This is a genomic window from Pseudomonas sp. GNP012 (assembly GCF_054343835.1).
In genome coordinates this window covers 1,355,858-1,413,528 of the sequence record NZ_JBTGUU010000001.1, presented here as the reverse complement: position 1 = coordinate 1,413,528, position 57,671 = coordinate 1,355,858, and the positions used below count along the sequence as shown (strand labels likewise).

General features: G+C 61.8%; 49 protein-coding genes and 7 tRNA genes (2 of these 56 running past the window's edge). 14 read left to right on the top strand and 42 right to left on the bottom strand.

The window, feature by feature from the left end; translation table 11 throughout:
* From ACXX83_RS06155 to ACXX83_RS06135, 5 genes are all read right to left on the bottom strand, one after another.
* Positions 1-886: the 5' portion of an XdhC family protein gene (locus tag ACXX83_RS06155; RefSeq protein WP_458547831.1), read on the bottom strand. 86 nt of this gene lie to the left of the window's left edge; 886 of the gene's 972 nt are visible here — the first part of the coding sequence; it begins with the start codon at positions 884-886; its stop codon lies off the left edge, out of view.
* A 1-nt stretch (position 887) separates the two neighbouring features.
* Positions 888-2,126 (bottom strand): c-type cytochrome, encoded by a 1,239-nt coding sequence (locus tag ACXX83_RS06150; protein WP_458547830.1) that lies wholly within the window; start codon positions 2,124-2,126, stop codon positions 888-890.
* A gap of 2 nt (positions 2,127-2,128) precedes the next feature.
* On the bottom strand, positions 2,129-2,668 hold the full coding sequence (locus ACXX83_RS06145) for a (2Fe-2S)-binding protein (RefSeq protein ID WP_007982256.1): 540 nt from the start codon (positions 2,666-2,668) through the stop codon (positions 2,129-2,131).
* Positions 2,661-5,492 (bottom strand): xanthine dehydrogenase family protein molybdopterin-binding subunit, encoded by a 2,832-nt coding sequence (locus ACXX83_RS06140; RefSeq protein ID WP_458547829.1) that lies wholly within the window; start codon positions 5,490-5,492, stop codon positions 2,661-2,663. Before ACXX83_RS06140 ends, ACXX83_RS06145 begins: the two co-directional genes overlap by 8 nt.
* Positions 5,493-5,668: 176 nt before the next feature.
* Positions 5,669-6,610 (bottom strand): LysR family transcriptional regulator, encoded by a 942-nt coding sequence (locus ACXX83_RS06135; RefSeq protein ID WP_015095870.1) that lies wholly within the window; start codon positions 6,608-6,610, stop codon positions 5,669-5,671.
* 125 nt (positions 6,611-6,735) lie between these two features.
* Between ACXX83_RS06135 and ACXX83_RS06130 the strand changes: the two genes are divergently transcribed.
* The 4 genes from ACXX83_RS06130 to aldA are packed head-to-tail and all read left to right on the top strand — an operon-like array spanning position 6,736 to position 11,517.
* Positions 6,736-8,031 carry an MFS transporter gene (locus ACXX83_RS06130; RefSeq protein ID WP_102699286.1) on the top strand — a complete coding sequence of 432 codons (1,296 nt, stop codon included), beginning with the start codon at positions 6,736-6,738 and terminating at the stop codon, positions 8,029-8,031.
* Positions 8,032-8,064: 33 nt separating this feature from the next.
* Positions 8,065-9,249 carry an L-rhamnonate dehydratase gene (gene rhmD / locus ACXX83_RS06125; protein ID WP_008047298.1) on the top strand — a complete coding sequence of 395 codons (1,185 nt, stop codon included), beginning with the start codon at positions 8,065-8,067 and terminating at the stop codon, positions 9,247-9,249.
* 14 nt (positions 9,250-9,263) lie between these two features.
* Positions 9,264-10,064 carry an aldolase/citrate lyase family protein gene (locus ACXX83_RS06120; protein ID WP_458547827.1) on the top strand — a complete coding sequence of 267 codons (801 nt, stop codon included), beginning with the start codon at positions 9,264-9,266 and terminating at the stop codon, positions 10,062-10,064.
* Between the two features lie 19 nt (positions 10,065-10,083).
* Positions 10,084-11,517: an aldehyde dehydrogenase gene (aldA, locus tag ACXX83_RS06115; protein ID WP_458547826.1), complete on the top strand. Its 1,434-nt coding sequence runs from the start codon at positions 10,084-10,086 to the stop codon at positions 11,515-11,517.
* Between the two features lie 76 nt (positions 11,518-11,593).
* Here the strand turns inward: aldA and ACXX83_RS06110 are convergent, their stop codons facing one another.
* The 27 genes from ACXX83_RS06110 to leuC all read right to left on the bottom strand — a co-directional run bounded on the left by ACXX83_RS06110 (position 11,594) and on the right by leuC (position 39,639).
* Complete coding sequence (locus tag ACXX83_RS06110; protein WP_458547825.1) at positions 11,594-12,376, bottom strand: IucA/IucC family C-terminal-domain containing protein; 783 nt, start codon at positions 12,374-12,376, stop codon at positions 11,594-11,596.
* Complete coding sequence (locus tag ACXX83_RS06105) at positions 12,373-13,164, bottom strand: ABC transporter ATP-binding protein (protein WP_458547824.1); 792 nt, start codon at positions 13,162-13,164, stop codon at positions 12,373-12,375. The genes ACXX83_RS06110 and ACXX83_RS06105 overlap by 4 nt, the downstream gene beginning before the upstream one ends.
* A 12-nt stretch (positions 13,165-13,176) precedes the next feature.
* Positions 13,177-14,208, bottom strand: coding sequence for a FecCD family ABC transporter permease (locus ACXX83_RS06100; RefSeq protein ID WP_458547823.1), 1,032 nt, complete (start codon positions 14,206-14,208; stop codon positions 13,177-13,179).
* Positions 14,201-15,190, bottom strand: a complete 990-nt coding sequence (locus tag ACXX83_RS06095; RefSeq protein WP_015095877.1) for a FecCD family ABC transporter permease — start codon at positions 15,188-15,190, stop codon at positions 14,201-14,203. The genes ACXX83_RS06100 and ACXX83_RS06095 overlap by 8 nt, the downstream gene beginning before the upstream one ends.
* The gene (locus ACXX83_RS06090) at positions 15,190-16,131 is read right to left on the bottom strand and encodes an ABC transporter substrate-binding protein (RefSeq protein WP_458547822.1); all 942 of its coding nucleotides are present in this window, start codon (positions 16,129-16,131) and stop codon (positions 15,190-15,192) included. The genes ACXX83_RS06095 and ACXX83_RS06090 overlap by 1 nt, the downstream gene beginning before the upstream one ends.
* A gap of 78 nt (positions 16,132-16,209) precedes the next feature.
* Positions 16,210-18,633, bottom strand: coding sequence for a TonB-dependent siderophore receptor (locus ACXX83_RS06085; RefSeq protein ID WP_458547821.1), 2,424 nt, complete (start codon positions 18,631-18,633; stop codon positions 16,210-16,212).
* A gap of 67 nt (positions 18,634-18,700) precedes the next feature.
* On the bottom strand, positions 18,701-19,651 hold the full coding sequence (locus ACXX83_RS06080; RefSeq protein WP_458547820.1) for a FecR domain-containing protein: 951 nt from the start codon (positions 19,649-19,651) through the stop codon (positions 18,701-18,703).
* A complete protein-coding gene (locus ACXX83_RS06075) occupies positions 19,648-20,157 on the bottom strand; it encodes a sigma-70 family RNA polymerase sigma factor (protein ID WP_095965303.1) in 510 nt (169 codons plus the stop codon). The genes ACXX83_RS06080 and ACXX83_RS06075 overlap by 4 nt, the downstream gene beginning before the upstream one ends.
* Before the next feature lie 368 nt (positions 20,158-20,525).
* Positions 20,526-20,602: transfer RNA gene (locus ACXX83_RS06070), tRNA-Asp, on the bottom strand.
* A 92-nt stretch (positions 20,603-20,694) separates the two neighbouring features.
* Positions 20,695-20,771: transfer RNA gene (locus ACXX83_RS06065), tRNA-Asp, on the bottom strand.
* A 53-nt stretch (positions 20,772-20,824) separates the two neighbouring features.
* Positions 20,825-20,900 (bottom strand) — tRNA-Val (locus ACXX83_RS06060).
* Between the two features lie 206 nt (positions 20,901-21,106).
* Positions 21,107-21,883: an SDR family oxidoreductase gene (locus tag ACXX83_RS06055; RefSeq protein WP_458547819.1), complete on the bottom strand. Its 777-nt coding sequence runs from the start codon at positions 21,881-21,883 to the stop codon at positions 21,107-21,109.
* Positions 21,880-23,091, bottom strand: coding sequence for an O-succinylhomoserine sulfhydrylase (locus ACXX83_RS06050; protein ID WP_458547818.1), 1,212 nt, complete (start codon positions 23,089-23,091; stop codon positions 21,880-21,882). The genes ACXX83_RS06055 and ACXX83_RS06050 overlap by 4 nt, the downstream gene beginning before the upstream one ends.
* A gap of 73 nt (positions 23,092-23,164) precedes the next feature.
* Complete coding sequence (gene purF / locus ACXX83_RS06045; protein WP_093217997.1) at positions 23,165-24,670, bottom strand: amidophosphoribosyltransferase; 1,506 nt, start codon at positions 24,668-24,670, stop codon at positions 23,165-23,167.
* A gap of 41 nt (positions 24,671-24,711) precedes the next feature.
* Complete coding sequence (locus tag ACXX83_RS06040; protein ID WP_015095884.1) at positions 24,712-25,272, bottom strand: CvpA family protein; 561 nt, start codon at positions 25,270-25,272, stop codon at positions 24,712-24,714.
* A 98-nt stretch (positions 25,273-25,370) separates the two neighbouring features.
* Positions 25,371-26,036 (bottom strand): SPOR domain-containing protein, encoded by a 666-nt coding sequence (locus ACXX83_RS06035; protein WP_458547817.1) that lies wholly within the window; start codon positions 26,034-26,036, stop codon positions 25,371-25,373.
* Positions 26,020-27,327 (bottom strand): bifunctional tetrahydrofolate synthase/dihydrofolate synthase, encoded by a 1,308-nt coding sequence (folC, locus tag ACXX83_RS06030; RefSeq protein WP_458547815.1) that lies wholly within the window; start codon positions 27,325-27,327, stop codon positions 26,020-26,022. Before folC ends, ACXX83_RS06035 begins: the two co-directional genes overlap by 17 nt.
* The gene (gene accD / locus ACXX83_RS06025; RefSeq protein ID WP_015095887.1) at positions 27,324-28,244 is read right to left on the bottom strand and encodes an acetyl-CoA carboxylase, carboxyltransferase subunit beta; all 921 of its coding nucleotides are present in this window, start codon (positions 28,242-28,244) and stop codon (positions 27,324-27,326) included. The genes folC and accD overlap by 4 nt, the downstream gene beginning before the upstream one ends.
* 191 nt (positions 28,245-28,435) lie before the next feature.
* Positions 28,436-29,062: a phosphoribosylanthranilate isomerase gene (locus ACXX83_RS06020; RefSeq protein WP_015095888.1), complete on the bottom strand. Its 627-nt coding sequence runs from the start codon at positions 29,060-29,062 to the stop codon at positions 28,436-28,438.
* Between the two features lie 63 nt (positions 29,063-29,125).
* Positions 29,126-29,950, bottom strand: coding sequence for a tRNA pseudouridine(38-40) synthase TruA (gene truA / locus ACXX83_RS06015; RefSeq protein WP_041474918.1), 825 nt, complete (start codon positions 29,948-29,950; stop codon positions 29,126-29,128).
* Between the two features lie 272 nt (positions 29,951-30,222).
* Positions 30,223-32,853, bottom strand: coding sequence for a motility hub landmark protein FimV (locus tag ACXX83_RS06010; RefSeq protein ID WP_458547814.1), 2,631 nt, complete (start codon positions 32,851-32,853; stop codon positions 30,223-30,225).
* Between the two features lie 205 nt (positions 32,854-33,058).
* Positions 33,059-34,069, bottom strand: a complete 1,011-nt coding sequence (locus ACXX83_RS06005; RefSeq protein WP_458547813.1) for an aspartate-semialdehyde dehydrogenase — start codon at positions 34,067-34,069, stop codon at positions 33,059-33,061.
* Positions 34,070-34,324: 255 nt separating this feature from the next.
* Positions 34,325-35,437, bottom strand: a complete 1,113-nt coding sequence (gene asd / locus ACXX83_RS06000) for an aspartate-semialdehyde dehydrogenase (RefSeq protein ID WP_007975660.1) — start codon at positions 35,435-35,437, stop codon at positions 34,325-34,327.
* Between the two features lie 66 nt (positions 35,438-35,503).
* Positions 35,504-36,586, bottom strand: a complete 1,083-nt coding sequence (leuB, locus tag ACXX83_RS05995) for a 3-isopropylmalate dehydrogenase (protein ID WP_007975659.1) — start codon at positions 36,584-36,586, stop codon at positions 35,504-35,506.
* 65 nt (positions 36,587-36,651) lie between these two features.
* Entirely contained in the window at positions 36,652-37,419 is a 768-nt protein-coding gene (locus ACXX83_RS05990; protein ID WP_458547812.1) for a class I SAM-dependent methyltransferase, read from the bottom strand.
* A gap of 146 nt (positions 37,420-37,565) precedes the next feature.
* Positions 37,566-38,210 carry a 3-isopropylmalate dehydratase small subunit gene (leuD, locus tag ACXX83_RS05985; RefSeq protein ID WP_217837743.1) on the bottom strand — a complete coding sequence of 215 codons (645 nt, stop codon included), beginning with the start codon at positions 38,208-38,210 and terminating at the stop codon, positions 37,566-37,568.
* A 10-nt stretch (positions 38,211-38,220) separates the two neighbouring features.
* Positions 38,221-39,639, bottom strand: a complete 1,419-nt coding sequence (gene leuC, locus ACXX83_RS05980; RefSeq protein ID WP_458547811.1) for a 3-isopropylmalate dehydratase large subunit — start codon at positions 39,637-39,639, stop codon at positions 38,221-38,223.
* 148 nt (positions 39,640-39,787) lie between these two features.
* On the opposite strand from leuC, the gene ACXX83_RS05975 reads away from it, so the two are divergent.
* The 8 genes from ACXX83_RS05975 to ACXX83_RS05940 all read left to right on the top strand — a co-directional run bounded on the left by ACXX83_RS05975 (position 39,788) and on the right by ACXX83_RS05940 (position 50,034).
* Positions 39,788-40,678, top strand: a complete 891-nt coding sequence (locus ACXX83_RS05975; RefSeq protein WP_126050484.1) for a LysR family transcriptional regulator — start codon at positions 39,788-39,790, stop codon at positions 40,676-40,678.
* Between the two features lie 67 nt (positions 40,679-40,745).
* Positions 40,746-44,024 carry a PAS domain S-box protein gene (locus ACXX83_RS05970; RefSeq protein WP_458547810.1) on the top strand — a complete coding sequence of 1,093 codons (3,279 nt, stop codon included), beginning with the start codon at positions 40,746-40,748 and terminating at the stop codon, positions 44,022-44,024.
* 269 nt (positions 44,025-44,293) lie between these two features.
* Positions 44,294-44,917, top strand: coding sequence for a CDP-alcohol phosphatidyltransferase family protein (locus tag ACXX83_RS05965; RefSeq protein ID WP_458547809.1), 624 nt, complete (start codon positions 44,294-44,296; stop codon positions 44,915-44,917).
* Positions 44,918-44,927: 10 nt separating this feature from the next.
* A complete protein-coding gene (locus tag ACXX83_RS05960) occupies positions 44,928-46,682 on the top strand; it encodes a bifunctional alpha/beta hydrolase/class I SAM-dependent methyltransferase (protein ID WP_458547807.1) in 1,755 nt (584 codons plus the stop codon).
* Entirely contained in the window at positions 46,682-48,025 is a 1,344-nt protein-coding gene (locus tag ACXX83_RS05955; RefSeq protein WP_458547804.1) for a phosphatase PAP2/dual specificity phosphatase family protein, read from the top strand. The genes ACXX83_RS05960 and ACXX83_RS05955 overlap by 1 nt, the downstream gene beginning before the upstream one ends.
* Complete coding sequence (locus tag ACXX83_RS05950; protein WP_458547803.1) at positions 48,015-48,470, top strand: hypothetical protein; 456 nt, start codon at positions 48,015-48,017, stop codon at positions 48,468-48,470. Before ACXX83_RS05955 ends, ACXX83_RS05950 begins: the two co-directional genes overlap by 11 nt.
* Positions 48,471-48,479: 9 nt before the next feature.
* Positions 48,480-49,100, top strand: a complete 621-nt coding sequence (locus ACXX83_RS05945) for a lysophospholipid acyltransferase family protein (RefSeq protein ID WP_218503554.1) — start codon at positions 48,480-48,482, stop codon at positions 49,098-49,100.
* A gap of 1 nt (position 49,101) precedes the next feature.
* On the top strand, positions 49,102-50,034 hold the full coding sequence (locus tag ACXX83_RS05940) for a phosphatidate cytidylyltransferase (RefSeq protein ID WP_095965287.1): 933 nt from the start codon (positions 49,102-49,104) through the stop codon (positions 50,032-50,034).
* 85 nt (positions 50,035-50,119) lie between these two features.
* Here the strand turns inward: ACXX83_RS05940 and ACXX83_RS05935 are convergent, their stop codons facing one another.
* The 10 genes from ACXX83_RS05935 to gltX all read right to left on the bottom strand — a co-directional run bounded on the left by ACXX83_RS05935 (position 50,120) and on the right by gltX (position 56,113).
* Positions 50,120-50,566, bottom strand: a complete 447-nt coding sequence (locus ACXX83_RS05935; protein WP_458547802.1) for an Hsp20 family protein — start codon at positions 50,564-50,566, stop codon at positions 50,120-50,122.
* A gap of 130 nt (positions 50,567-50,696) precedes the next feature.
* Positions 50,697-51,656 (bottom strand): tRNA dihydrouridine synthase, encoded by a 960-nt coding sequence (locus ACXX83_RS05930; protein ID WP_007997541.1) that lies wholly within the window; start codon positions 51,654-51,656, stop codon positions 50,697-50,699.
* A 170-nt stretch (positions 51,657-51,826) separates the two neighbouring features.
* Positions 51,827-52,276: an acyl-CoA thioesterase gene (locus ACXX83_RS05925; RefSeq protein WP_217837739.1), complete on the bottom strand. Its 450-nt coding sequence runs from the start codon at positions 52,274-52,276 to the stop codon at positions 51,827-51,829.
* 48 nt (positions 52,277-52,324) lie between these two features.
* The gene (locus tag ACXX83_RS05920; protein WP_217837738.1) at positions 52,325-53,158 is read right to left on the bottom strand and encodes an alpha/beta fold hydrolase; all 834 of its coding nucleotides are present in this window, start codon (positions 53,156-53,158) and stop codon (positions 52,325-52,327) included.
* Between the two features lie 30 nt (positions 53,159-53,188).
* Positions 53,189-53,728 (bottom strand): TetR/AcrR family transcriptional regulator, encoded by a 540-nt coding sequence (locus tag ACXX83_RS05915; RefSeq protein ID WP_102701165.1) that lies wholly within the window; start codon positions 53,726-53,728, stop codon positions 53,189-53,191.
* A gap of 185 nt (positions 53,729-53,913) precedes the next feature.
* A tRNA-Glu gene (locus tag ACXX83_RS05910) sits at positions 53,914-53,989 on the bottom strand.
* An 80-nt stretch (positions 53,990-54,069) separates the two neighbouring features.
* Positions 54,070-54,145: transfer RNA gene (locus ACXX83_RS05905), tRNA-Ala, on the bottom strand.
* 53 nt (positions 54,146-54,198) lie between these two features.
* Positions 54,199-54,274, bottom strand: a tRNA-Glu gene (locus ACXX83_RS05900).
* Positions 54,275-54,353: 79 nt separating this feature from the next.
* Positions 54,354-54,429: transfer RNA gene (locus ACXX83_RS05895), tRNA-Ala, on the bottom strand.
* Between the two features lie 202 nt (positions 54,430-54,631).
* Positions 54,632-56,113 (bottom strand): glutamate--tRNA ligase, encoded by a 1,482-nt coding sequence (gene gltX, locus ACXX83_RS05890; RefSeq protein ID WP_015095906.1) that lies wholly within the window; start codon positions 56,111-56,113, stop codon positions 54,632-54,634.
* A 230-nt stretch (positions 56,114-56,343) separates the two neighbouring features.
* On the opposite strand from gltX, the gene ACXX83_RS05885 reads away from it, so the two are divergent.
* Together ACXX83_RS05885 and ACXX83_RS05880 are read left to right on the top strand one after the other, a co-directional pair.
* The gene (locus tag ACXX83_RS05885) at positions 56,344-57,432 is read left to right on the top strand and encodes an HlyD family secretion protein (RefSeq protein WP_458547801.1); all 1,089 of its coding nucleotides are present in this window, start codon (positions 56,344-56,346) and stop codon (positions 57,430-57,432) included.
* A protein-coding gene (locus ACXX83_RS05880; protein WP_458547800.1) for an MDR family MFS transporter crosses the window boundary here: on the top strand, positions 57,422-57,671 show its beginning. It continues 1,301 nt past the right edge of the window; the window shows 250 of its 1,551 coding nt (coding positions 1-250); its start codon is at positions 57,422-57,424; its stop codon lies beyond the right edge, outside the window. The genes ACXX83_RS05885 and ACXX83_RS05880 overlap by 11 nt, the downstream gene beginning before the upstream one ends.

The following is a 57,671-nucleotide window of genomic DNA, read 5'->3' as shown; positions in this document are numbered from 1 at the left end:
CCAGGTTCAGCCCGATTGGCGCATGAATCCGCCCCAACTCGACCTCCCCCAGACCGCCGATGCGCCGCAAGCGTTCGAAGCGCTTCCGTGAGGTCTGCATGGAGCCCATCACACCGATATAGAACGCCTCGGTGCGCACCGCCTCCATCATCGCCAGGTCATCGATACGCGGGTCGTGGGTCAACGCCACCACCGCCGTGTCGCTGTGGCAGCCTCCGTCGGCGATGAACACCGACGGCAGTTGGCGGCGAATCTCCACGTTCTCCAGCACGACGCCTTCCAGCACTTCGTCCCGCGGATCGCACAGAATCACCTCGAAACCCAGGCCCACGGCAAACTCCGCACAGGCCTGTGCCACACTGGAATAGCCGGCCAGCAACAAGCGCTGGGCCGCGCCGACACGCACACGCACGCGGTCGATTTCACGTTCGATACGCACTCCCTGCTCACGATCATCGAACAGGCTGCGCGCACCGCTTTGCAGATCGACTTCGCGGATCAATCGACGTCGACCCAACAACGCTGACTCCAGCTCGCGCAAATGCGCCTGCACCTCGCAATCGGCCTCAAGCTTCTCGACCAGCACATCCAGCACCCCGCCACAGGGCAGGCTGACGCGCGAGCGTGGGTCGTCGCCTTCGCCGTAACGAACGACGCTGACCGGCTGCAGAAACGCGCCCTCGGCGACTCGCTCGAGAAAATCCTCCTCGACACAGCCACCGGATAGCGAGCCAATCCAGTGCCCGTCAGTGTTCACTGCCAGCAGCGAACCCGGTGCGCGCGGTGCCGAGCCGTAAGTGGCCAGCACCGTACACAGCCAGATGCGCTGACCGGCCGTCGACCACTCCAGCGCCCGGCGCACCACTTGCAGATCGAGATGCTGCATATCAGTGCGCCTTGTGCTCGAGCGGCGGCGCATCGGCCCGCAACTTCTGCACGTCGTTCAGCGCCAGGTCATTGGGCTGACCGCCCCAGCCCTGACGCAGGTAGTTCAGCAGATCCGTGAGTTGCCCGTCGCTCAACTTCTCGGCGAAGCCCGGCATCGGCTGCATGTGCTCGAACCCGGAGAACTTCTGCTCACCGATACCGTCGTCGATTACCCGCAGCAGGTTACGCGGGTCTTCCAGGCGCAGCGTGGTGTTGCCACGCATGGCTACGGCAATGTGCGGCTTGCCCTCGCCGCCCGGCGCATGGCAACCGGCGCAGACGTTCAAATATTCCTGACGGCCACGCTGGGCACTCGGGCTCAGTTTGTCCAACGGCACTTCGGTGAGCACTTTCGCCGCCGGTGGCTGATCGCCGAGCAGGAAGGTCGCCATGGCCGCCAGATCCGGATCGCTCAGGCCCTGAGTGCTGTTGTGGAACACCGGGAACATCTCGTTGAACATCGTGCCCTGGGCGCTCATGCCGTGCTTGAGGAACGAGCTCAGGTCCTGATGATTCCAGCCACGGGCCGCTAGGTCAGTGGCCAGCAGGCTTGGCGCCAGATAACCATTGAGAATGCCGCCGGTCATGCGCTTGTCCTGCTGCATCGCGCCAGGCAAGCCGCGCGGGGTGTGGCACTCGCCACAGTGACCGAGCACGTCGACCATGTACTGGCCGCGTTTCCAGGCTTCGCTTTTGCCTTCGGCAGACTCCAGCTTCACATCCTTGCCGTACATCATGTTCCAGCCCATCAGGCCCAGGCGCACGTTGAACGGGAAGCTCAGGCGGGTGACCGGGGCGGCGCGCTCGATCGGCTCGACGGTTTTCAGGTAGGCATGAATCGCATCGGAATCGGCGCGCGGCATCAGGTGATATGAGGTGTACGGCATCGCCGGATACAGGTTCGCGCCATCGCGGCGCTTGCCTTCGGTCAGCGCGGCGAAGAACTCGTCATCGCTGTACAGGCCGATGCCGTGCTCTTTGCTCGGGGTGATGTTGGTGCCGTAGATCGTGCCGAACGGCGACACGATCGGCAGGCCGCCCGCATAGGGTGCACCACCCGGCGCGGTGTGGCAGGCCATGCAATCGGCGGCGCGGGCAAGGTACGCGCCTTGCTTGACCTGCGCCTCATCGGCGTGGGCCAGCAACACAGGCGCAGCCAGGCCGACCGCCAGCGTCAGGCGGGACAATAGTGACTTCATGCTTAACCCTCCTTGACCAGGCCGAGATCGGTCAGCACGTTGCGGGTGGCGCTGTAGTAGCGCACGTACCCGGTGCAACGGCAGATGTGATGACCGAGGCTGTCCTCGATGACTTTTTCCAGCTGGCTTTTGACGATCGGCTGACGCTGCAACTTTTCCACCAGCACGGTCGCGGCATTGACGAAGCCCGGCGCGCAGTAGCTGCACTGGAAGGCGAATTCGTCGACGAAGCGCTGCTGGATCGGGTTCAGCTCGGTGACCTTGCCCTGCTCATCGCGGGTCGCATGGCCTTCGATGGTCCGAACCTTCTTGCCTTCGAAATAGTGCGCGCCGGTGATGCAGGTGCGCACTTCTTCGCTGGTGCCGTCAGGGTTGTCGACGATCACCACGCAGGCGTGGCAGATGCCCTGGCCGCAGCCCAGGCGCGAACCGGTGAGGTTCTTGTATTCGTGCAGGTAGTCGATCATCGGCAGGTCATCAGGGATGTCCACCGGGCCGACGGATTGACCGTTGAGGGTCAGTTGAAGCGGACGGTTAGCCATTGAGGGCCTCCTTGATGCGTGCAGAAGTGATAGGCAGGTCGCGGACACGTTTACCGATGGCGTGGGCCACAGCATTGCCGATGGCACCGACCACCGGAATCATCACCACTTCGGCGATGCCCTTGGACGGGTCGCTTGGCGAGAGTGGCGGCAGGATCTCCGCCGTCTGCTTCCACACCGCGACGTGGCGCGCCATGGGCAGGCGGTAACGGTTGAAGTTCCAGTCACCCTCCCCCGGCCCGCCTTCGTACAGCGGCATTTCTTCCATCAGCGCATGGCCGATGCCCATGGCGATGCCGCCTTCGAGCTGGCCCTTGACCAGTTCCGGCACCAGCACGCGACCGCACTCGACCCACGAGTGATGGTTGAGTACCGACACTTCGTTCGAACCCTTGTTGACCTTCACTTCCACCAGCGTCGCCACCGGGCTGTAGTACGTCACCGCCGCGTTGTTCAACTGGGTTGCCGGGTAGGCGATGTTCTGCCGGTCCAGCAAATGGAAACCGGCGCTGTTCATCTGCGCCTTCTTCGCTTTCGGTGCACCGTCGCCGTACTTCACGGCCAGGCCATCGAGCGGCAAGCGCTCACGCACGCCGTCGATGCTGAACTCGGCCTCGGCCCAGCTCCAGCGGTTGAAACCGTGCACCGTGGCGCCGCTCACCAGGCCGCGCTCGTGAACACGCTTGGCCAGCATGGCGAACGGCAATGGTTCCATGCCGTTGGCGGTGAGCTTGCCATCGACCCAATGGGCGTCTTCGCGGCGCACCACGTAAGGGTTGGCCTGACCACCGAAAGGGCCTTGGCGCCAGATCTCCAGCGCCGCCGGCCACAGGCCGTGGTTGAACAGCACGCGCGCCGCTTCACGGGTGGCGTGGCTGAAGTAGTACGCCGAGTTGGTGGCCGATGACGCCGAAGCCACCTTGCCGACCCAACGCGGGTTGCGCAGGACATTATCCTGTTCGGCCTGGCTCATGATGTACGGGTTGCCGCTGCTGATCAGCTGCAACTCATTCCATTCGGTTTCACCGGTCTTCACTTCGTGCGCCGGGATACCGAGGAAATCGGCCACGACCATGGCCTGCGAGGTCGACATGCCGGTGCCGATCTCGATACCGATGTGGCGCAGGCTGATGCGACCTTCAGCGGTGAATTCAATGCTGGCCATCGGCGCTTCGGAACCGGTGCCGAAGTCTTTCTGGCAGATGGCGAAACCCACCCCGTACCAGTTGTCCGGATCGGCGGCTTCGCGTTGCTTCTTGATCGCGTCGCGGTTTTTCCAGACCTCGTGGACAGCCGCCTTGTCGAGAATCTCGTGCAGGCGCAGGGCACCGGCCGGGATCGCGCCCTGGGTGTTTTTCATGCCCGAGCGCAGCGCGTTCTTGCGGCGCAGTTCAATGGCATCGATACCCAGGCGATCGGCGATTTCGTCGACCATCATTTCGGTCGACGCCATGCTCTGCAGGGTGCCGTAGCCACGCATCGACCCGGCTTCTACCGCGCGGGAATGGTAAGCCGTGACCTGCAGGTCGTTCTGCGGCATGTAATAGATCGATTGCGCGGCCGTGGCGCCCACCGCCGCCACCGACGGGCTGTAGTTGATTCGCCCGCCACCGTCGACGCTCATTTCAGCGCGGAAGATCTTGAAGCTGTGGTCGTTCTTGTCCACCGCCAACTGGTAGCGAATGTCGAACGGGTGACGCTTGATGCCGCTCTGGAACTGCTCGTAGCGGTCGTTGGCCAGACGCACCGGCACACCGGCGCCGTACAACGCGGCCAGCGCTGCGTAGTAGACGAAGATGTTGTGGTCTTTGGAGCCGTAACCGACGGTGTAACCGGGGTGCATGTTCAGGTTGGCCAGGCCGAAACGCGACGGCGCGATCATCTTCGCGGTCTCGGTCGCGGTTTCCAGCGGGCACTGGGTGGCGACAACGAAATGCAAGGTCTTGGTGGCCGGGTCGTACCAGCCGTTACCGTTGTCCGGCTCCAGGGCGGCCGGTTCGATCGACGGGGTCTTGTAGCGCTCGTCGAACACCAGCCAGTTGTCCGGCGGCGTGTCGATCTGCTGCTTCATGCGCTCGGCGTAGAACAACCCGCGCTCGGTCAGGTTGCCGTGCAGGTTCGGCTGGGAGTTCCACACCGGACGACGGTTTTTCAGCATCGGGAACAGGATCGAATCCTTGAGGCTGGCGAACTCATCTTCGTCGGCCGAGGTCGCACCGCCGACGCGCACATAGCGGAAGCTGCCGTAAGGATCGCCTTCGTAGAACGGCACTTTATCGCCGTAGCGGATGGCCTTTTCATTGAATTTGAGCTGGTTCTTGGCCTGACGGAAACGCTCGAAGTCGTTCCAGATCAGGATCGCCACCGGATGACCGATGAACATCGGCACCTTGCCGGCCGGCAACAATGGATCCGGCGCGTGCTCCTCTGGGAACACGATACCGTCCTTGACCAGGTCCTCGGCGGTGACGATGCGGTCCGGCTGCAACCCGGCGCCCAGCCACGACAGGTCGATGCCTGCAAAAATGTGGTCGGCCTTGATGGTTTTGAGCAGCATGGCGTGGCCTTGCTGCTGCGGCCAGCCCGGCATGTCCTTGGCGCGGATGTCGCGGGCAAAGACCTTGCTGCCGCAGACCTTGGACAAGGCATCGTTACGGGCGCGCGCCTTGCCATTGTTGCCGAGCCACTGCTCGGACGGCACGGTCACGCTGTTTTCCATCAAGGCGGCCAGCGCCTGGCTGCTCAATGGCGTGAGCGTCACGCTCACACCCGCTACCAGCCCGCCCTGGAGGAACGAGCGCCGGGATATTTCACGGTTGGACATGGATCATCCTCTGGGCGGTTATGGGGTCCGCCCTTCTGGTTATGTACTGGAAATCTCGAGTCTTGCAGAAGCCCTTTTCGACGATGCAAAGGGCTGTTGTTGACAGTGCAAAGCTGACCGAAAGGTTAAGTTTATAGGCTTATGCCTTCGCGGAAAACTAAAAACTGACCAAGGAATCAAAAAACCGCGACTTTTCGACGCAGCAGTTCAATGAACAACCCCAACTCCCGGCTGATGTGCTCGCCCTTGCGCAACAACAACCCGAATGGCGCCATCTGCACATCCAGTTCCACCGGCAATGCCACCACCAGGCCCATTTTAAGATAGTCGCGCAATGCGGTTTCCGACAGAACCATGATCGCGTCGGTCAACTGAATCAGCTGCTGCATCGAATACACCGAGCTGCATTCGATGATGTCCGCCGGCAACGGTAGCGCCAGGCGCTGCAAGGCCTGATCCAGACCGATGCGCGCCGGACTGGTTTCCGGTTGCAGGATCCACGGCCAACCGCTGACCAGCTCCGCCATGTCCAGTTTTTTGCGCCGGGCCAGCGGGTGGCCAGCGTGCACCACCACCAGCAAGCGTTCGTTACCCAATTGCTCGAAGACGTAATGCTCACTGTCGGTGGCGGCATTGCGCCGGGCGATGGCGAGGTCGATGCGGCCCTGTTCCAGCAACTGGATCACCTGGTCGCTGGTGTCGCCCATGATGCGAATCCGCAGCTGCGGATTGAGCGCCTTGATCTCGGCAATCGAATCCATGACCAGGCCTGGCGCCGCGCCCATGATGGTACCGATCGACAGATAGCCGTAGCCGCCCTGCTGCCGCGCCATCAGGTCCTCGGCACAACGGTCCAGACCACTGATGGCCGACTCGGCAAAGCGAATCAGTTCCTGGCCCAGCGCTGTCGGGCGCATCCCCCGCGGCAGGCGCTCGAACAGATCGCAGCCGAACATGTCTTCAATCTCATGGAGCATGCGGGTTGCCGCCGGTTGCGACATGTTCAGGCTTTGCGAAGCGCGGTGCAGGTTCTGGCTGCTGCTGAGTGTCACCAGCATGTGCAGATGCTTGTAGCGCAGGCGATTGAGCAGGCTGCGGGAGATGATCGGCGTGGTCATGGCGGGCCTTTTTTATCGATACCCTCAAGGTATCAGTTGTGAGCTAGATTCGATTTGTAACGCATCGATCAGCGGCCGTACAGTCTTCCCCATAAGAACAAATGCCCTACCAAAGGAAAACTGCGATGAAGACTCTACCCGCGCCTCTGCTCGCCAAAATTTCCTGGCGGCTGCTCCCGTTTCTCCTGCTGATGTACATCATGGCCTTCCTCGACCGCGCCAACGTCGGGTTCGCCAAGCAAGCCTTCCAAGCCGACACTAATATCAGCGATGCCGCCTTCGCCTTCGGCGCCGGCGTGTTCTTCGTGGGCTACGCGTTGCTTGAAGTGCCGAGCAACCTGATCCTGCACCGCGTCGGCGCCCGCCTGTGGATGTGCCGGATCATGGTCACCTGGGGCCTGGTCTCCGCCGCCATGGTCTTCGCCCACACAGAAACCAGCTTCTACATCCTGCGCTTCCTGCTGGGCGTGGCCGAAGCCGGCTTCTTCCCCGGGGTGATCCTCTACCTCACCTACTGGTTCCCCAGCGCCGTGCGTGGCAAGGCCATGGGTTTCTTCTATTTCGGTGCGCCGCTGGCGTTCATCTTCGGCAGCCCGTTGTCCGGCCTGCTGCTGGAACTGGACGGCTTCGCCGGCTTCCACGGCTGGCAGTGGCTGTTTGCCGTTGAAGGCCTGATGGCGACGGCGGTGGGCATCTGGGCCTACTGGTACCTGGACAACCGGCCGGCCGACGCCAAGTGGCTGACCGTCGAGGAGCGCCAGCAAGTGCAGACCCTGCTCGATCAGGAAGACAGCCATAAACAGAACCACGGCCGCAGCCTGCTCAACGTCATTTGCCAACCCTCGGTGCTGTACCTGTGCCTGATCTACCTGTTGATCCAGGCCAGCGTCTACGGCGTGGTGTTTTACCTGCCAAGCCAGGTCGGCGGACTGCTGGGGACCAAGGTCGGGCTGATGGTCGGCCTGGTCACGGCGATTCCATGGATTTGCGCCTTGATCGCCGCCTACCTGATCCCCGGCTACAGCGACCGCACCGGCGAACGTCGCCGCACCGCGTGCCTGACCTTGCTGATGGCCGCCGCCGGGATCGCCTGCTCGGTGACCTTCAGCAATCCGCTGCTGGGGATTATCGCCCTGTGTTTTGCCGCCTCCGGCTTCATCGCCGTGCAACCGGTGTTCTGGACCTTCCCCTCCAGCTACCTCGCCGGCAGCGCCGCCGCGGCCGGGATCGCCCTGATCAACTCGTTCGGCGCCCTCGGCGGCTTCATCGCCCCCATCCTGAAGAACTGGGCAGAGGGCGCTTTCCATTCACCGGCAGCAGGCTTGTACGTGCTGGCCGTTACCACCGTCATCGCCGCGTTGCTGGTGCTGGGCGTACGCGCGCCCGGCCATGAAGCCTCGAACAAACCGGCCACCGTTTAAACCTGACCGCCGTTTAACAAAAGGAATCACACCATGGGCATTCCAACCATCAAACACGTCCGCGCTTTCACCCTGCGTGGCGGCGGCGCGGATTATCACGACCAGGCCGACGGCCACTGGATCGACGATCACATTGCCACGCCGATGAGCAAATACCCCGAGTACCGCCAGAGCCGCCGCACCTTCGGCATCAACGTGCTCGGCACCCTGGTGGTGGAGATCGAGGCCAGCGACGGCACCGTCGGTTTTGCCGTGACCACTGGCGGCGAGCCTGCCGCCTACATTGTCGAGAAGCACCTGGCGCGCTTCCTCGAAGGCGCCCGGGTCACCGACATCGAAAAAATCTGGGACCAGATGTACCAGTCGACCCTGTATTACGGGCGCAAGGGCATCGTCATCAACACGATCTCCGGCGTCGACCTGGCGCTGTGGGACTTGCTCGGCAAGATCCGCCAGGAGCCCGTGCACCAGTTGCTCGGCGGTGCGGTGCGCGACGAATTGCAGTTCTACGCCACCGGCGCCCGCCCGGACCTGGCGCAGAAAATGGGTTTCATCGGCGGCAAGATGCCGCTGCACCACGGCCCGGCCGAAGGCGAAGAAGGCCTGCGCAAGAACCTCGAAGAACTGGCGACCATGCGCGAGCGTGTCGGCCCGGACTTCTGGCTGATGCTCGATTGCTGGATGAGCCTGGACCTCAACTACGCCACCAGACTGGCGGTCGGCGCCCACGAACATGGCTTGAAATGGATCGAAGAGGCCCTGCCGCCGGACGATTACTGGGGCTACGCCGCCCTGCGCAACAACGTGCCCAAGGGCATGCTGGTGACCACCGGCGAACATGAAGCCACGCGCTGGGGCTTCCGCATGCTGCTGGAGATGGGCTGCTGCGACATCATCCAGCCGGATGTCGGCTGGTGCGGCGGGATCACTGAACTGGTGAAGATCTCGGCCCTGGCCGACGCCCACAACGCGCTGGTCATCCCCCACGGCTCTTCGGTGTACAGCTACCACTTCGTCGCCACCCGGCATAACAGCCCGTTCGCCGAGTTCCTGATGATGGCGCCGAAGGCTGACGAAGTGGTGCCGATGTTCCACCCGCAATTGCTCGGCGAACCGGTGCCGGTCAATGGCCGCATGCGCCTGTCCGCGCTCGACCAGCCAGGATTCGGCGTGACCCTCAACCCGGAATGCCAACTGCATCGGCCGTATAACCGCTGAGAAAGGAGTTCGTGATGAACATGCCGCACAACGCGTTCAAGGCCGCACTGAACAACAGCGAAACCCGGTACGGCATCTGGGCCGGGTTCGCCACCGGCTACGCCGCCGAGATCGTCGCCACCACCGGCTACGACTGGATGCTGATCGATGGCGAGCACGCGCCCAACACCGTGCCCGGCGTACTCGCCCAGTTGCAGGCCGTAGCGCCTTACTCGACTGCGCCAGTGGTGCGCGCGGTGAACGGCGATGCCAACCTGATCAAGCAACTGCTGGATATCGGCGCGCAGACGCTGATGATCCCGATGGTCGAAACCGCCGAACAGGCACAGGCGCTGGTGCGTGCCATGCGCTACCCGCCCCACGGCATTCGCGGGGTCGGCGGCGGCCTGACCCGGGCCACGCGCTGGGACGCTGTGCCGGATTACCTGAATACCGCCCACGAACAACTGTGCCTGATCGTGCAGGTGGAATCGCGCACCGGCGTGGAAAACGTCGCTGCGATTGCCGCCGTCGAGGGCGTGGATGCGGTGTTTATCGGGCCGGCGGATTTGTCGATCGGCCTGGGTCACGCCGGCAACCCCGGCCACCCGGAAGTCCAGGAGCGGATTCAACACGCCGTGAACGCCACACTGGCGGCCGGCAAGGCCTGCGGGATTCTCGCCCCCAACGAAGAAGACGCCCGCCGCTACCAGCGCTGGGGCTGCCAGTTCATTGCAGTGGCCATCGACATCAGCCTGCTGCGCCAAGGCGCCATGGCCACCCTCGCCCGCTACCGCGAACCTGCCGCCCCTCAAGCGCCGTCACGCACTTACTGATCTGCCAAGGAGTCGCACCATGTCATCCGTGCCTGTTTACGAAAACTTCATCGATGGCCAGTTCGTGGCCAGCGCTGCCCACCTCGATGTGATCAACCCGGCCACCGGCGCCGTGCTGTCGAAAGTCCCGGCCTCGACCGCCGAGGACGTCGACCGCGCCCTCGCCGCCGCCCGTGCCGCGCAGAAAGACTGGGCGCGCAAACCGGCGAATGACCGCGCCGGCTACTTGCGCCGGATCGCCGCGAAACTGCGGGAAAACGTCTTGCACCTGGCGCGCACCATCACCCTGGAGCAAGGCAAGATCAGCGGGCTGGCGCAAGTCGAAGTCAATTTCACCGCCGACTACCTCGACTACATGGCCGAATGGGCACGGCGCATCGAAGGTGAAATCATCACCAGCGACCGCCAGAACGAAAACATTCTCCTGCTGCGCAAACCCTTGGGCGTGGTGGCCGGGATCCTGCCGTGGAATTTCCCCTTCTTCCTGATCGCCCGCAAGATGGCCCCGGCCCTGCTGACCGGCAACACCATCGTCATCAAGCCCAGCGAAGAAACCCCGAACAACTGCTTCGAATTTGCCCGGCTGGTCGCCGAAACCGACCTGCCGCCCGGCGTGTTCAACGTGGTCTGCGGTGACGGCCGAGTCGGCGCGGCACTGAGCGCGCACAAGGGCGTGGACATGATCAGCTTCACCGGCAGCGTCGACACCGGCTCGCGGATCATGGCCGCCGCCGCGCCGAACATCACCAAGCTCAACCTGGAACTGGGTGGCAAGGCGCCGGCCATTGTGCTGGCCGATGCAGACCTCGACCTGGCGGTCCGGGCGATCCGCGATTCGCGGATCATCAACAGCGGCCAGGTGTGCAATTGCGCCGAGCGGGTCTATGTCGAGCGCAAGGTGGCGGATCAGTTCATCGAACGCATCGCGGCGGCCATGAGTGCAACGCGCTATGGCGACCCGATTGCGCAGCCCGATGTAGAGATGGGCCCGCTGATCAACCGCCAGGGGCTGGACAGCGTCAACCGCAAAGTCCGCACCGCGTTGAGCCAGGGCGCCAGCCTGATCAGTGGCGGGCAAATGGCCGACCTGCCCAATGGCTTCCACTTCCAGCCCACTGTTTTAGCCGGTTGCCGCGCGGACATGGAGATCATGCGCGAAGAGATTTTCGGGCCAGTGCTGCCGATCCAGATAATCGACGACCTGGACGAAGCCATCGCCCTGGCCAACGACTGCGACTATGGCCTGACTTCGTCGATCTACACCCGCGACCTGAGCAAAACCCTGCAGGCGATGCGCGAGCTGGATTTTGGCGAAACCTACGTCAATCGCGAGAACTTCGAAGCCATGCAAGGGTTCCATGCCGGTGTGCGCAAGTCCGGCATCGGCGGCGCGGATGGCAAGCACGGGCTGTACGAATACACCCATACCCACGCGGTGTATTTGCAAGGCTGAGCCAGGCACTTTCTGTGAAGGGCACGCGCCTGAGCCATCGTTCAGGCGCCTGCCCCATCACCCTGACATGCACATCTCATCGGCATTTCCCCGGACGTAGCAACGGGCAGGTCGAGCAGTACTCAGCGGGTTCGGTGGCCAGGTAATAGAAGCAACAGGTTCGGCGAAAGCGAATGCTGCGCTGCCCGTCGTCCACCAGCGTCGGCGGTCGGCGGAAATGGCTCAGCGGGTTGTAATCGAGACCGAACAACGCAGGCTCGGCTTGTGTCAGCAGCCAGTTGAAATCCGCTTCACAGCGCTCGCGCACTGACGGGTCTTCGATCTTTGCCATGCGTTTTTCATACAGCGAGTAAACGCGCACGGCCGTGTTTTCCCAGAGGATGCGCCGGGAGACACCGGTGACACGGTTGAAGGTGTGCCACAACGGTTGCAGCAGTCCCGCGAACAATCCCCGCACCAGGGCCTCCCGCCAGACCTCGCGCTCATTGGCCCCATAGGTCAGCGGCAGACCGTGATGCAGCGGCATCGACGACGTCCACTGCCCCTCATCGTGGCCGTATTCAATCAGCGTGTTGTCGAGGGTCAACAACAGTCCCTTGTCATATACCGACAGCGCATACAAACAGGCGCCGGTCGCCAGAAACGACAAGCGTTTGCCCAGCAGCGAGGCGGTGATCGCCCGGGTCGGCGAACCGATCACCGGGCCCAGGGTGTCCAGCAGTTGCTCGCACACGTCTTCCTGCAACAAGTCCCGGGCCATCAGCGAACGCAACGGGTCGCGCTCGTCGCCGTCCTTGAGCCGCAAGCCGCCGGACAACACCGTCCACTGCGACGCGGTGAAATGACGTGCCAGACTCATTGCGGCAATTCCCGGCCAAACGGAATGCACAACGGCGTGCCGAAGAACGGATCGGCAATGATCCGGCAATTGAGGTCGAATACGGTTTTGACCAAGGGTTCGGTCAACACCTCGTCGGGCCGCCCCTGGGCAAAGGCCGTCCGGTTGTGCACCGCAACCATGTGGTCGGCGTAACGACAGGCCAGGTTGAGGTCGTGCAGCACCATGATGATGGTCTTGTTTTCGAGCCGGTTGAGGTCGCGCAGCAGGTCCAGCACTTCGATCTGGTGCGCCAGGTCGAGAAACGTGGTGGGTTCGTCGAGCAGCACGATGCCGGTGTCCTGGGCCAGGGTCATGGCGATCCACGCGCGCTGGCGCTGCCCGCCGGACAACGCGTCCACCGGTCGGTCCGCCAGGGCCTGGAGGCTGGTTTGCGTCAGCGCGCGGTTGACCATGGCCTCATCTTCAGCCGACCACTGTTGCATCCAGCTCTGATACGGATAACGTCCCAACGCCACCAACTGCCGCACGGTGATGCCCTCCGGCGCGCTGGGGGTCTGAGGCAAAATGGCCAACTCCCTGGCCACGGCGGCCGTGGACTTTTGCTGGATATCCACACCGTTGAGGATCACCGAGCCCTGCTGCGGTTTGAGCAGTCGGGCGAAGGATTTGAGCAAGGTGCTTTTGCCGCAGCCGTTGCTGCCGATCAATACCGAAATCTTGCCTTGGGGCAGCTGCATGTCCAGCGCGTCAATAATGACCTGGCGCTGGTAACTCAGGGTCAGGCCGTGACTTGCAATCGACGTCATGCGTTGAATTCCTTAATGACGCTGTTTAATCAACAAATAGAGAAAAAAGGGTGTGCCCAGCACGGCGACAAAAATCCCGGCCGGCAGGTCCAGCGGCAAAAACAGGACACGCCCGGCGAGGTCGGCCAGCACCACGAGGTTCGCCCCGACCAACGCGGCCATCGCCGCCTGGCCACCAAAACCCGGGGCTACCAGGCGCTTGGCAATGTGCGGCGCAATCAGCCCGACAAACGCGATCGCCCCGCCCCAGGCAATCGCTGCACCGGCCAATGCCACGCTCACCAGCAACAAACCGGCGCGCAGCCACTGCACGCGAACGCCAATGCCCTGGGCCAGAGCGTCATCCAGTTGTTGCACCCTCACCTGCCGCGCCAGCAGCACCAGCAGCGGGCAGATACCCAACAACCAGCGCCCCAGCGCCAGCGGTTCCGGCCAACTGGCGCCGTACACGCTGCCGGTCAGCCAGACATAAGCCGACAGGGTCGTGGTCAGCGGACTGAAGACCAGGATGAAGGTGGTCGCGGCAGTCAACATCGCGCTGATGCCGACCCCGATCAACACCAGGCGCAGCGGTGAGGCCCCCTGCTTCCAAGCCAGCAGATAGATCGCCAATGCCGCCAGCCCCGCACCGGACATCGCCGCCAGCGGCAGAAACTGCTGGCCCAGCGCCACGGAGAAAAACGCCAGATACAGCACGGCCGCCGCACTGGCGCCGCTGGTGATACCCAGCAGATCAGGTGAAGCCAGCGGGTTGCGGATGATGCTTTGCAGAATCAGCCCCGACACCGACAACGCCGCCCCGACCAACGCCGCCAGGAGCATGCGCGGCAAGCGCAGTTGCTCGACGATGAACGTCAGGCTGGCGTCCTGGCTCGACAGCAGAATCCGCAACACCTCCAACGGCGACAGCATGACTTTGCCCAGCGACAGTGAGCCAAGCATGATCAGCGCCGTCACCATCAACGCCGCCAGCAACCGCCATAACGTGGCGACATTGATCCGCCGGGAAAAACCGCTACGGCGCCAGGTCAGGACCTTATCCATAACGACCTCCACGCCGGGCCAGCAGAATGAAAAACGGTGCGCCGAACAGTGCCGTCATCACGCCCACCGGGACCTCCTGCGGCAGGATCAACACCCGCGACAAGGTATCGGCCAGCAGCAGGACAATCGCGCCAAGTAACGCGCACCCCGGCAGCAACCAGCGATGATCGATGGACAGGCCCTTGCGCACCATGTGCGGCACCAGCAGGCCGATAAACCCGATGCTGCCGGCCAATGCCACGGCACTGCCCGCCAGACAGACCACCAGCACGCTCATCAGCAGCCGGATCAAACCGGTGCGCTGGCCCAGGCCGGTGGCGATCTCCTCGCCTGCGTCAAGCACGTTGACCTGCCCCGCCAGCAACATCGCGCCGAACAACCCGAGTACGCCACAGATCAGCAGTGGCGCGGCGACCGACAGGCTGCGCTCGGTCAACGAACCCGCCAGCCAGAACAGCACCGTGTCCAGCCCATCCTGATTGACCACCAGCAACGCCTGGCTGAACGCGGAGAACAAGGCGGCCATCGCCGCACCCGCCAGCACAATGCGCAGCGGGCTGAGACTGCCCTGCCCCATGTTGCCGATCAGCCACACCAGGCTGCCGGCCACGGCCGCGCCGATGAACGCGCTCCACAGCCAGGCATCCGGGGATGACAGGGAAAACAGCGAGGAGCACAGGATGATAAAAAACGTCGCGCCGGCGTTGATCCCGAACAACCCGGGGGACGCCAGCGGATTGCGCGTCAGCGCCTGCATCAAGGCCCCCGCCACGGCCAGGCTCGCACCCACGGCCATTGCCATCAAGGTGCGCGACAGGCGCGTGGTGGTCACCAGCACGTGACTGACGCTCAGCGGATCGGGATGCACGAACGCGGCGGCAATGTGCGACAACGGAATCCAGGTGGCTCCGACCGCCAGGCTCAATACGCCGCTGAGCAGCAACACGACGGCGGCACAGCACAACTTCAAACCATTGCTCATCAGGACAGGTCCGCCTTGACCAGCCGCGCAACGTCATCGAGCATCAGGTTCGCCCCGAGCATCCCGCCCGACAGGCTCCAGGCCACCCCGTCGACCCGCCACACCTGCCCCTGTTGCGGCGCACGCATTTGCTGCCACAGCGGATGCTGCACCAGGCTTTCATAGTTTCGCTGCACTGCCGGTTTCTCCGCGCGCAAGAAGACAAAGAAAATGTCGGCATTGACCACCGCCAGACTCTCCTTGCTGGTAAGTTTGATCGATACCCCGTTCGCCGCCCGACTGGCCTCACTCCAGCCAAACCCCAGCTCGGTGATCACCGAACCCGGAAAACTGGCCGGCAGATAACTGCGGATATGGTCCTCACGAACATCCAGAATCGACACTGTCGGCGGCCAGCGCCCGACAAATTTCTCCTGCAGTTGCTCGCGCAGTTGTGCCGTGCGCAACTGCCAGCGGGCCAACACCTCGTCGGCGCGCTGCTGGCGGTGCAAGGCCAGACCCATCAACGCCAGGGTCTTTTTGAACTCGAACACTTCCTCGAGCATCACCACCGGGGCGATCTGCTTGAGCAGCGGCGCGATGCGTTCATGGCGAAAGCGCGAGGCGATGATCACGTCCGGCTTGAGCAGCGCGATGTCCTCAAGGCTGGGTTGGGTTTCCAGCCCGACATGAGGCACCGGCTCCAGTGCCGAGCGCAGGTAGCGATAAGTGGGCTTTTCACTCCAGGAATCGACGATGCCGCAGGGTGTGATGCCCAACGCCACGGCACTGTCCGTGGCCCCCTGAAACAGGGTGATCACCCGCAGCGGCGCAGCGTCGGCCCGGGCCCACGCCGACGGGGCAAACCTGAGTGCAAGCAGGCCCAGGGACAGGCGCAGCAGCGTGCGCCTGGAGGGCGTATCGGGCTGTTCTTTCTTGGGCAGGTAAGTCACGCCGGGCATGCTCTGGTCCTCTGCAATCGATTCATGACACAACTCGGTCGCGCCCTTCCCTGTGGCGCAATCCACGGTTGAATCGATTCAGAAGTCGACGGTCGCCGACAGCAGGTAGGTTCGTGGCGTCGCAAGCGTCAATCCAGGCTCGCTGTCATCCGAGGCCCCGGCCGAACTCCAGTAGCGCTTGTCGGCCACGTTCTCGATATTGGCACGCAGGGTGATGTTCTTTTCTTCAACCTTGAAGGCGTAGCGCGCGCCCACGTCGATACGCGTCCAGGCATCGATTTCCTTGTTATTGGACTGGTCCAGATACTGTGAGCTGGAATAGATGCCGCGGCTGGTGAGGGTCAGGCCTTGTACATTCGGCACGTCCCACTCGCCCCCCAGGCTGACGTTGTATTCCGGCGTGGCGGGCGCGCGGTTGCCGTCAAAGGTGCCGTTGGTGGTGTCGGTCAACTCGCTGTCGATGTACATGACGCCGCCGAGCAGGCGGAAACCTTTGAGCGGCTCACCGAACACGTTGACTTCCACACCCTTGTTTTCGCGTTTGCCGTTCGGGCCGAAAACCCGCGTGGTGGCGTTGGTTTCATAGGCCGGCTGCTTGATCCGGAACACCGCAGTGGTAATGGCGAACGCACCCGCATCATATTTGGCTCCGACCTCGACCTGCCGACTGATGAACGGCGGGAAGATCTCGTCCTCGTTCACCGAGGTCGACGGGGCGATCTTGCCCTGGCTCAGGCCTTCCATGTAGTTGGCATATAACGAGAGCTTGTCGGTGGCCTTGAACAGGATGCCGCCCGAGGGCGAAACCTTTTCTTCATCGTAGCCCGTGTCGCCTTTGACATTATCCGTCCAGTCGTCAACCTGCACTCGCTGCCAGCGTGCACCGAGGGTCAACAGCACCTGGTCATCGAAGAAGCCCAATGTGTCGGACAACGCCACGCTGCTGGAACGGTTCTCGGTATAAACCTCCGAGTCGAGTCGCGTGGGCGTGATGGGTGTAGGTGTTTCCACAGGGTTGTAGAGGTTGCTCGGGGCGGCGGCATAACGGGCGCCACCGTTTTCGAAGTCCATGTAGAAGTAGCTGGCAGCCAGGTTGATTTCATGACTCACCGGACCGGTATGGAACCAGTTGCGTACCCCGGCGTTGGCTGTCCGGACATTTTCGTCGCGGGTGAAGTCACGTGGCTGAACGCTGAAATCGCCCGCGTTGTTGGTGACCGCTACGGCGTGCCGAAGGAAGTCGTGATTACTTTTACGCGCGCCCGCCCCGGCGTACACCATGACGGAATCGCTGACATCGTACTCGCCGGTCACCGTACCGAAGGTGTCCTTGGTCCGCGCCTTGCTCCACGGCTGTGCATAGTTGTGGCGAACATCGCTGGCGTGCGGAACCTGAGCTTTGGCGCCGACCTGCACACGCTCCTGCGGGGCGTCGGTGTCACGCTCGTTATGCCCGACGTCCGTCGAGAGCCGCAGGCGCTCACCGCGAAAATCCAGGCCCAGCACTGCCATCTCGCGGTCAACACTCTGGTGATCCCATTCGGTGTCGCCGGACTGCTTCACGCCGTTGAAACGAACACCGAACATGTCCCCCTCACCAAAACGCCGACCGATATCTACCGCACCGCCGACCTGGCTGTCGGAAGCGTAGTTGCCGGTAAACGACGTAATGGGCACGTCGGTGGCGCGCTTGGGCACCACGTTGATCCCGCCGCCCACGCTGCCCCGCGGCGAGATGCCATTGATGAGCTGACTCGGGCCTTTGAGGACGTCGACGCGATCGGCCATTTCCATGTCGATGGTGTACGTCGGCAGAATGCCGTAGAGACCGTTGTAGGAGACATCACTGTTGAACAGGCTCATTCCGCGAATGGTGAACTGCTCATACCGCCCACCCGCCGGGTTGGTGGCGCGAACCGAGGGATCGCTGGCAACCAGGTCGCCCAAGGTACGAGCCTGCAGGTTTTTCACCAACTCACTGGTGTAGGTGGTCTCGCTGAACGGGGTCTCCATGAAGTCTTTCGAGCCCAGCAAGCCTTGCGACCCACGGCGTGCGACCTGCCCGCCGACGTACGGATCACCATGCGCCGTGTCCGCCGTCGCGTAAATTGAGGTCGCGCCCAATTGCAGGGTGCTGCCCGTTGGCGCCGGGGTCAGCATGTACGCCTGTTCGCCCACCGGTTGCAGTTGCAGACCGGAACCCTGTAGCAGTTGGGCAAAGCCCTCCTCCACCGCGAAGTCACCGGAAAGGCCAGGGCTGGTGCGCCCACTCACCAGTGCCGGGTCCACGGACAGATTGACCCCGGCCAAGCCGGCGAAACGGGTCAGCGCCGCGCCAAGGCTACCGGCTGGCACCTGATAGCTGCGCCGTGGAGCGTCTTCGGCCCAACCGGCAGTGATGAACAACGGACAGGCACTCAGGCTCAACAACAGACTCAAGTGCAACAACGGGCGCAACCGGGATGGGGCCAGACGCGTACTGCAAGGCATCACTACAGGCATTGAGAATCTCTCTGATTTCGTTTCACTTGCCTTGAATGACAAGCGCCGCGAAAAAAGGGGACACGCGTTAAGCATTATTTTTGCGCGGCACCAGCGTTACCCAATAACGCGTACGCGAATGCACCTCCAGCGGCAGGCTGACCGCCAGTAGCGCGAGGATGCGATCGGTGTCATCCAGGCGAAAACTGCCGGTGATGCGCAGTGGTTCCAACTCTGGCTCCCAACGCAACACACCAGGACGATAGCTGCTGAGTTCACGCAGAAAGTCCCCCAAGGGTTGGTTCTGCGCCATCAGCACGCCGTCACGCCAGCCAGGGGCCAGCACATCGAATGGCTCCACAGCGCCGGCACCCGCCGCTTGAAGACTGACTTGCTGGCCGCCGCGCAACGAGAAGACCGGCCCGTGCAGAGGCTGCAACTGCACTGCGCCTCGAAGCACTGACACCTTGCAGCCCGACTGCCCCTGACGCACACACACTTCGCTCTGACTGACGGTCACTTGCCCGAAGCGCGTGAGGATCGTCAGCGGCGAAGTCCCGGGCACGTTCAGTGCCATTTCGCCTTCCACCAGTGTCAGGTACCGGTTCTTCAGATCGATATCGACGGCACTGGCCGTGCTCAGTTGCACAGAGCTGCCATCGGCCAACCGGACTTTTTTGCTTTCTCCGGTGGCGGTGCGCAGGTCGGCCCCCCAGGCATCCAGAGGCAACTGCCGACTGATCAACCAGGCGGTCGGCAGCAACGCCACCGCACCGACGGCGCGCTTGAGCACCGTGCGTCGACTGGCTTGCGGCCGGTCCAGACTGGCCATGGCCAGGCCCGATGGCAGGTCGGCAAAGCGTTGACGCAAGCACTGCGCTTTCTGCCAGGCCTGCTCATGGCTGGAATGGCTGTCGCGCCAGCTCTGCAGCTGCTCCCGGTCCCGCTCATTGGCACAGCCGGATTCCATGAGGGCCAGCCACTGCGCGGCGGCCCGCACGACTTGTCGGGCCTGGGCCGAAGGTGCCGAACCGTTCACATGTCCACCAGCAGGCAATGTTCGTAGGCTTGAGCCATGTAGCGCTTGATCGTGCGTTCCGAGACTTGCAGGCGCTCGGCAATCTCCTGGTAGCCCAGGCCTTCGAGCTGACTCAAGAGAAACGCGCGGCGTACCGGCCCGGGCAATCCATCGAGCAATTCGTCCAGGGCCTGCAGGGTTTCCAGCAGGATCCAGCGTTGCTCCGGGGACGGCACACAGTCCTCGGGCAGCAGCGCCAATGCATCGAGATAGGCTTGCTCCAGGCTGCGGCGCTTGTAGAAGTTGCTCAGCAGTCGTTTGCCGACGGTCGCCAGGTAGGCACGTGGCTCTTGCAAGTCGGCGATGCGCTGAGAGCTGGCAAGGACACGAACGAAGGTATCCTGGCTCAGGTCCGCCGCATCGCTGCCATTGCTCATGCGTCGCCTCAACCAGCCTTCGAGCCAGCCCCGATGGTCGCGGTACAGGTCGTGGAAGGCTTGCTCCGGCGGCATCGCGGCATCACTCATCTGAAGGAACCCTGGGTGAAGAAATATTTTAAATGCGACTCATTCTAATTAGTGTTGCGCAGACAATCCAAGCCCTTTGTACGAACTGCACCCGGTAAATACTTGAATTATTTAATGACAGGCAGGCATTTCGGCCGCACAGGCGCCGGTTTAACTGGGCTGCGGGTTATTAAGGGAGATTTTCGAGAGTCATCGGGCATCTGCGCCAGGCTGGCAGATGCGAACCCTGAGGGGCGCGAGGCGGGAGAAAAAGCCAAATCGCAGACACAAAAAACCCCGGTCTTTCGACCAGGGTCTTTGCTATCGACTCGAAGCAACCAGTGGTTTCTTCGTAGCTCCAAGGCGTTCAGTTGGCCTTGAGGCAGATATGGCGCAGCGGACGGGACTCGAACCCGCGACCCCCGGCGTGACAGGCCGGTATTCTAACCGACTGAACTACCGCTGCGTATCGCTTTGAGCAGATGCTCAAGTAACTCGTCTGATTGAAAACTCAGTAGCTTTTCAATCTCGAACCAGATGAATCTGACTCGGAAAATATGGCGCAGCGGACGGGACTCGAACCCGCGACCCCCGGCGTGACAGGCCGGTATTCTAACCGACTGAACTACCGCTGCGCGTCGGTGGAGGCATTTCAGCCTACCTCTTGCTTTCGCAAGTATCTCGGGAGTGGTGGGTGATGACGGGATCGAACCGCCGACATTCTGCTTGTAAGGCAGACGCTCTCCCAGCTGAGCTAATCACCCGTTTGCATCTCCGAGGCCGCGAAATTTACGCAGGTAGCGAACCTAAGTCAATAGCAGGATTGAAGTTTTTCTGAAAAAGACAAATTTATGTATATGCAGCAAGACCGCTTTGGCGAGCAAGCCCGCTCCCACATCTGGAATGCATACCCCTGTGGGAGCGGGCTTGCTCGCGAAAGCGGCAGCACATCCGAGATCAATCCCGCAGCTTACTCGCTGTAAATCATCTTCTTGGTCATGCCGCCATCGACCACGAATTCCTGGCCGGTGACAAAACCGGCATTCCTCGACAGCAGCCAGGCCACCATCGCCGCCACATCCTCGACCGTCCCTACCCTGCCCGCCGGATGCTGGGCATGATCGGCCTCGGTCAAGGGTTCGGCACGCCGCACCGAGGGGTCGCGCGTATCGATCCAGCCTGGGCTGACGGCATTGACCCGGATCTCCGGGCCAAGGCTGATGGCCAACGCATGAGTCAGGGCCAACAAGCCGCCCTTGCTCGCCGCATAAGCCTCGGTGTCGGGTTCCGACTGCGCGGCGCGGGTCGAGGCCAGATTGACGATGGCGCCGCTGTGAGCGCGCAGGTACGGCGCACAGTGCTTGGCCAACAGCATCGGCCCGCTGAGGTTCACCGCCAACACCCGATTCCAGTGGGCCAGGTCGAGGCTTTCCAGGGTAATGTTGTGCGGATCGGCCACCGCCGCATTGCAGACCAGCGCATCCAGGCGCCCGAACTGGCCGAGCACCTCGGCCACGCCCAGCGCGACTTGCCCCTCGTTGGCGACATCCATGGCGATGAACCAGGCGTTGTCGCCCAGCACTTTCGCCACTTTCGACCCGCGCTCCCGATCCAGATCCGTCAGCACGACTTGCCAGCCTTCGCTGATCAACCAGGCCGAAATCCCCAGGCCTATGCCTCGCGCAGCACCGGTCACCAGCGCTACGCGGCCATTGGAGCCGGTGTTTGGCGCAGACAACTCGATCACAACGCAGCCAGGCCGCGCGCCAGATCGGCTTGCAGGTCCGCCAGGTCTTCCAGGCCGACCGCAATGCGGATCAGGCTGTCACGAATGCCCGCCGCTTCACGCTCCTGCGGCGCCAGGCGACCATGGGACGTGGTGCTCGGATGCGTGATGGTGGTTTTGCTGTCGCCCAGGTTGGCGGTGATCGAAATCAGGCGCGTGGCGTCGATAAAGCGCCAGGCGCCCTCTTTTCCACCCTTGACCTCAAAACTGACCACAGCACCGAAACCCTTCTGCTGGCGCAGCGCCAGCTCATGCTGCGGATGGCTCTTGAGGCCGGCGTAATGGACTTTCTCGATGCCTTCCTGCTGCTCCAGCCACTCAGCCAGTTGCTGGGCGTTAGCACAATGGGCCTTCATCCGCAGGTTCAGGGTTTCCAGGCCCTTGAGGAAGATCCAGGCGTTGAAAGGGCTGAGGGTCGGCCCGGCGGTACGCAGAAAGCCAACCACTTCTTTCATCTGCTCGCTGCGACCGGCGACCACGCCACCCATGCAACGGCCCTGGCCGTCGATGAATTTGGTGGCCGAGTGCACGACGATGTCTGCGCCCATTTTCAGCGGCTGCTGCAAGGCCGGGGTGCAGAAGCAGTTGTCGACCACCAGCATCGCGCCTTTGGCGTGAGCGATTTTCGCCAGTTCGGCAATGTCGACCAACTCGGCCAACGGGTTGGACGGCGATTCGACGAACAGCAGTTTGGTGTTGGACTTGATCGCCGCGTCCCAGCCGGACAGATCCGCCAGGGCAACGTAGTCGACCTCGATACCGAAACGCTTGAAGTACTTTTCGAACAGGCTGATGGTCGAGCCGAACACGCTGCGCGACACCAATACGTGATCGCCGGCGCTGCACAGGCTCATCACCACGGCCATGATCGCAGCCATGCCGGTGGCGGTGGCCACGGCTTGCTCGGCGCTTTCCAGAGCGGCGATGCGCTCTTCGAAGGCGCGTACGGTCGGGTTGGTGTAGCGTGAGTAAACGTTGCCCGGTACTTCCCCGGCAAAACGCGCGGCTGCGTCGGCAGCAGTGCGGAATACATAGCTGGAAGTGAAGAACATCGGATCACCGTGCTCGCCTTCCGGCGTACGGTGCTGACCGGCACGTACGGCCAGGGTATCGAACGCTACGCCTTCGAGGTCGCTGTCCAGCCGACCGGCATCCCAATCCTGACTCATGCTGTCACTCCTTTCCCTATTCTCGTCAATTAAAAGCCGGATACAAAACCGGCCCCTCAGGGCCGGTAGAAACTCAGTTGTTGTACAGGTCGATGATCGCGCTGACTGCCTGCGTCTTGACCTTGGAGGCATCGTTGCGTGCCTGTTCGATCTTGTTCAGGTAAGCCTCGTCGACGTCACCAGTGACGTACTGGCCATCGAACACCGCGCAATCGAACTTCTCGATCTTGATCTTGCCGCCACCGACCGCTTCGATCAAGTCAGGCAGATCCTGATAGATCAGCCAGTCGGCGCCGATCAGGTCAGCCACGTCCTGGGTCGAACGGTTGTGCGCGATCAGCTCGTGAGCGCTCGGCATGTCGATGCCGTAGACGTTCGGGTAGCGAACCGCTGGCGCCGCGGAGCAGAAGTAGACGTTCTTGGCGCCGGCTTCGCGGGCCATCTGGATGATCTGCTTGCAAGTGGTACCGCGCACGATGGAGTCATCCACCAGCATCACGTTCTTGCCGCGGAATTCCAGTTCGATGGCGTTGAGCTTCTGGCGTACGGATTTTTTCCGCGCGGCCTGGCCCGGCATGATGAAGGTCCGGCCGATGTAGCGGTTCTTCACGAAGCCTTCGCGGAACTTCACGCCCAGGTGGTTCGCCAGCTCCAGCGCGGCGGTGCGGCTGGTGTCCGGAATCGGGATGACCACGTCGATGTCGTGATCCGGACGCTCGCGCAGGATCTTCTCGGCCAGTTTCTCACCCATGCGCAGACGGGCCTTGTAGACCGACACGCCGTCGATGATCGAATCCGGACGCGCCAGGTAGACGTGTTCGAAGATGCACGGGGTCAGGGACGGGTTGGTCGCGCACTGACGGGTGTACAGCTTGCCCTCTTCAGTGATGTAGACCGCTTCGCCTGGCGCCAGGTCGCGAATCAGGGTGAAGCCCAGCACGTCCAGGGAAACGCTTTCCGAGGCGATCATGTACTCGACGCCTTCGTCGGTGTGACGCTGGCCGAAAACGATCGGGCGGATGCCGTGCGGGTCGCGGAAGCCGACGATGCCGTAGCCGGTGATCATGGCTACGACGGCATAACCACCAACGCAACGGTTGTGCACGTCGGTGACGGCGGCAAACACGTCTTCTTCGGTCGGCTGCAACTTGCCGCGCTGGGCCAGCTCGTGCGCGAACACGTTGAGCAGCACTTCCGAATCGGAGCTGGTGTTGACGTGGCGCAGGTCAGATTCGTAAATCTCCTTGGCCAGTTGTTCAACGTTGGTCAGGTTACCGTTATGCGCCAGGGTGATGCCGTAAGGCGAATTGACGTAAAACGGTTGAGCTTCAGCCGACGTCGAGCTGCCCGCGGTCGGATAACGCACATGGCCAATGCCCATGTGACCGACCAGGCGCTGCATGTGACGCTGCTGGAACACGTCACGCACCAGGCCGTTATCCTTGCGCAGGAACAACCGGCCATCATGGCTGGTCACGATACCGGCAGCGTCCTGGCCGCGGTGCTGGAGGACGGTTAGCGCGTCATACAGCGCCTGATTGACGTTCGACTTACCGACGATACCGACGATGCCACACATGCGACGCAACCCCTACTTAATGGATCTGAACTGAACAACACTTACTGAGGCGTTTTGGCCGTCGGCAAGAGCTGCTCCTTGAACGGAATATCAGCGGGTACGCTGATTCCGCTGGCAAGCCACTGACTGCTCCACCCGAGAATCAGGTTTTTGGACCAGTCGGCGACCAATAGAAATCTTGGCACGAGCTGTGACTCTTTCCACCACCCGTCCTGCTGTACCGGCCCCAGGCTCAACAGCCCGACGGCGATGACCACCAGCAACCCGCCACGCGCGGCGCCGAAGGCCATGCCGAGGAATCGGTCGGTCCCGGAGAGCCCGGTGACGCGAACCAGTTCGCCGATAAGATAATTGATCATTGCGCCTACGATTAAAGTGGCGACAAACATGATGGCACAGCCCGTGATTATACGAGCCGATGGCGTTTGAATGTACCCGCCGAGGTACTCGGACAGTGAGCCACCGAACATCCAGGCAACGACTCCTGCGATGATCCAGGTCAGCAGCGACAGTGCTTCTTTGACAAAGCCGCGGCTCAGACTGATCAATGCGGAGATGGCGACGATTGCTACGATCGCCCAGTCAACCCAGGTAAATGGCACAGTGCAGCCTACAGACGGATAAGGCGGCGCATTTTAGCAGAGCCCATGCTTATCGGTAAGCTGCGATTGTCAGTGCATTTCATATCGGGGCGATAGTTTTAGCCACGTTCCGGCTGAAAGCGCACGACAAACCCCTTCAGGTTCTGCTGGCGGTTCAGCAAATCCCGCAGCCGGTCGGCTTCTGCGCGCTCGATCAGCGGCCCGACAAACACCCGGTTTTTGCCGTCGGCGGTCCGGATGTAGGCATTGTAACCCTGGCTGCGCAGGGTTTTCTGAAGCTTTTCCGCGCTTTCACGGTTCGACAGGCTGGCCAGTTGCACCGACCAGCTGACCGACAAACCATTGGCATCGACCCGGCTTTGCGTGGTGTCTGGCTTGCCGGGTGCTGCCGTGATGGGCTGGGCAGGCGCGGTCGCAGGTTTGGCGGCCAGCGCCGGAACCGGCGCGGGTGCAGGAGGTGGTGTAACCGGTTTGGCAGCAGGTGCCGGAGCCACCGGCACAGCCGGCACTGCCGATTCCTGCTGGGCGATTTCGTCATCGCTCGGCACGGGTTCCTGGGGCAAGGCTTGCGGCTCAGGCACCACCACGGGCTCGACCTGCACCTGGGGCAATGCAGGCGCCTGCGGAGCCGCCGGCGCTTCGACCGTCACCTGGCGCTGTTCGTCCTGGCGGGAAAACAGCATCGGCAGAAAAATAACCGCCAGCGCGACCAACACCAGGGCGCCAACCATGCGCTGTTTGTATGCCTTATCCAGCAATGCCATTTGCCGCTTCCTCCGTGGAGCGCCGGGCCAGCCATTCAAGGGCCTCGGCGACACAATAAAATGATCCGAACAACAGGATTTCGTCGTCGCTCGTGGCCTGCGCGCACTGCCCTTCCAGGGCGGCCGCTACACTGTCGTACGACGTGACCGAGGCACCAAGACCTTGCAATGCATCGTGCAAATCCGCAACCGGACGCGCCCGAGGCGAATCCAGCGGTGCGACAGCCCAGTGCTGGACACTAGCATTCAATTCGCCGACAACACCACCTAGATCCTTGTCCGCCAGCAGCCCGAACACCGCCAGACGCTTGCCGACCGGTGGACGGCTGGCCAGACGACGGGCCAGATACTCCGCCGCATGCGGGTTATGCCCCACATCCAGCAATAAATTCAAACGCTTGCCCTGCCACTCGAACGCGCGGCGATCCAGACGACCGACCACCTTCGTAGCTCGCAGCGCTTCGATAATCTGCGCATCCACCCAAGGCAAGCCAAGCAGCAGGTAAGCCTGCAACGCCAGCGCGGCGTTTTCCATCGGCAGATCGAGCAACGGCAGGTCGCGCAGCTCAACCGCACGCCCTTGCGCATCGACACCGCGCCATTGCCAGTTGTGATCAGTCACGCCGAGATCAAAGTCGCGCCCACGCAGGAAAAACGGGCAATTGAGCTCGCGCGCCTTGTCCAGCAGGGGTTGTGGAGGATTCAGATCGCCGCAGAGCGCAGGCGCACCCTGGCGGAATATACCGGCCTTCTCGAAGGCCACGGACTCTCGGGTGTCACCCAGGTAATCGGCATGATCGACGCCAATACTGGTGACCAGCGCCATGTCGGCATCCACCACGTTGACCGTGTCCAGACGACCGCCCAGACCGACTTCCAGCACCACCGCATCAAGCCCGGAATGCTGGAACAGCCAGAACGCCGCCAGGGTGCCCATTTCGAAGTAGGTCAGCGAAGTGTCGCCACGCCCGGCCTCTACCGCAGCAAAGGCCGCGCACAGCTCGGCGTCAGTGGCTTCGACGCCGTTGACCGTTACCCGCTCGTTGTAGCGCAGCAGGTGCGGGGAGTTGTAAACCCCCACTTTCAAGCCCTGGGCCCGCAGCAAGGACGCCACGAACGCACAGGTGGAACCCTTGCCGTTGGTCCCGGTGACCGTAATCACCCGAGGCGCCGGCTTGCCCAGTCCCATGCGGGACGCTACCTGCTGCGACCGCTCCAGCCCCATGTCGATGGCCGAAGGGTGCAACCGTTCGAGGTAGGCGAGCCATTCGCCAAGGGTACGTTGGGTCATAGGCTGGCAGGTACCGGTGGAACCACGATTGGAACGATAGGTGCAGCCACGAACTTCGGCGTCGGCAGGCCCATCATTTGCGCCAGCAGGTTACCCAGGCGCGGACGCAGCTCCTGACGGTCGATGATCATGTCGATGGCACCGTGCTCCAGCAGGAACTCGCTGCGCTGGAAGCCTTCCGGCAGTTTTTCACGCACGGTCTGCTCGATCACACGCGGACCGGCAAAACCGATCAGCGCCTTCGGCTCGCCGACAATCACGTCGCCCAGCATCGCCAGGCTGGCGGAAACGCCGCCGTAGACCGGATCGGTCAGCACGGAGATGAACGGGATGCCTTCTTCACGCAGACGCGCCAGCACCGCAGAGGTCTTGGCCATCTGCATCAGGGAAATCAGCGCTTCCTGCATCCGCGCACCGCCGGAGGCCGAGAAACAGACCATCGGGCAACGTTTTTCCAGGGCGTAGTTGGCGGCGCGAACGAAACGCTCACCGACGATGGCGCCCATCGAACCGCCCATGAAGGAAAATTCGAACGCGGAAACCACGATCGGCATGCCCAGCAACGTGCCGCTCATCGAAACCAGCGCGTCTTTTTCGCCGGTCTGCTTTTGTGCAGCGGTCAGGCGGTCCTTGTACTTCTTGCCATCGCGGAACTTCAGACGGTCAACCGGCTCCAGGTCTGCACCCAGCTCGGTACGACCTTCAACGTCGAGGAAGATGTCGATACGGGCGCGAGCGCCGATACGCATGTGATGGTTGCACTTGGGGCAAACGTCCAGGGTCTTTTCCAACTCAGGACGATACAGCACAGCCTCGCAAGACGGGCATTTGTGCCAAAGACCTTCAGGCACCGAGCTCTTCTTGACCTCGGAACGCATGATCGAAGGGATCAGTTTGTCTACTAACCAGTTGCTCATGCTTTCTTTCTCCAGTACCGGCGGCCCGAACGCTCTGGTTCGCAGCCCCGTGTATGCCCTAGCGCTAAATTCATGTGTGCGGCGATGATCAGTGAATGGCCGGATCAGCGAAACGTGACCTGCGTACCACCCCATGACCCTCAGCCGTTTTGTACAGTGCAGTGGACGGCGGCAGTCTGCCAGCCGTCACATCAACAGGTGCTACCGCGTACCGCCTTGATAAATGCCTGGACCTTTGCGTGATCCTTGATGCCCCTGCTCGCCTCTACCCCGCCGCTGACATCCACGGCATAAGGCCGGACGCGGGCAATCGCTTCGGCGACGTTATCCGGCGTCAGGCCGCCGGCCAGAATGATCGGTTTGCTCAAGCCTTGCGGTATCAGTGACCAGTCAAACGCCTCACCGGTTCCTCCGGGAACGCCTTCGACATAGGTATCGAGCAGGATACCGCTGGCACTGGCATACGCATCACAGGCCGCGGCGATGTCATCACCGGCCTTGACCCGCAACGCCTTGATGTACGGACGATGCCAGCCTTCGCAATCCGCCGCGCTTTCATCGCCGTGAAATTGCAGCAGGTCCAGGGGCACTGCGTCGAGGAGCTCACCCAGTTCGCAACGACTCGCATTGACGAACAGGCCCACGGTGGTCACGAACGGCGGCAGCGCCTGGATGATCGAGCGCGCCTGCTGGAACGTCACCGCACGGGGGCTTTTGGCATAGAACACGAAGCCGATGGCATCCGCCCCGGCCTCGACGGCTGCCAACGCATCCTCTATGCGGGTAATCCCACAGATCTTGCTGCGAACGGCTGACATGTCGACACAACTCCAAGACAAATCCGGGAAAGTCCCGGATGGTAACAAAAGCATTCGAGGGCGTCAGCCGCCAAGTTCGGAGAAGCCGGTCAGGAAGTGTGGACCGATGTAACGTTCTGGCAATTGGAACTCGTCACGGTACTCGACCTGCACCAGGTACAAGCCGAATGGATGCGCCGTCACGCCCCCGGACCGCCGAATCCGGCTCTCCAGCACCTCTTTCATCCACTCCACCGGACGCTCGCCGGCGCCAATGGTCATCAGCACGCCGGCGATGTTGCGCACCATGTGGTGCAGGAAGGCGCTGGCACGAATGTCCAGCACGATCATCTTGCCGTGACGGGTGACGCGCAGGTGATGCAGTTCCTTGATCGGCGACTTGGCCTGGCACTGGCCGGCGCGAAAAGCGCTGAAATCATGGGTGCCGAGCAGGTATTGAGCCGCCTCGGCCATGCGCTCGACGTCCAGCGGCCGGTGATTCCAGGTCACTTCTTCGTTCAGGTGCGCGGGTCGGATCTGATCGTTGTAGATCACGTAGCGATAACGCCGGGCAATGGCCTTGAACCGCGCATGGAAATGCGCCGGCATGACCTTGGCCCAACTGACACTGACGTCGTGGGGCAAGTTGATGTTGGCGCCCATGGTCCAGGCCTTCATCGAACGCTCGACCTGGGTATCGAAATGCACCACCTGTCCGCAGGCATGCACCCCGGCGTCGGTACGCCCGGCGCACATCAGCGAGACGGGTGAATCGGCGACTTTGGACAAGGCGTTTTCGAGGGTTTCCTGCACGGTGAGCACCCCGGACGCCTGGCGCTGCCAGCCACGGTAGCGCGAGCCTTTGTATTCGACGCCCAGCGCGATCCGGAAAAAGCCGTCGGCTGCCATTTCGGCGGCCGGGTTATCTATATTTGCCAAGGAGGGACAGCCTGATGATGTACCAAAGGCGGGCATTATAAGGCCACCGGGCGGGGATACCAGAGAGATCTCCTTTGACTGTTCCGGCCTCTTCGCGAGCAAGCCCGCTCCCACAGGTATAGTGTGATCCTGTGGGAGCGGGCTTGCCCGCGAAGAGGCCACCGCAGACGACATCAATTCATCGCCCAAACAAAAACGGCAGCCTCACCGGGCTGCCGTTCTGTTTACAACTTGACGATCACTCAAGCCAGACGCGAAAGCATTTCCCTGGCTTCGCTCTTCTGCTCGTCACTGCCTTCGCTCACGACCTCATTGAGGATGTCGCGGGCACCGTCGCTGTCGCCCATGTCGATATAGGCCTGGGCCAGATCGAGCTTGGTAGCGGCTTCATCGGTACCCGAGAGGAAGTCGAACTCGTCATCGCCATCCAGTGCGGCATCGGCTTCGGTAAAGGTCGGTTCGCCGATGCTGTTGGACAAACTTTCCAGCTCGGCATTGACATCATCCAGCTCTGCGGCGAACGCATCCGGTGTGCTCAATTCGTCGGCCAGCGACAGGTCGAAGTCGGCAGGCAAGTCCAGATCATCCAGCGCAACTTCAGGAACAGCCGGGGTTTCGGCGGCTGGAAAATCCTTCACGCCTTCATCCAGATCCAGCAGGAAGTCATCTTCAGCCAGCATCGCCGGCGACGGTTGCGCACCGAGATCCAGGTCAAGGTCGAAGTCCGACAGGTCGTCGAGGTTTTCCTTGATTTCGGTCTGTTGCTGCAACACCGACTCAAAACTCAGATCGTCATCCAGCGGGAATTCGTCCAGATCCGCCAAAGCCGCCACTTCAGGCTCCGGTACAGGTGCCGGTGCAGGCGCCACAGGCTGGATCGTGTCCAGATCATCCAGGCTCAGGTCGAAGGCGCTGTCGAGGTCATCCTCGAGCGGCGTCGGTTCCGGCGCGGGTGCTTGCGGCTCATCGAGCAACAGGTCCTTGACGTACTGCGCGTCCAGCTCGGCAGCAACGGCGGCTGCGGCGATGCCACCGGCAGCCACCAGCGCCATGGCCGGGAAGCGGCTTTTGAGCTTTTCAACCTGGGCGAAGTTGTCGCCATTGGCCACCAGCTTGCGCTCCTGGCTGACGAACGCATCGCGGTCGCCTTGCTGGCCATAGACTTCCATCAGCTTCAAGCGCAAATCGCTGCGCTGAGGCTCTCGCTTGACGCCGTCCTCCAGCAACGCGGCAGCCTGGTTCAGGCGACCGGCACTGATGTGCGACTGAGCCTGGCCCAGTACATCGTCGGAACGCTCGGCAGCCGGCGACACCAATGGCGCGGCGATCGGCGTGGTCATCACGACCGGGGCAATGACCGGCGCAGGCGCGGGAGCTGGCGTCGGTGCAGTCGCCAGCTTCACGCTTGGCGACGGAACTTCCAGGCCTTCGAAGCTGCTTTCCGGCAGGTCGAGATCGGCCGAGAACGGCTGCTCTTCGGCCAGGGCACGCGCCATGCGCTGATGCTTCTCGGCTGCTTGCTGCGCTTTGCGACGGCGCGCCAGCAACAGAAGCAAAAGCAGCAGAACGACAGCACCGCCACCCACCAGGCCCAGCAGCACCGGATTGCTCAGCAACTCATTGAATTTCTGATCGTCGGATGCGGCCGGCGTCGCCTCGACAGGTTGCCCGACCGGCGCCGCAGCTGCCTCGGGTGCCGTGGCCACTGGTGCAGGTGAAACCGGTGCAGTGTCTGCCGGAGCAGGTGCAGTCGGATTGGGCGCCAGCTCGGCCGACATTGCCGGAGCCGTTGCGGTGCCTGGTGCGCCAGTCGCGCCCTCGGCCTGCAACTTGGCCAGTTGATTATTCTTCAACTCAATCAGGCGCTGCAGCTTGTCCACCTGGCTTTGCAGGTCGGCCATGCGGCTCTTCAGTTCGGCGTTATCACGACGACTGCTGTCGAGGCTTTCCTGAGTCACCGCCAGCTTGTTGCTAAGGGCCGCGGCATCGCCGGCAGGTCCTTTGCCACGATTCTTGCCGGACTCGGCAGACACCAGGCTCAGTTTGTCGCCGGCCGCTTGAGTCGGAGCAACATCGGTGCGAGCGCGATTGGTGGCGTCCAGTTGCTGCTGCCCTGCCCCGGGTTTGGCGACATAACGGCGCCCCTGACGCCAGGCCTTGTTCTGCGCGGCCACTTCGGCGATGGCCTTGGGTTGCGGCAGGTTCGTGCTCTGCGCCTGATCCGGCATACGCAGCACCTGGCCGGTTTTCAGGCGGTTGATGTTGCCGTCAATGAAGGCGTCCGGGTTCAGCGCCTGGATGGCCAGCATGGTTTGCTGGATCGAACCGCCATTACGCGCCTTCGCGGCGATTTCCCACAGGGTATCGCGCGGCGTGGTGGTGTATTGCGACGGTTTGGTCGCACCGGTGACCGGTGCAGCGACGGTTGAAGTCGGTGCGGGCTGCGCAGCCGCCTCGGCAGCTTGCGGCGAGAATTTCGATGGATCGAGCAGCACACTGTAGTCGCGCAGCAAACGGCCATTCGGCCACATCACCTGAACCAGGAACTTCACCATCGGCTCGGAGAGAGGCTTGCTGGAGGTCACGCGCAGGATGCTTTTGCCGCTGGCGTTAAGCACCGGGGTGAAGGTCAAGTCATTCAGAAACGCCTGGCGGTCGACACCGGCCTTGGCGAAATCTTCCAGCGAAGCCAGGCTCGGCACCAATTCGGCAGCGGTGAGGTCCTTGACATCGAGCAGCTCGATTTCCGCCAACAGCGGCTGGTTGAGCGTCGATTTCAGGGTCAGTTCCCCGAGCCCGAGGGCATGCGCCATACCGGAGGACAGCGCCGAGGCGGCCGCTATTGCTAACACCAGTTTGCGAACTTGAACCATTAGCTCATCCTTAGTTTGAACATTCCTCGGCCAGCGAGAAGATATTGATAGCCGCAGCCGCAAGGCATTGCGTGCAACGACGAAGGTCGTCGCGCGCGATCATTTGATTGATGCCCCGCAAAGCCCCGCAGAGTGGCTCGCCTTCAGCACTCCGGCAAGCATAGGCTCGTGCGGAATCAATCGACAAATTGTTGCAAAGTATCTTTTACAGCAGGTCTTTAATCAACAACTCAGCCAGCTGCACAGCGTTGAGCGCGGCGCCTTTGCGTACGTTATCTGACGTCAGCCACAAATTAAGTTCCGACAGGTCGTCGATACCCTGGCGAACCCGCCCCACGTAGACCACATCCTGGCCTACCGCGTCACCTACCGGCGTCGGGTAATCGCCCGCCTCGACCAGCTCGATACCGGGCGCGTCTTCCAACGCAGCATTGACTTTGGCCAAATCAATGTCGTTTGCGCACTGCAGGGTCACGCTATAGCTATCGCCAAAAAACACCGGGGCTTGAATGCAAGTAACGGAAATCTTCAATGAAGGCAGCGTCATGACCTGACGCAGCTCACGCACCAGGCGTTTTTCCAGCAGCGTATGACCTTGTTCATCCGGCTTGCCGACCTGAGCCAACAGGTTGAAGGCCATTTGCCGGTCAAAGAATTTCGGCTCGAGCGGCCGCACATTCAGCAGTTCGGCGGTTTGCCGGGCGAGCTCACTCACGGCTTCACGGCCCTGGGCCGATACCGCCAGGCTGGCGGTCAGGCTGACGCGCTGCAAATCGAGCACATCCATCAGCGGCGCGAGCACCACCGCCAGCGTGGTAGCCGAAGGACTTGGACTGCTGACCAGAAACGGCTTTTTCAAGCCCGCCAGCACCTGAGCGTTGGCCTCAGGCACGACCTGCGGCGCCTTATCCGCCGGCAAGGCACCGGACAGATCGATCACCGAGCAACCGGCATCGTTCGCACGGGAAGCAAAACTTAAGGAAACCGCCGGGCCGGCGGCAAAAAATGCCAACTGCACCTTGCTGAAGTCGAACTCATCGACTTCCCGCACCCGCACGTTCTTGCCGCGAAAGGGTACGGAACTGCCGGCCGACTCGCTGCTGGCCAACAGGTGAAGGGTGCCGATCGGGAAATCGCGCTCCTCGAGAATCTGCACCAGTGTTTCGCCGACAGTACCGGTGGCGCCGATCACGGCAATATCAATGGTCTGGCTCATGGTTCTACCTCTGGCGAAACGGGGGGAGCGGCACTTTACCGGGTGACTGGCATGCAGGCAATTCTGCCGGGCCTTGTGGTGCCTGTGATGGCCCCTTCGCGAGCAGGCTCGCTCCCACAAGGATCGCGCTAAACCCTGTGGGAGCGGGCTTGCCCGCGAAGAGGCCGGTACGGGCCACCCATAAACGTCAGACAGTCAGGGATAAAAAAACCCGCACCTCTTTCAAGGCGCGGGTTCTTTCATTGCATCAGTCGATCAACGCTCGAGCAGGATCCGCAGCATGCGACGCAGCGGTTCGGCCGCACCCCACAGCAACTGGTCGCCGACGGTGAACGCGCCGACGAACTGCGAACCCATGTTCAGCTTGCGCAGACGACCAACCGGGATGTTCAGGGTGCCGGTGACCTTGTTCGGGCTCAGCTCCTGAATGCTGGTCTCACGGCTGTTCGGCACCAGCTTGACCCAAGGGTTGTGCTGGCTAATCAACCCTTCGATATCGGCGATCGGCACGTCTTTGTTCAACTTGATGGTCAGCGCCTGGCTGTGGCAGCGCATGGCGCCGATGCGCACGCAGATGCCATCGACCGGGATCGGGCTCTTGAAGCGACCGAGGATCTTGTTGGTCTCGGCCTGGGCCTTCCACTCTTCACGGCTTTGACCGTTCGGCAGTTCCTTGTCGATCCACGGGATCAGGCTGCCGGCCAGCGGTACGCCGAAGTTTTCGGTCGGGTACGCGTCGCTGCGCATGGCTTCGGCCACGCGACGGTCGATGTCGAGGATCGCGCTGGCCGGATCGGCCAGTTGATCGGCGACAGCGGCGTGGGTCGCGCCCATCTGCTTGATCAGTTCACGCATGTTCTGCGCGCCGGCACCGGAGGCCGCCTGATAGGTCATGGCGCTCATCCACTCCACCAGGCCCGCTTCGAACAGGCCACCGAGGCCCATCAACATCAGGCTGACGGTGCAGTTGCCGCCGATGTAGTTCTTGGTGCCAGCATCGAGCTGCTGGTCGATGACCTTGCGGTTCACCGGGTCCAGAACGATCACCGCGTCATCCTGCATGCGCAGGCTCGAAGCGGCGTCGATCCAGTAACCCTGCCAGCCGGCTTCGCGCAGCTTGGGGAAGACTTCGCTGGTGTAGTCGCCACCCTGGCAGGTCAGAATCACGTCGAGGGTTTTCAGCTCTTCAATGCTGTAAGCGTCCTTGAGCGGAGCAATGTCCTTGCCCACGGACGGGCCTTGGCCACCGACATTGGAAGTGGTGAAAAACACCGGCTCGATAAGATCGAAATCCTGCTCTTCCAGCATCCGCTGCATGAGCACGGAACCGACCATACCGCGCCAACCGATCAGACCTACACGTTTCATCGCAACTACACCTTCTTGAAATGTGGGCCGCTGCCTTGTCTTGAATTTGGCAGCGGGCCCGAGAGATTACAGATTCCGCAGCGCGGCGACTACTGCGTCACCCATTTCCTGCGTACCGACTTTAGTGCAACCGGCCGACCAGATGTCACCCGTGCGCAAGCCCTGATCGAGCACCAGGCTCACGGCTTTCTCGATGGCGTCGGCGGCAGCCTGCTGATTGAAGCTGTAACGCAGCATCATCGACACCGACAGAATGGTCGCCAGCGGGTTGGCAATGCCCTTGCCCGCGATGTCCGGCGCCGAACCGTGGCACGGCTCGTACATGCCCTTGTTGTTGGTGTCCAGGGACGCCGACGGCAGCATGCCGATGGAACCGGTGAGCATCGAGGCCTGGTCGGACAGGATGTCGCCGAACATGTTGTCGGTAACGATCACGTCGAACTGCTTCGGTGCACGCACCAGTTGCATGGCGGCGTTGTCGACGTACATGTGGCTCAGTTCGACTTCAGGATAATCCTTGGCCACCTGCTCGACCACTTCACGCCACAACTGGCTGGACGCCAGTACGTTGGCCTTGTCCACCGAGCACAGCTTCTTGCCGCGGACCATGGCCATGTCGAAGCCGACACGGGCGATGCGGCGGATTTCGCTTTCGCTGTACGGCAGGGTGTCGTAGGACTGACGCTCGCCGTTTTCCAGGGTACGGGTGCCACGCGGTGCACCGAAATAGATGCCGCCGGTCAGTTCGCGAACGATCAGGATGTCCAGCCCGGAGACGATTTCCGGCTTCAGGCTGGAAGCCTCGGCCAGTTGCGGGTACAGGATCGCCGGACGCAGGTTGCCGAACAGGCCCAGTTGCGCACGGATTTTCAACAGGCCGCGCTCAGGGCGGATGTCACGCTCGATGGTGTCCCATTTCGGGCCGCCGACCGCACCCAGCAACACGGCATCGGCCGCACGGGCACGCTCCAGGGTTTCATCGGCCAAAGGCACGCCGTGTTTATCAATGGCCGCGCCACCGATCACGTCGTGGCTCAGCTCGAAGCCCAGAGAGAACTTGTCACTGGCCAGTTCCAGCACCTTGACCGCTTCGGCCATGATTTCCGGGCCAATACCGTCACCTGGGAGAATCAGAATCTGCTTGCTCATGCTTTCCTCATGTCATCAGTCGGTGCACCCACGGGCGCTCCCGGAAAAACTCTATCGATCGGTACCTATCTTTCTACAAACAGTACCAGCACATCGGTACTGAACGAACCATCGGCCTCAATCTCAAAATATTCGCGTACTTCATGACCCATCGACTGCTGCAACTGGCGGATCGCCGCGCGCATCACTTCAGGGGTGCGCATGCGCTCGACCCAGCTGTTGTACTCCAGGCGCAAGCGCTGACGGGTGGTACTGCGGGTGTGCAACCCCGCCTCACTGACCTGGCGCAGCCACTCACCGGCGGAGTAATCGCGCACATGGCTGGTGTCACGCAGCACTTCGACGCTTTGCAGGTAAGTGTCGAACAACGGACTGCCCGGTGACAACACGTCGACAAATGCCGCCACGCCACCCGGTTTCAACACCCGACGCACTTCCCGCAGCGCCACGCCCAGGTCGCTCCAATGGTGCGCCGAATAGCGGCTGAAGACGAAATCGAATTCGCCATCGGCGAACGGCAGGCGCTCGGCGGCACCGTTGACCGTGGACACATTGCTCAAACCACGCTCGGCAGCGGCAGCCGTCACCACATCGAGCATCTGTTGCGACAGGTCGTAGGCCACGACCTCCCTGACCAGCGGCGCTACGTGGAAACTCACGTGACCGGCGCCGCACCCCAGGTCCAGGACCCGGGCATCGCCCTGCCCCGCCAGTTCAGCCTGTAGCAGCGCGAATTCGGTGCCTTGAGCATGGACGGCGCTGCTCAGGTAGGCGGCTGCCTGTTCACCGAATTGCTTTTGGACTACCTGGCTGTGCTGGGCCGTGCTGGTCATGCGGGACTTCCTTTTTGGGGGTGAGTCTTGGGGTGTCTGTTCTGGCCTCATCGCGAGCAAGCTCGCTCCCACAGGTTTTGTGAACGCCGCAAATCCAATGTGGGAGCGAGCTTGCTCGCGATGGCGTCATTACGCCTTACGCAAAATCACGCATCGCGAAACAACCAGGGCTGGCTCGCACGGTGCTTGGCCTCAAACGCTGCAATCGCATCACCGTCCTGCAAGGTCAGGCCGATATCGTCCAGGCCGTTGAGCAGGCAATGCTTGCGGAACGCATCGATTTCAAAGCTCAACACCTTTCCGTCAGGGCGGGTCACGGTCTGGGCTTGCAGATCGACCTGCAACTGATACCCCGGATTGGCCTCCACTTGCTGGAACAGTTCGTCGACTTCCGCATCGCTCAGGATGATCGGCAGCAAGCCGTTCTTGAAGCTGTTGTTGAAGAAGATGTCGGCATAGCTCGGCGCGATGATGCTGCGGAAACCGTACTCTTCCAGCGCCCACGGCGCGTGTTCACGACTGGAGCCGCAACCGAAGTTCTCACGGGCCAGCAACACGCTGGCGCCCTTGTAACGCTCGGCATTGAGGACGAAGTCCTTGTTCAGCGGACGCTTGGAGTTGTCCTGGTACGGCTGCCCCACATCCAGGTAGCGCCATTCATCGAACAGGTTCGGGCCAAAACCGGTGCGTTTGATCGACTTCAAGAACTGCTTCGGAATGATCTGGTCGGTGTCGACGTTGGCACGATCCAAAGGCGCGACAAGTCCAGTGTGCTGGGTAAAAGCTTTCATGCTGCGCTCCTTAAATCAATTCACGGACGTCGACGAAACGACCGTTTACGGCAGCGGCCGCGGCCATGGCCGGGCTGACGAGGTGGGTACGGCCACCGGCGCCCTGACGGCCTTCGAAGTTACGGTTGGAGGTCGAGGCGCAATGCTCGCCACTTTCCAAACGGTCCGGGTTCATCGCCAGGCACATCGAGCAACCCGGCTCACGCCATTCGAAACCGGCTTCGAGGAAAATCTTGTCCAGGCCTTCCGATTCAGCCTGGGCCTTCACCAGTCCCGAACCTGGAACGACGATGGCCTGCTTGATGGTCGAGGCCACTTTGCGGCCCTTGGCGATCACCGCTGCGGCGCGCAGGTCTTCGATCCGCGAGTTGGTGCAGGAACCGATGAACACGCGGTCGAGCTGGATGTCGGTGATCGCCTGATTGGCGGTCAAACCCATGTACTTCAAGGCACGGACGATGGAATCACGCTTGACCAGGTCCATTTCCTTCGCAGGATCCGGCACGTTCTGGTCGACCGCCAATACCATTTCCGGCGAGGTGCCCCAACTGACCTGCGGCTTGATTTGCGTTGCGTCGAGCTCGACCACGGTGTCGAAACTGGCGTCGGCGTCAGAAACCAGGTCTTTCCAGGCTTCGACGGCCAGGTCCCACTCCGCGCCTTTCGGAGCGAACGGACGACCCTTGACGTATTCCACAGTCTTTTCGTCTGCAGCCACCAGGCCTACGCGAGCGCCGGCTTCGATGGCCATGTTGCAGATGGTCATGCGGCCTTCCACGGACAGGTCGCGAATCGCGCTGCCGGCGAATTCGATGGCGTGGCCGTTACCGCCGGCGGTGCCGATCTTGCCGATCACGGCGAGCACGATGTCCTTGGCGGTCACGCCGAACGGCAATTGGCCTTCGACGCGCACCAGCATGTTCTTCATTTTTTTGGCGACCAGGCACTGGGTGGCGAGCACATGCTCGACCTCGGAAGTGCCGATACCGTGCGCCAATGCGCCGAATGCGCCGTGGGTCGAGGTGTGGGAGTCGCCGCAGACCACGGTCATGCCCGGCAAGGTGGCGCCCTGCTCCGGGCCGATGACGTGGACGATGCCCTGGCGAACGTCGTTCATCTTGAATTCGACAATGCCGTATTCATCGCAGTTGTCATCGAGGGTCTGGACTTGCAGGCGCGAGACCTGGTCAACGATGGCGTCGATGCCGCCCTTGCGTTCCGGGGTGGTCGGTACGTTGTGGTCCGGGGTCGCGATGTTGGCATCGATGCGCCATGGCTTGCGCCCGGCCAGACGCAGGCCTTCAAAGGCTTGCGGCGAAGTCACTTCGTGGATGATGTGACGGTCGATGTAGATCAGCGCAGAGCCATCGTCGCGCTGCTTGACCAAATGCGAATCCCAGAGCTTGTCGTAGAGCGTTTTGCCGGCCATCAGACGGTTTCCTCATCAGCTTGTTTCTATGCCCCGGATTTTGAATGACTCAATAACCCCTTGGCTTGTGAGGTCGATCCTATGGGGTTACATTAAATAACTCAAATTCATATTTTTTATGCTTTGGATAACCAACTGGAATGCGAACATGGACCTGGCCAACCTCAATGCTTTTATTGCCATCGCCGAGACCGGAAGTTTCTCCGGCGCAGGCGAACGGCTGCACCTGACCCAGCCGGCCATCAGCAAGCGCATCGCCGGCCTGGAGCAGCAATTGAAGGTGCGGCTGTTCGATCGCCTGGGTCGCGAAGTGGGCCTGACCGAGGCCGGGCGCGCCCTGCTGCCGCGGGCCTATCAGATTCTCAATGTGCTGGATGATACGCGCCGCGCCCTGACCAACCTCACCGGCGAAGTGACCGGCCGCCTGACCCTGGCCACCAGTCACCACATCGGCCTGCACCGTTTGCCACCTTTATTGAGGGAATTCACCCGACGCTACCCGCAAGTGGCGCTGGATATTCAGTTCCTCGATTCGGAAGTGGCCTACGAGGAAATTCTCCATGGCCGCGCCGAACTGGCGGTCATCACCCTCGCACCGGAGCCCCACACACTGGTCAAGGCGACGCCTGTGTGGGACGACCCGCTGGATTTCGTGGTCGCCCCGGAGCATTCACTGCTCGACAACGGCAAGGTCAGCCTGGCGGACATCGCCCGACACCCGGCGGTATTCCCCGGCGGCAACACCTTTACCCACCACATCGTGCAACGGCTGTTTGAAGCCCAGGGCCTGACACCCAACATCGCCATGAGTACCAACTACCTGGAAACCATCAAGATGATGGTCTCGATCGGCCTGGCCTGGAGTGTCTTGCCGCGCACCATGCTCGATGACCAGGTGGCGCGCATACCTTTGCCGGGCATACAGCTCACTCGCCAGCTAGGCTATATCCTGCACACGGAAAGGACGCTGTCGAATGCTGCGCGGGCCTTCATGGCCTTACTGGACGCTCAACTCGATCTGCCAGGGACTCAAGGCTAAGTTGTGCTACTCCTATAGAGCCGCGAATGCCTGCAACAAACGCCCAACACCAGCCCAAGGCTTGCCAATGCCGAAATCTGTAGACCGTATTCCGCCGATGCCGCGTATCCAGGCAATTGATCCGAAAAGCTCCGAACAGAGCTGGGAAAGCGCCTCGCAATTGCTGGCCGCGCTCAACGGTGCGCGCCTGGGCGCCTGGTATTGGGACATCGAACGCGGGAAGATCAGTTGGTCCCGGGGCACGCAGGCGCTGTTCGGCTTCGATCCACGGCAACCGCTGCCCCATGACCTGGAATACCTCGACCTTCTCCCCCCAGAGGATCGCGCCAAAACCGTTCGTGCCTTTCATGCGGTCATTGGCGGCGCGCCACTGGAGCAGGCCATGCACCACCGCATCCGCTGGCCCGACGGCAGCCTGCACTGGCTGGAAATCAGCGGCAGCCTGTTGCCGGACAAGCATGGCCGGCCGCGAATGATTGGCGTGATCCGCGAGATCACTCACCAGCGCCAGCGTGAGCAGGCCTTGAGCAGCTCGGAAAAACGCTTCGCCACCCTGTTTCACCTGTGTCCGAACATGGTTCTGCTGACCCGCCAGGAAGATGGCCTGATTACCGAAGCCAACCAGTATTTCGAAAGCCTGTTCGGTTGGCCTGTGCAAAACGCGATCGGCCGCACCACCCTGGAACTGGGGCTGTGGGTGCACCCCGAGCAACGGGCCGAACTGGTCAAGGCCACTAAAGCCAAGGGCGACGTGGTGAGCATGGAAGTGCAGTTTCGCGCCAGCAACGGCCAGATCCATGACGGCATCCTCAGTGCGCAAAAAGTCGAGCTCGAAGGCCAGCCCTATCTACTGAGCACCTTCCTCGACACCACCGAACGCAAAGTCGCCGAACATGCCCTCAAAGACAGCCAGGAACGCCTCGACCTGGCCCTGGATTCGGCGCAACTCGGGACCTGGGACTGGCACATTCCCAGCGGCATGCTCTACGGATCGGCACGGGCCGCCCAACTGCACGGTCTGGAAGCCAAACCCTTTCACGAATCCTTCGACGCGTTTTTCGAAGGCGTACCCGGCGAAGAGCGCGACACCATGCGCGACGCCTACCGCAGCCTGCGCGAAGGCCCGGCCGGCAACTATCAATTGACCTACCGCGTGCAATTGCCCGACGGCAGCTCACGCTACCTGGAAAGCCGCGCCCGCCTCTACCGCGATGACAACGGCGTGCCGGTACGCATGGCCGGCACCTTGCTCGACATCACTGACCAGGTGGAGCGCGAACAACGGCTGGTGGCCTCCGAAGAAAAATTCGCCACGCTGTTCCAGGTCAGCCCCGATCCGATCTGCGTCACCCACCAGGACAGCGGCCAGTTCATAGAAATCAACTCCAGCTTCACCCAGACCTTCGGCTGGAGCGCCGCCGATGTGATCGGCCGCAGCGCCGACGAAATCGGTCTGTGGGACGCGTCAGCGAAAAGCCTGCGACGGATCGAACAAGTGATCCGCGAACAAGGCCTGAACAACGTCGCCATCCTCGTCCAGCACAAGGACGGACAGGCCCTGACCTGCGTGATTTCCAGCCGCCAGATCAGCGTCGGCGACCAGGCCTGCATCGTCACCACGCTGCGAGATATCACCCAGCAACAACGCTCGGAAGCGGCGCTCAAGGCCAGCGAAGAGAAATTCGCCAAGGCCTTCCACTCCAGCCCCGACGCCATCACCATCACCGAGCGCGACACCGGCCGCTATCTGGAGGTCAACGACGGTTTCTGCCGCCTGACCGGCTACCGCGCCGAAGAAGTGGTGGGGCGCACGGTGTACCAGGTCGGGATATGGGCGGAAGAAAAACAACGCTCGGCGCTGCTGGCCGAATTGCAGATCAAGGGCCGGGTTCATCACCAGGAAATGCTCGGGCGCAACAAGCGCGGCGAACTGCTCACCGTCGAAGTCTCGGTGGAACCGATCACCCTCAACGAAACTGCCTGCCTGCTGTTGACCGCGCGGGACGTGAGCCTGCTGAAAAACGCCGAAGCGCAGATTCGCCACCTGGCCTACCACGACCCACTGACCAACCTGCCCAACCGTGCCTTGCTGATGGACCGCCTGAGCCAGCAGATCGCCCTGCTCAAACGGCATAACCTGCGCGGCGCGCTGATGTTCCTCGACCTCGACCATTTCAAGCACATCAACGACTCCCTCGGGCACCCGGTGGGCGATACCGTGCTGAAAATCATCACCGCGCGCCTGGAGGCCAGCGTGCGCATGGAGGACACCGTTGCACGCCTGGGTGGCGACGAATTCGTGGTGCTGCTCAGCGGTCTCGAAGGCTCGCGCAGCGAAGTCAGCGATCAGGTTCGGGAACTGGCCGACACCATCCGCGAACTGCTGTCCGAACCGATGTTCCTCGACGGCCAGCGCCTGCAAGTGACGCCAAGTATCGGCATTGCGCTGATCCCCGATCACGGCTCGACCCCGACCGACCTGCTCAAGCGCGCCGACATCGCGCTCTATCGCGCCAAGGACTCGGGGCGCAATACTGCGCAGATGTACCACAACACCATGCAGAAGGCCGCGAGCGAACGCCTGCGCATGGAAACCGACCTGCGCCTGGCCCTGTCCCGGGGCGAGTTTCGCGTGCATTACCAACCCCAGGTCGACGCCCGGGGCGACCGCATCGTCGGCGCCGAGGCTCTGGTACGCTGGAATCACCCGGAGCTCGGCGCGCAGTCACCCACCGAGTTCATCAAGGTGCTGGAAGACAGCGGACTGATCCTGGAGGTCGGCACCTGGATCCTCGACGAAGCCTGCCAGGCCTTCAAGCAATTGATCGACCGAGGCCTGGTGAACCCGTACAAATTCAGCCTGTGCGTGAACATCAGCCCGCGCCAGTTCCGCCAGAACGATTTCGTCGAACGCGTTGAAAACAGCCTCGCCACCTATGGGCTGCCCTGCACGCTGCTGAAGCTGGAAATCACCGAAGGCATCGTGATCCAGAACCTGGAAGACACCATCGGCAAAATGCGCCGCCTGAAAAAACTCGGCGTGAGCTTCGCCATGGACGACTTCGGCACCGGCTATTCCTCGCTGACCTACCTCAAGCGCCTACCGGTCGACACCCTGAAAATCGACAAGTCATTCATCCGTGACGCCACCAGCGACCCGAACGACGCCGAGATCATCCGCGCCATCGTCGCCATGGCCCGCAGCCTGGATTTGAAAGTGATTGCCGAAGGGGTGGAAACAGCGGAGCAGCTTGAGTTCCTGCAGGGGCTGGAGTGTCACTTCTACCAAGGGTATTTGCACAGCCCGCCGTTGCCGGTGGAAGAGTTTCAGTTGTTGCTCAAATAGACGTTGGGGGGATCATTCTCACGCACCGATCATCAGACAACCTTGATAAAGAACACTCCTACACCGGATAAAGAAACGCCTGATTTATACCTGCCTTCTACTTGCCTAACGTGCCCGCCCCTGCAGACAACACAAAGGCGGGGCAGGCATGAGGCGCTCTCGCATCACGGACGGGCAACGGGACGCGTGCCGCAAGAACCCATCTACACTGAAAAATCGTATCGATCGACGCTCGCTCCACACATTCCTCCGGCTGAGACCCTATCGACGTGCCCAGCATCTACCAGATCAAACCTGCGTTTCAAAACCTCCTGCGGCCGCTGGTCCAACGTCTGTTCAACAAGGGCACCACAGCTAACCGGATTACCCTGATGGCCGGCATCGGCTCGGTGCTGGTGGGCGCGGTGATCGCTGGTTTCGTGCATCACCCCTGGATTTTCGCGCTGGTGCCGGTGTGGATGATCGTGCGCATGGCACTCAACGCCATCGACGGCATGCTGGCTCGGGAATTCGGCCAACAGTCGCGCCTGGGCGCCTACCTCAATGAGCTGTGCGATATCGCCGCCGACTGTGCCCTGATCCTGCCTTTTGCCCTGTTGCCGGACGTCAGCCTGTGGCTGGTGCTGCTGGTGACCCTGCTCGCCTTGTTCAGCGAGTACAGCGGCGTGCTGGGGCCGATGATCGGCGCCTCGCGGCGTTACGACGGGCCCATGGGCAAGAGTGACCGGGCTTTCGTGCTGGGGGTCGTGGCCGCCGGTATCGCCTTGGGGTGGATCAACGCCCCGTGGATCAATGGGGTGTTCGCGATCATCGCGGTGCTGCTGCTCTGCACACTGATAAATCGGGTCCGCCAGGGCCTCAGGGAAGTACAACAAGACGGCTCTTCAGCCTAAGGAATTGGCAATGCGCGAAGCTCGCGAGCAGACATTCACCACCCATGACGGCGTGGAACTGTTTTACCGATACTGGCCTGGCACCCCTGCCCCGGCCGTGGCGCGCAAGGCCGTGCTGTTGTTTCATCGCGGCCATGAGCACTCGGGGCGCATTGCCCACCTGGTGGATGAACTGGACCTGCCCGACTATGACTTCTTTGCCTGGGATGCCCGGGGTCATGGCCTCTCGCCAGGCGCCCGCGGCGACAGCCCGGGCTTTGCCACCAGCGTGCGCGACGTGCAGACCTTCTGCGAGCACCTGAAGGCGACTTACCGGATTGACGAGGAAAATCTCGCGGTGATCGCCCAGAGCGTCGGCGCAGTGATCGTCGCCACCTGGGCCCACGATTACGCGCCACGCCTAAGCTCGCTGGTGCTGGCGTCGCCGGCGTTCAAGGTCAAGCTCTATGTGCCCTTCGCCCGCCAAGGGCTGGCACTGCTGCGCAAGTGGCGCGGCAACTTTTTCGTCAACAGCTACGTCAAGGCGCGCTTTCTCAGTCATGATCCGCAACGCGTCGCCAGCTACGACAACGACCCGCTGATCACCAAGGCCATTTCGGTCAACGTCTTGCTCGGCCTCTACGAAGCCGCCGAACGGGTCGTAGCCGATGCCCAGGCCATTCAGATCCCCACCCAGTTGTTGATCTCCGGTGCCGATTTCGTCGTGCATCGCCAACCCCAGGAACAGTTCTTCGATCGCCTGGGCAGCCTGCACAAGGAAAAACACGTGCTGCCGGGGTTCTTCCACGACACCCTGGGAGAAAAGAATCGCAGCCTGGCCGTCGCCAGTGCACGCCGCTTCATCCTGCAGAACTTCGACCAACCGAGCGCCCGCCCTTCCCTGTTGGCCGCCGATCGCCTGGGCCCGACCTGCGCCGAGTCCGAATCGCTGGCCGCACCGCTGCCGCACAACTCCCTGCGCGATCTGTATTGGCGCGCGACCCGCGCCAGCATGCGCCTGGGCAGCCAGCTATCGTCGGGGATCAAGCTGGGGTTCGACACAGGGTTCGACTCCGGCAGCACCCTTGACTACGTCTACCGCAACACACCCACTGGCACATCCGGTCTCGGTCGCATGATCGACCGCAATTACCTGGACTCCATCGGCTGGCGCGGCATTCGCCAACGCAAACTGCACGTCGAGGAACTGCTGCGCCTGGCGATGCAGCAATTGCGCGACCAAGGACACGAAGTGCGCATCGTCGACATCGCCGCCGGACACGGGCGCTACATTCTCGAAGCCTTGCAGGGCGTCAGCCCGCTGCCCGAGTCGATTCTGTTGCGCGACTACAGCGACATCAATGTGCGCGACGGCAGTGCGCTAATCCGCGAAAAAGGCCTGGAAGGGATCGCTCGATTCGTCAAGGGCGATGCCTTCGACCGCGCCGATCTGGCCGCACTGGCCCCCAAGCCGACCCTGGCGGTGGTATCCGGTTTGTACGAACTGTTCGCCGACAATCAAATGGTCAGCGCGTCCCTCGCCGGGCTGGCCGAAGCCGTCGAGCCCGGTGGCTATCTGGTCTATACCGGTCAACCCTGGCACCCGCAGCTGGAACTGATCGCCCGCGCTCTGACCAGCCACCGTGAAGGTCAGGCCTGGGTCATGCGCCGGCGCACCCAGGCGGAAATGGACCAACTGGTGGAGGCCGCCGGCTTTCGCAGAATCGACCTGCGCGTCGACGAGTGGGGCATTTTCAGCGTGGCCCTCGCGCAACGGGTGTCGTGATGCAGCTCACGGCAACGGCGGTACGCGAGCCTGGCTTGCTCAAATCGGCGGTGCTCTGGCTATTGCTGCTGGCGCCGATGTTTTTCGGCACCTACGGTTTCGCCACCTGGGTCACTACCCAGCGCGGTGATGTCGGCAGCCTGGTGTTCGAGTGGGAAAACCACATGCCCTTCTGGGCCTGGACCATTGTCCCTTACTGGTCCATCGACCTGCTGTACGGCCTGTCCCTGCTGCTACCGCGCAGCCGCGAGGAACTGAAACGCCATGCCTTGCGCCTGCTGACCGCGCAGGTGATTGCCGTCAGTTGCTTTCTGATCTGGCCGCTGCGCTTCACGTTTGACCGACCGGAACTGGATGGCGTATTTGGCTGGCTGTTCGACGTCCTCGCCGGCTTTGACAAGCCGTTCAACCAGGCACCATCGCTGCACATCGCCTTGCTGGTGATCCTCTGGGCCTGCTATCAGCGGCACTTGCAGGGCATCTGGCGCGCAGTGATGCATGGCTGGTTCGCCCTGATCGGGATCTCGGTACTGACCACTTACCAGCACCACTTCATCGATCTACCCACCGGAGCGATGCTCGGTTGGCTGTGTGTCTGGCTATGGCCGCTGGAGGGCCCCTCCGTCCTGCAAACCGCGCGCCTGGCACCCCGGGGGAAACGCTGGAAACTGGCGCTGTATTACCTGCTGGGGGTGGCAGCGTTCACTGTTTCGGCCTTTGCCTTGGGGGGAGTCTGGCTGTGGCTACTCTGGCCGGCGCTGGCACTGCTGCTGGTGGCGCTCAATTACGCCGTGCTGGAGGCTGGCGGCTTTCAGAAACGCGCCAATGGACGCCTGTCAGCCGCCGCCCGCTGGCTCCTGGCCCCCTATCTGGCCGCAGCCTGGCTCAATTCGCGCCTGTGGACCCGCAAGGATCCAGATCCCGATCGGGTACTCGACAACGTCTGGCTCGGGCGCATACCGACTCGCCAGGAACTCGAGGACTGTGCCTTTACTGCCGTGTTCGACCTGTGTGCCGAACTGTCGCTGAACCCTGGCTCCGTCGCTTACCGATCGCTGCCTGTATTGGACCTGACCGCCCCCACCGCCGCGCAATGTCAGGAGGCAGCGCTGGTCATCGAAAGCCTGCGTCAGCAAGGTCCGCTGCTGGTCTGCTGCGCCCTGGGCTATTCGCGCAGCGCCACGGCGGTGGCCGCGTGGCTGCTACACAGCGGGCGGGTTGCCAGCATCGATGAAGCTATCCGGCTGATCCAGCGCGCGCGTCCAGGGATTGTTTTGGGTCCCCTTCAACGAAAAGCCCTGGAGCAGGTAGCGACCCGCATGGAGAGCAGCATTGTCCATTGAAATGCAACTGCAGGTGATAGCCAGTCTGTTGCGTCGTGGCAACTTGCTGGATCGACTGTCCACCGGGTTTACCCTGTTGGGCGCCTTGCTCGGCCTCAGTCAGTACGTCCTGACCAGCCCGGGGTTCTGGGGCGTGACCTGCAGCAGCGGGCTGCTGGTGCTCGGTCTGTGGCAGAAATACTGGGCAGTGCGGGTCGCTTTCGATGCCGATCTGTTCCAGCGCCTTGCCGAGAGCGCCGCAGATCTCGGCGAGCGCACCCAAGCCCTGGATCAAGCCCTGACAGCGCTGAATCTACAGCCCGCCGAACGCGCCGGCCGTACCTGGGGCCAACGCATTGCCGGCGCCCTGAAGCTGTTGCGTCGCCAGGCATTGCTGGTGGCGGCACAAGTTCTGTTGACCCTGGTTTTCATCTTGGCGGCCCCTTGGCTGGCCGTAGCGGGATAAGGAGTTCTCATGCTGGAACCCGTGGTTGCCACACTCATCACCTCTGCCGCGCGTCTACTCACTGGCGCCCGTAGCCTATGGCTCGGTTGCGCACCGCAAGCAGTGCAGCGCATCTATTTCGCCAACCACAGCAGCCATGGCGATTTCGTGCTGCTGTGGGCGTCGTTGCCGCCGACCTTGCGCGATATCACCCGACCGGTCGCTGGCGCCGATTACTGGCTCAAAAGCCCACTACGCCGGTACATCATCAATCGGGTGTTCAATGGCGTGCTGATTGACCGGGAGCGCAAGGATAATGCCGAGAATCCGTTGCAGCCGATGCTCGATGCCCTGGCAAACGGCGATTCGCTGATCATCTTCCCCGAAGGCACACGCAACCCCGAAGACGGCCTGCTGCCGTTCAAAAGCGGGCTGTATCACCTGGCGAAACAGTACCCCGACGCGCAATTGATCCCGGTGTGGATCGCCAACCTCAACCGAGTCATGCCCAAGGGGCGCGTGCTGCCACTACCGCTTTTATGCACCATCAGCTTTGGCGCCGCGCTGACCCTGGACGAAGAGGAAAGCAAGGCGCAGTTTCTCGAGCGCAGTCGCGAAGCGCTGCTGAACCTGGCCGGGGAGCACGCCTGACATGGACAGACAGACATTGATGTTATTTGCCGGCATCGGTGCATTTCTACTGCTGGCCTCGCTCATCGGTTTCGTACTCAAACGACGCACCCAAGGCACCGCCAACCCGGTGATCGACAACCTCAACGCCCGTATAAATGCCTGGTGGGTGATGGTACTGGTGATCGGGGCGGCCTTCTGGCTCGGTACCACTGCAGTGATCCTGCTGTTCTACACGGTGTCGTTCTACGCCCTACGCGAATTCATGACCCTCATGCCGACCCGGCGCAGCGACTATCCGGCACTGGTGGCGGCCTTCTACCTGGCGCTGCCGCTGCAGTACCTGTTGATTTACTACGATTGGTACGGGTTGTTTTCAATCTTCATCCCGGTCTACGTGTTTTTGCTGCTGCCGATCCTGGCGTCCCTGGGCGGCGACAGCACGCACTTTCTCGAGCGAGCCTCGAAGGTCCAGTGGGGTCTGATGATCGCGGTGTTCTGCGTGTCCCACGTGCCCGCCCTGCTGACTCTGGACATCGCTGGCTATGAAGGTCGAAACCTGCTGTTGATCGCCTATCTGGTGATCGTGGTGCAGATGTCGGATGTGCTGCAATACGTGTGCGGCAAGTTGTTTGGCAAACGCAAGATCGCGCCGAAACTGTCGCCGTCGAAAACAGTGGAAGGCTTTGTCGGCGGCATTTTGCTGGCCTCGCTGATCGGCTGCGCCTTGTGGTGGATCACACCGTTCACCGCCTGGCAGTCACTGTTCATCGCCTTACTGATCAACTTGCTGGGGTTCGCTGGTGGCATCGTGATGTCGGCGATCAAGCGCGACCGAGGGGTAAAGGACTGGGGGCACATGATCGAAGGCCACGGAGGCATGCTCGACCGGCTGGACTCAGTGTGTTTTGCGGCGCCGATCTTCTTTCATCTGGTGCGCTACGGCTGGACTTGAACGCAACAAAAAGACCCCGACACGTCGGGGTCTTTTGTTCCAGCCGGCTGTTTGATCAATCACGACACCCGGCATCAAGCTCGACTCAGTGTTGCAGAGTCGGTTTTTGCGCCCCGTTGATCGGGATGCGCTTGGCTTTCGCCTCTTCCGGAATCACCCGCAGCAGGTCGATGCTCAACAGACCGTTGCTCAGGCCGGCCGCCTTGATCTCGATGTGATCCGCCAGACGGAAGGACAGCTTGAACGCACGCTGGGCAATGCCCTGATACAGATAAGTGACGTCTTCGTTTGCGTCGCGTTTACCGCCACTGATGGTCAGCACACCCTTCTCGACTTCGAGCTCCAGGTCTTCTTCCTGGAAACCAGCCGCTGCGATGACAATACGGTACTGGTCGTCGCCATGTTTTTCCACGTTATAGGGTGGATAGCTGCTGCCTGGTTCGTTGCGCAGGGCGGTCTCGAACAAGTCGTTGAAACGGTCGAAACCTACCGAGGACCGAAACAGTGGGGCCAGGGAAAATGTAGTAGCCATGATTCAAATCTCCTGAAAACAATCAGCAAGGTTTTTTGTCTCCGCGACCCGAATTCGGCATCGCGTACCCCTTAAATAGGGACCGCTGATTGCATTTCAAGAGCTTATTTTTTACTTTTTTTTTAGAGCCTCAGGCGGCTTCAGCCACCGGCAGCCCCAACAAACGCGAGACGTTATCCAGTTCGGTCTCACGACGCAGGACGGTGAACAGCTCTACTGCCTCGGGATAATTGCGGGTCAGCATCGCCAGCCATTGCTTCAGGCGACCCGGCGATTGGCGTGGCGTCATCTGCGCCTTGGCTTGCAGCCAGAAGTCCTGGATCAGCGGCAGCAGCTCGTTCCAGGTCATCTCCACGACCTCTTCACCGGCCCGGGCAGCGGCGATCTGCCTGGCCAGATCGGGGCGCGAAACCAGGCCGCGACCGAGCATGATGTCTTCCACGCCACTGATCTCGCGGCAACGGCGCCAGTCTTCGACGCTCCAGATATCACCATTGGCGAACACCGGCACCTTGACCACGTCCTGCACCCGCGGGATCCACTCCCAGTGAGCCGGCGGCTTGTAGCCATCGACCTTGGTTCGCGCGTGCACCACGATATGTTCCGCACCGCCTTCGGCCAGGGCCGTGGCACACACCAGCGAACCGTCCGGGCTGTCGAAGCCCAGGCGCATCTTGGCGGTGACCGGAATGTGCGCGGGGACGGCACGGCGGACGTGCTCGACGATCTGGTTGAGCAGCTCGGGTTCCTTGAGCAGGACCGCACCACCACGGGATTTGTTGACTGTCTTGGCCGGGCAGCCGAAGTTCAGGTCGATCACCTCCGAACCCAGCTCGCAAGCCAGCGCGGCATTTTCCGCCAGGCACACCGGATCGGAACCGAGCAGTTGCACACGCAGCGGCACGCCGGAGGCGGTCCGGGCACCGTTGAGCAGCTCCGGGCCGAACTTGTGGAAATAGGCAGGCGTCAGTAACTGGTCGTTGACCCGAATGAACTCGGTCACGCACCAGTCAATACCACCCACGCGGGTCAGCACATCGCGCAGGATGTCGTCGACCAACCCCTCCATGGGCGCCAAAGCAATTTGCATGAAAAACACACTCGAGGAAAAACGTGCGGCAGTTTACTGGGTTTCAGAGAAAATCTGCAGAACATCGCAAATCCAATGTGGGAGCGGGCTTGCTCGCGAAAGCGTCGTGTCAGCCAACATTTAATTTGCTGACACACTGCATTCGCGAGCAAGCCCGCTCCCACAGGAAATCAGGGTTGTACCAACTCCTGCGCTTTAATCGCCGGGCCATAGCCTTCGATGAACTCCGTCGGCATGCGCTTGGGCTTGCCGGTGGACAGCTCGATGCAGACGAACGTGGTTTGCGCGCGCAGCAACGTTGCATTGTCGCTGGGGCGAATCAGCTGGAAGTGTCGGGTCATTTTCAGGCGCTGGTCCCAATCGACGATCCAGGTCGCCAATTGCAGCTCATCACCTTCGTAGGCCGCTGCCAGGTAATCGATCTCGTGGCGCACCACCGCCATCGCCCGGTCCAGCCGCCGGTATTCGACCAGATCCAGGCCAAGGCGTTGGGAGTGGCGCCAGGCGCAGCGCTCGAGCCAGGTCACGTAGACTGCGTTGTTCGCGTGTCCCAACCCGTCGATGTCCTCGGCGTCCACTTGCAGATCAATGATAAATGGCGTTTCCCGATCCCAGCCCATGCCCCACTCCCGGTCAGATGATTTCGACCGGCGCAGTGTAACGGAAGCTCAAGCGGATTGGCGTGATTGCAGACTGCGACCGGCCAGCAGTGATAACACGCCATCAATCACTCGGGGGTCGGCCAATACGCGCTGATGACCACCCTCTTTCAAACGCAGCAAGCGACTGTCGAACCACGCTTCGTGGATCAATTGCGACTCGCTGACCGGGACGAAGGTGTCATCTTCGGCGTGAACGATCAGGCCGGGCATATCGAGTTGATAGTGCGCGACATCCAGCATCGCGGCGCGCATGCCGACATCATTCTCCACCTGGCGAATGAACGCCGAGCGAGCCTTCGGCGGCAGCCCCACATAACGGGCGAAACCACGCAGCACGCCGAGAATCCGCGCCGGGGCGGCAATACTCACCAGGGTTTCGGTACGCAGGCCCAACTGGATCGCAAGCATGGCACTGGCGCCGCCCATGGAGTGGCCGATGACCGCTTGCAACGGAGGCAGTTCGGAAGCGGCTTCAAGCATGGCGCGAGCGAACAGCACCACATTCGCTTCTCTGCCCGGTGAGCGACCGTGGGCCGGACCATCCAGGGCGACGACCGAGTAACCGGCATCGACCAGCGCGGTGATGAGGCTGGCAAACTGCGTCGGCCGACCTTCCCAGCCGTGCATCAGCAGCACGGCCGGCCCCTGCCCCCAACGCAGCGCCGAAAGACCAAACCGCAGGGTAATGCGCTCGGATCGCGCCAACAGCGGCAGTTCCCAGTCACGGGGCGGCAGGTCCCGCGGTGTCATGAAGGCCAATCGCATTTTGCTAGCGACCAGTTTCGGGGCAAACCAGCCCAAGGTGCCATTAACGCCACGAACCCACTTTAACGCGCTCATCGCATTCTCCTCAGGCCGCAGCCTTCAGGGTCAACGCACTGCCGATTTGGCGGCGCGCAGTAATCGATCTGACAACTCTCCCGGCCCCAGCGCCCGCGCCAGAGCCAGCCCACCCACCATCAAGGCCATATCGGCCAGGGCTTTTTCGGTTTCTTCAGGACTGGCCGCCAACTGCGCGACCATCAATTCCACATGTTCATTCAGGGCGACACGAAACGCTTCCGGCAGCCGCCCCAACTCGCCGACCGATGCCGGGATCGGACAGGCCGATTCGGAGGAGTCACGGTGCTTGCGCGACAGATAGAACGCAGCCACCAGCGCGCGACGCTCTTCACCGGTCAACTCCGCGTCCATGTCGGCAATCAGGTCGCGGCGGTGACCGAGCAATTGCTTGAACGCCTCGAGCATCATCGCGTCCTTGCTTTCGAAGTGTGCGTAGAAGCCGCCGACCGTCAGGCCCGCCGCCCCCATCACTTCGCCCACGCTTGGCTCGGCCGGGCCGCGCTGAATCAGCGCTGCGCTGGCAGCCTTGAGGATGCGTTCGCGGGTCTGAGCTTTTTTATCGTTCATCGTTGCCTCCGAATATTACGATTGAAATATTATTCTCATAATAAATTTTAGCAAGTCATGGGTGTGACCGCTGGTCTGAAGAACAGTTTTTTTGGAAATGGAGGAATTTGGCCAAACGCCAGACAAACAAAAGGGCCATTCAATAATTGAATGACCCTTATAAAATCCCGCAGAGCGGGTAATCGTGGCGTCCCCTAGGGGACTCGAACCCCTGTTACCGCCGTGAAAGGGCGGTGTCCTAGGCCACTAGACGAAGGGGACACAAACCCTTCTATACAATTGATCAGTGCTGAGAGCTGATCGATTCAAGGCCGGTGTGGCCAGACCTTGAACTGTAAAATTGGTGGAGCTAAGCGGGATCGAACCGCTGACCTCCTGCATGCCATGCAGGCGCTCTCCCAGCTGAGCTATAGCCCCGGATTTTTCGCCTCGCGGCGGAGCGACATCTTGCAACATCGCTTCTGTAAAACTGGCGTCCCCTAGGGGACTCGAACCCCTGTTACCGCCGTGAAAGGGCGGTGTCCTAGGCCACTAGACGAAGGGGACGCAAACCCTTCTATACAACTGATCAACGCTGAGTGTTGATCGCTTCAAGGCCGGTGTGGCCAGGCCTTGAAGTGTAAATTGGTGGAGCTAGACGGGATCGAACCGTCGACCTCTTGCATGCCATGCAAGCGCTCTCCCAGCTGAGCTATAGCCCCTCATCGTTGATGTCATCGCTGAGGACGGGGCGAATCTTAAGGGCGTATCGAAAGCCTGTCAAACTTATTTTTCAAAAAATTTAAAATTTTTTGTCGGCATAACAACCACTTACCGCCCCCCCCCCGGAAATTCGGGAGGTTTACACGCAACGCAGACCTGCAGGAGCTGCCGACGGCTGCTCCTGCAGGGAATCAGGAGCGCTTAGGCGATAGCGCCCAACAGCTTTTCCCACTCTTTGTTTTCTTTCTTCGACACACCGCCCAGCAGGTCGATGGCCTGGCGCAGACGGAATCGGGTCAGGTCCGGCCCGAGGATTTCCATCGCATCGAGCACCGACACCGAACTGGCCTGGCCGGTGATCGCGGCAAACATCAGCGGCATGGCATCACGCAGCTTCAGCTCCAGGGATTCGACTACGGCCTGAATGGTCGCGGTGATGCTGTCCTTCTCCCACTGACGCAGGCTTTCGAGCTTCCACAGGATCAACTGCATCAACTGACGGACCTGATCACCCGACAGTTTCTTGGATTCGAACAGTTTGGCGTCCGGATTCACGCCACCGGCAAAGAAGAACCCGGCCAGCGGTGCCACCTGGCTGAAGGTTTCGACCCGACCCTGTACGTGCGGTGCGATCTTCATCATGTATTCGGCGTTGAACGCCCACTTCTGCACGCGCGCGGCGAACTCTTCCACCGGCAGGTCACGCAGCCATTGGCCGTTGAGCCAGGACAGCTTCTCGATGTCGAAGATCGGCCCGCCGAGGGACACGCGTTTCAGATCGAAGTGGTCGACCATTTCCTGCAACGAGAACTTCTCGCGCTCGTCCGGCATCGACCAGCCCATGCGCCCCAGGTAGTTGAGCATCGCTTCCGGCATGAAGCCCATGCGCTCGTAGAACGTCACCGAGGTCGGGTTCTTGCGCTTGGACAGCTTGCTCTTGTCCGGGTTACGCAGCAGCGGCATGTAGCACAGCTCCGGTTGTTCCCAGCCGAAGTACTCATAAAGCAGGATCAGCTTCGGTGCCGATGGCAGCCACTCTTCGCCGCGCAATACATGGGTGATGCCCATCAGGTGATCGTCGACCACGTTGGCCAGGAAGTACGTCGGCAGGCCGTCGGTCTTCATCAGGACTTGCATGTCCATGCGGTCCCACGGGATTTCAACGTCGCCACGCAGCATGTCCGGCACCACGCAGACGCCTTCGCTCGGCACCTTCATGCGGATCACATGGGGTTCGCCAGCGGCCAGGCGGCGGGCGACTTCTTCCTTGGACAGCAGCAGCGCGCGGCCGTCGTAACGCGGGGTTTCACCGCGAGCCATCTGCTCGGCGCGCATCTGGTCCAGCTCTTCGGCGGTGCAGAAGCACGGGAAGGCATGCCCCATGTCGACCAGTTGCTGGCAATACTTCTGATAGATATCGCCACGCTCGCTCTGCCGATACGGACCGTGCGGGCCGCCGACGTCCGGGCCTTCGCTCCAGTCGATCCCCAGCCAGCGCAAGGCGTCGAAAATCTGCTGCTCGGACTCACGGGTCGAACGCAATTGGTCGGTGTCTTCGATCCGCAGGATGAACTCACCGCCGTGCTGCTTGGCAAAGCAGTAGTTGAACAAGGCGATGTAGGCGGTACCTACGTGGGGATCCCCGGTAGGCGATGGCGCGATGCGAGTGCGGACGGTGGTCATGGCATGTCTCGAAAAGAAAAAAAGCGAAGTTCAAACTAGGCGCGAATGGTAACAGGCGACACCCGCCCGGCTCCAGCGAACAGGGCATTTAAGCCAAGGTTGCGTCTGTAACCCCCCTATGACGCGGTGAATGGCCGAATATCCACCGACGGCATTTACCACTTATCGGCTGTATGCCAGATTTGCCTGCTGATAACTTCCCTTACAATTTCTCGACTACAGTTTGCCTCATGCCTGCCCAACTCAAGCGTCGCCTCTTTATATTCCTGCTGATGGTCTTGTTGACTGCCGGGGGCCTGTTTGCCCAGTGGTTCTTCAAGGGGCGCTTTTATGAAAGCACCGACAACGCTTATGTCCAGGGCGAGATCACCCGTGTGTCGAGCCAGTTGGGCGCGCGCATCGACCAGGTGCTGGTGCAGGACAACCAGCATATCGAGAAAGGCCAGTTGCTGATCAAACTCGAAGGCGACGACTTCCGCCTCGCTGTCGACCGCGCCAATGCCGTCCTGGCCACCCGCCAGGCCGAGCGCCTGCAAGCCCAGAGCAAGCTGACCCAGCAGGCCAGCCTGATTGCCGCCAGCGAAGCGCAAGTCGCGTCCAGCCAGGCCAGCCTGGGCCGCTCGCAGATCGACCTGACCCGCGCCGAGACCTTGCGCAAACCCGGTTATGTCTCCGAAGAGCGGGTGACCACCCTCTCTGCCGAATCCCACATTGCCCGCTCGCAAGTGGCCAAGGCCCAGGCCGATGCGCAAAGTCAGCGCCAGCAGGTCAACGCGCTGACCGCCGAGATCAAACGCCTCGATGCGCAGATCGCCAACGCAAAAACCGACCTGGCCCAGGCCGAACTGAACCTGACCCGCAGCGAAATCCACGCCCCCATCAGCGGCCTGATCGGCCAGCGTGCCGCCCGCGAAGGCCAATACGTGCAGGCCGGCGCTTACTTGCTGTCGATCGTGCCTGACGAAGACATCTGGATTCAGGCCAACTTCAAGGAAACCCAGATCGGCCACATGCAACCCGGCCAGGAAGCCGAACTGACCTTCGACGCCTACAGCGACACGCCGATCAAAGCCCGTGTCGACAGCCTGTTCGCCGCCTCGGGCGCGCAGTTCAGCCTGCTGCCGCCGGACAATGCCACGGGCAACTTCACCAAAGTCGTGCAACGGATTCCGGTAAAACTGACCTTCGCTGCCGACAATCCGCTGCGCGGCAAGATCCGTCCGGGCATGTCGGTGACCGCCAAGGTGAACATCAAGGATGCCCCTGAAGATGTCACCCCCAAAGTGAGCCACAAAGCCGCCCCTGACGATGGCCGGTGATCAACTGATCCGCCCGGTCGGCGAACCGACCCGGCGGGACTGGATCGCGGTAATGAGCGTGATGCTCGGCGCCTTTATGGCGGTGCTGGACATCCAGATCACCAATTCCTCGCTCAAGGATATCCAGGGCGCGCTGTCGGCGACCCTGGAGGAAGGCTCGTGGATTTCCACCTCCTACCTGGTGGCGGAGATCATCATGATCCCGCTCACCGCCTGGCTCGTGCAGTTGCTGTCGGCGC

What these genes read in the sequence shown, in the direction of transcription:
- ACXX83_RS06150 (WP_458547830.1), bottom strand. Translation starts at nt 2,126, where the DNA reads ATGAAGTCACTATTGTCCCGCCTGACGCTGGCGGTCGGCCTGGCTGCG.
- ACXX83_RS06145 (WP_007982256.1), bottom strand. Translation starts at nt 2,668, where the DNA reads ATGGCTAACCGTCCGCTTCAACTGACCCTCAACGGTCAATCCGTCGGC.
- ACXX83_RS06140 (WP_458547829.1), bottom strand. Translation starts at nt 5,492, where the DNA reads ATGTCCAACCGTGAAATATCCCGGCGCTCGTTCCTCCAGGGCGGGCTG.
- ACXX83_RS06135 (WP_015095870.1), bottom strand. Translation starts at nt 6,610, where the DNA reads ATGACCACGCCGATCATCTCCCGCAGCCTGCTCAATCGCCTGCGCTAC.
- ACXX83_RS06130 (WP_102699286.1), top strand. Translation starts at nt 6,736, where the DNA reads ATGAAGACTCTACCCGCGCCTCTGCTCGCCAAAATTTCCTGGCGGCTG.
- rhmD (WP_008047298.1), top strand. Translation starts at nt 8,065, where the DNA reads ATGGGCATTCCAACCATCAAACACGTCCGCGCTTTCACCCTGCGTGGC.
- ACXX83_RS06120 (WP_458547827.1), top strand. Translation starts at nt 9,264, where the DNA reads ATGAACATGCCGCACAACGCGTTCAAGGCCGCACTGAACAACAGCGAA.
- aldA (WP_458547826.1), top strand. Translation starts at nt 10,084, where the DNA reads ATGTCATCCGTGCCTGTTTACGAAAACTTCATCGATGGCCAGTTCGTG.
- ACXX83_RS06110 (WP_458547825.1), bottom strand. Translation starts at nt 12,376, where the DNA reads ATGAGTCTGGCACGTCATTTCACCGCGTCGCAGTGGACGGTGTTGTCC.
- ACXX83_RS06105 (WP_458547824.1), bottom strand. Translation starts at nt 13,164, where the DNA reads ATGACGTCGATTGCAAGTCACGGCCTGACCCTGAGTTACCAGCGCCAG.
- ACXX83_RS06100 (WP_458547823.1), bottom strand. Translation starts at nt 14,208, where the DNA reads ATGGATAAGGTCCTGACCTGGCGCCGTAGCGGTTTTTCCCGGCGGATC.
- ACXX83_RS06095 (WP_015095877.1), bottom strand. Translation starts at nt 15,190, where the DNA reads ATGAGCAATGGTTTGAAGTTGTGCTGTGCCGCCGTCGTGTTGCTGCTC.
- ACXX83_RS06090 (WP_458547822.1), bottom strand. Translation starts at nt 16,131, where the DNA reads ATGCCCGGCGTGACTTACCTGCCCAAGAAAGAACAGCCCGATACGCCC.
- ACXX83_RS06085 (WP_458547821.1), bottom strand. Translation starts at nt 18,633, where the DNA reads ATGCCTGTAGTGATGCCTTGCAGTACGCGTCTGGCCCCATCCCGGTTG.
- ACXX83_RS06075 (WP_095965303.1), bottom strand. Translation starts at nt 20,157, where the DNA reads ATGAGTGATGCCGCGATGCCGCCGGAGCAAGCCTTCCACGACCTGTAC.
- ACXX83_RS06050 (WP_458547818.1), bottom strand. Translation starts at nt 23,091, where the DNA reads ATGAGTCAGGATTGGGATGCCGGTCGGCTGGACAGCGACCTCGAAGGC.
- purF (WP_093217997.1), bottom strand. Translation starts at nt 24,670, where the DNA reads ATGTGTGGCATCGTCGGTATCGTCGGTAAGTCGAACGTCAATCAGGCG.
- ACXX83_RS06035 (WP_458547817.1), bottom strand. Translation starts at nt 26,036, where the DNA reads ATGGCATTGCTGGATAAGGCATACAAACAGCGCATGGTTGGCGCCCTG.
- folC (WP_458547815.1), bottom strand. Translation starts at nt 27,327, where the DNA reads ATGACCCAACGTACCCTTGGCGAATGGCTCGCCTACCTCGAACGGTTG.
- accD (WP_015095887.1), bottom strand. Translation starts at nt 28,244, where the DNA reads ATGAGCAACTGGTTAGTAGACAAACTGATCCCTTCGATCATGCGTTCC.
- ACXX83_RS06020 (WP_015095888.1), bottom strand. Translation starts at nt 29,062, where the DNA reads ATGTCAGCCGTTCGCAGCAAGATCTGTGGGATTACCCGCATAGAGGAT.
- truA (WP_041474918.1), bottom strand. Translation starts at nt 29,950, where the DNA reads ATGGCAGCCGACGGCTTTTTCCGGATCGCGCTGGGCGTCGAATACAAA.
- ACXX83_RS06010 (WP_458547814.1), bottom strand. Translation starts at nt 32,853, where the DNA reads ATGGTTCAAGTTCGCAAACTGGTGTTAGCAATAGCGGCCGCCTCGGCG.
- ACXX83_RS06005 (WP_458547813.1), bottom strand. Translation starts at nt 34,069, where the DNA reads ATGAGCCAGACCATTGATATTGCCGTGATCGGCGCCACCGGTACTGTC.
- asd (WP_007975660.1), bottom strand. Translation starts at nt 35,437, where the DNA reads ATGAAACGTGTAGGTCTGATCGGTTGGCGCGGTATGGTCGGTTCCGTG.
- leuB (WP_007975659.1), bottom strand. Translation starts at nt 36,586, where the DNA reads ATGAGCAAGCAGATTCTGATTCTCCCAGGTGACGGTATTGGCCCGGAA.
- ACXX83_RS05990 (WP_458547812.1), bottom strand. Translation starts at nt 37,419, where the DNA reads ATGACCAGCACGGCCCAGCACAGCCAGGTAGTCCAAAAGCAATTCGGT.
- leuD (WP_217837743.1), bottom strand. Translation starts at nt 38,210, where the DNA reads ATGAAAGCTTTTACCCAGCACACTGGACTTGTCGCGCCTTTGGATCGT.
- leuC (WP_458547811.1), bottom strand. Translation starts at nt 39,639, where the DNA reads ATGGCCGGCAAAACGCTCTACGACAAGCTCTGGGATTCGCATTTGGTC.
- ACXX83_RS05975 (WP_126050484.1), top strand. Translation starts at nt 39,788, where the DNA reads ATGGACCTGGCCAACCTCAATGCTTTTATTGCCATCGCCGAGACCGGA.
- ACXX83_RS05970 (WP_458547810.1), top strand. Translation starts at nt 40,746, where the DNA reads ATGCCGAAATCTGTAGACCGTATTCCGCCGATGCCGCGTATCCAGGCA.
- ACXX83_RS05960 (WP_458547807.1), top strand. Translation starts at nt 44,928, where the DNA reads ATGCGCGAAGCTCGCGAGCAGACATTCACCACCCATGACGGCGTGGAA.
- ACXX83_RS05955 (WP_458547804.1), top strand. Translation starts at nt 46,682, where the DNA reads ATGCAGCTCACGGCAACGGCGGTACGCGAGCCTGGCTTGCTCAAATCG.
- ACXX83_RS05945 (WP_218503554.1), top strand. Translation starts at nt 48,480, where the DNA reads ATGCTGGAACCCGTGGTTGCCACACTCATCACCTCTGCCGCGCGTCTA.
- ACXX83_RS05940 (WP_095965287.1), top strand. Translation starts at nt 49,102, where the DNA reads ATGGACAGACAGACATTGATGTTATTTGCCGGCATCGGTGCATTTCTA.
- ACXX83_RS05935 (WP_458547802.1), bottom strand. Translation starts at nt 50,566, where the DNA reads ATGGCTACTACATTTTCCCTGGCCCCACTGTTTCGGTCCTCGGTAGGT.
- ACXX83_RS05930 (WP_007997541.1), bottom strand. Translation starts at nt 51,656, where the DNA reads ATGCAAATTGCTTTGGCGCCCATGGAGGGGTTGGTCGACGACATCCTG.
- ACXX83_RS05925 (WP_217837739.1), bottom strand. Translation starts at nt 52,276, where the DNA reads ATGGGCTGGGATCGGGAAACGCCATTTATCATTGATCTGCAAGTGGAC.
- ACXX83_RS05920 (WP_217837738.1), bottom strand. Translation starts at nt 53,158, where the DNA reads ATGAGCGCGTTAAAGTGGGTTCGTGGCGTTAATGGCACCTTGGGCTGG.
- ACXX83_RS05915 (WP_102701165.1), bottom strand. Translation starts at nt 53,728, where the DNA reads ATGAACGATAAAAAAGCTCAGACCCGCGAACGCATCCTCAAGGCTGCC.
- gltX (WP_015095906.1), bottom strand. Translation starts at nt 56,113, where the DNA reads ATGACCACCGTCCGCACTCGCATCGCGCCATCGCCTACCGGGGATCCC.
- ACXX83_RS05885 (WP_458547801.1), top strand. Translation starts at nt 56,344, where the DNA reads ATGCCTGCCCAACTCAAGCGTCGCCTCTTTATATTCCTGCTGATGGTC.